General features: G+C 37.8%; 47 protein-coding genes and 1 tRNA gene. 35 read left to right on the top strand and 13 right to left on the bottom strand.

Annotated elements, in window-relative coordinates; all coding sequences use genetic code 11:
* The first annotated feature begins 91 nt into the window (after positions 1 to 91).
* On the top strand, positions 92 to 1,363 hold the full coding sequence (locus Q7J67_02030) for an ISNCY family transposase (GenBank protein MDO9464065.1): 1,272 nt from the start codon (positions 92 to 94) through the stop codon (positions 1,361 to 1,363).
* Between the two features lie 143 nt (positions 1,364 to 1,506).
* Here Q7J67_02030 and Q7J67_02025 read toward each other — a convergent pair whose 3' ends face one another.
* The 8 genes from Q7J67_02025 to Q7J67_01990 all read right to left on the bottom strand — a co-directional run bounded on the left by Q7J67_02025 (position 1,507) and on the right by Q7J67_01990 (position 9,673).
* Positions 1,507 to 2,829 (bottom strand): DegT/DnrJ/EryC1/StrS family aminotransferase, encoded by a 1,323-nt coding sequence (locus Q7J67_02025; protein MDO9464064.1) that lies wholly within the window; start codon positions 2,827 to 2,829, stop codon positions 1,507 to 1,509.
* An 11-nt stretch (positions 2,830 to 2,840) separates the two neighbouring features.
* A complete protein-coding gene (locus Q7J67_02020) occupies positions 2,841 to 4,058 on the bottom strand; it encodes a DegT/DnrJ/EryC1/StrS family aminotransferase (GenBank protein MDO9464063.1) in 1,218 nt (405 codons plus the stop codon).
* Between the two features lies 1 nt (position 4,059).
* Positions 4,060 to 4,953 (bottom strand): amidohydrolase family protein, encoded by an 894-nt coding sequence (locus Q7J67_02015; protein ID MDO9464062.1) that lies wholly within the window; start codon positions 4,951 to 4,953, stop codon positions 4,060 to 4,062.
* A 76-nt stretch (positions 4,954 to 5,029) separates the two neighbouring features.
* Entirely contained in the window at positions 5,030 to 5,947 is a 918-nt protein-coding gene (locus Q7J67_02010; GenBank protein MDO9464061.1) for an AraC family transcriptional regulator, read from the bottom strand.
* Between the two features lie 42 nt (positions 5,948 to 5,989).
* Positions 5,990 to 7,507 (bottom strand): hypothetical protein, encoded by a 1,518-nt coding sequence (locus tag Q7J67_02005; GenBank protein MDO9464060.1) that lies wholly within the window; start codon positions 7,505 to 7,507, stop codon positions 5,990 to 5,992.
* Positions 7,491 to 8,735 (bottom strand): serine hydroxymethyltransferase, encoded by a 1,245-nt coding sequence (gene glyA / locus Q7J67_02000; protein ID MDO9464059.1) that lies wholly within the window; start codon positions 8,733 to 8,735, stop codon positions 7,491 to 7,493. Before glyA ends, Q7J67_02005 begins: the two co-directional genes overlap by 17 nt.
* A 1-nt stretch (position 8,736) precedes the next feature.
* Positions 8,737 to 9,213: a ribose 5-phosphate isomerase B gene (gene rpiB, locus Q7J67_01995; GenBank protein MDO9464058.1), complete on the bottom strand. Its 477-nt coding sequence runs from the start codon at positions 9,211 to 9,213 to the stop codon at positions 8,737 to 8,739.
* A complete protein-coding gene (locus tag Q7J67_01990) occupies positions 9,206 to 9,673 on the bottom strand; it encodes a low molecular weight protein arginine phosphatase (protein MDO9464057.1) in 468 nt (155 codons plus the stop codon). Before Q7J67_01990 ends, rpiB begins: the two co-directional genes overlap by 8 nt.
* Positions 9,674 to 9,805: 132 nt before the next feature.
* Between Q7J67_01990 and Q7J67_01985 the strand changes: the two genes are divergently transcribed.
* The 3 genes from Q7J67_01985 to Q7J67_01975 all read left to right on the top strand — a co-directional run bounded on the left by Q7J67_01985 (position 9,806) and on the right by Q7J67_01975 (position 12,382).
* Positions 9,806 to 9,896 (top strand) — tRNA-Ser (locus tag Q7J67_01985).
* A gap of 104 nt (positions 9,897 to 10,000) precedes the next feature.
* On the top strand, positions 10,001 to 11,914 hold the full coding sequence (locus Q7J67_01980) for a protein kinase (protein ID MDO9464056.1): 1,914 nt from the start codon (positions 10,001 to 10,003) through the stop codon (positions 11,912 to 11,914).
* Between the two features lie 84 nt (positions 11,915 to 11,998).
* Positions 11,999 to 12,382: a response regulator gene (locus tag Q7J67_01975; protein ID MDO9464055.1), complete on the top strand. Its 384-nt coding sequence runs from the start codon at positions 11,999 to 12,001 to the stop codon at positions 12,380 to 12,382.
* 16 nt (positions 12,383 to 12,398) lie between these two features.
* On the opposite strand, the gene Q7J67_01970 is transcribed toward Q7J67_01975, so the two are convergent.
* A complete protein-coding gene (locus Q7J67_01970; protein ID MDO9464054.1) occupies positions 12,399 to 13,976 on the bottom strand; it encodes an ATP-binding protein in 1,578 nt (525 codons plus the stop codon).
* A 327-nt stretch (positions 13,977 to 14,303) separates the two neighbouring features.
* Between Q7J67_01970 and Q7J67_01965 the strand changes: the two genes are divergently transcribed.
* From Q7J67_01965 to Q7J67_01875, 19 genes are all read left to right on the top strand, one after another.
* Positions 14,304 to 14,747: a prepilin-type N-terminal cleavage/methylation domain-containing protein gene (locus Q7J67_01965; GenBank protein MDO9464053.1), complete on the top strand. Its 444-nt coding sequence runs from the start codon at positions 14,304 to 14,306 to the stop codon at positions 14,745 to 14,747.
* An 85-nt stretch (positions 14,748 to 14,832) separates the two neighbouring features.
* Positions 14,833 to 15,282: a prepilin-type N-terminal cleavage/methylation domain-containing protein gene (locus Q7J67_01960; protein ID MDO9464052.1), complete on the top strand. Its 450-nt coding sequence runs from the start codon at positions 14,833 to 14,835 to the stop codon at positions 15,280 to 15,282.
* 24 nt (positions 15,283 to 15,306) lie between these two features.
* Positions 15,307 to 15,747 (top strand): prepilin-type N-terminal cleavage/methylation domain-containing protein, encoded by a 441-nt coding sequence (locus Q7J67_01955; protein ID MDO9464051.1) that lies wholly within the window; start codon positions 15,307 to 15,309, stop codon positions 15,745 to 15,747.
* Between the two features lies 1 nt (position 15,748).
* Positions 15,749 to 16,303 carry a hypothetical protein gene (locus Q7J67_01950; protein MDO9464050.1) on the top strand — a complete coding sequence of 185 codons (555 nt, stop codon included), beginning with the start codon at positions 15,749 to 15,751 and terminating at the stop codon, positions 16,301 to 16,303.
* Between the two features lie 15 nt (positions 16,304 to 16,318).
* The gene (locus Q7J67_01945; GenBank protein MDO9464049.1) at positions 16,319 to 17,479 is read left to right on the top strand and encodes a hypothetical protein; all 1,161 of its coding nucleotides are present in this window, start codon (positions 16,319 to 16,321) and stop codon (positions 17,477 to 17,479) included.
* Positions 17,479 to 18,486 (top strand): hypothetical protein, encoded by a 1,008-nt coding sequence (locus Q7J67_01940; GenBank protein ID MDO9464048.1) that lies wholly within the window; start codon positions 17,479 to 17,481, stop codon positions 18,484 to 18,486. The genes Q7J67_01945 and Q7J67_01940 overlap by 1 nt, the downstream gene beginning before the upstream one ends.
* A 2-nt stretch (positions 18,487 to 18,488) precedes the next feature.
* The gene (gene pilM, locus Q7J67_01935) at positions 18,489 to 19,580 is read left to right on the top strand and encodes a type IV pilus assembly protein PilM (GenBank protein MDO9464047.1); all 1,092 of its coding nucleotides are present in this window, start codon (positions 18,489 to 18,491) and stop codon (positions 19,578 to 19,580) included.
* Complete coding sequence (locus Q7J67_01930) at positions 19,580 to 20,251, top strand: hypothetical protein (protein ID MDO9464046.1); 672 nt, start codon at positions 19,580 to 19,582, stop codon at positions 20,249 to 20,251. The genes pilM and Q7J67_01930 overlap by 1 nt, the downstream gene beginning before the upstream one ends.
* On the top strand, positions 20,248 to 20,796 hold the full coding sequence (gene pilO / locus Q7J67_01925) for a type 4a pilus biogenesis protein PilO (GenBank protein ID MDO9464045.1): 549 nt from the start codon (positions 20,248 to 20,250) through the stop codon (positions 20,794 to 20,796). Before Q7J67_01930 ends, pilO begins: the two co-directional genes overlap by 4 nt.
* Positions 20,793 to 21,248 (top strand): hypothetical protein, encoded by a 456-nt coding sequence (locus Q7J67_01920; GenBank protein ID MDO9464044.1) that lies wholly within the window; start codon positions 20,793 to 20,795, stop codon positions 21,246 to 21,248. Before pilO ends, Q7J67_01920 begins: the two co-directional genes overlap by 4 nt.
* Positions 21,245 to 22,660 (top strand): type IV pilus secretin PilQ, encoded by a 1,416-nt coding sequence (pilQ, locus tag Q7J67_01915; protein MDO9464043.1) that lies wholly within the window; start codon positions 21,245 to 21,247, stop codon positions 22,658 to 22,660. Before Q7J67_01920 ends, pilQ begins: the two co-directional genes overlap by 4 nt.
* Positions 22,661 to 22,675: 15 nt before the next feature.
* Entirely contained in the window at positions 22,676 to 23,611 is a 936-nt protein-coding gene (locus Q7J67_01910; GenBank protein ID MDO9464042.1) for a diguanylate cyclase, read from the top strand.
* Between the two features lie 4 nt (positions 23,612 to 23,615).
* Positions 23,616 to 24,149, top strand: coding sequence for a hypothetical protein (locus tag Q7J67_01905; protein MDO9464041.1), 534 nt, complete (start codon positions 23,616 to 23,618; stop codon positions 24,147 to 24,149).
* Positions 24,146 to 25,852, top strand: coding sequence for a type IV-A pilus assembly ATPase PilB (gene pilB / locus Q7J67_01900; GenBank protein ID MDO9464040.1), 1,707 nt, complete (start codon positions 24,146 to 24,148; stop codon positions 25,850 to 25,852). The genes Q7J67_01905 and pilB overlap by 4 nt, the downstream gene beginning before the upstream one ends.
* 159 nt (positions 25,853 to 26,011) lie before the next feature.
* On the top strand, positions 26,012 to 27,223 hold the full coding sequence (locus Q7J67_01895; GenBank protein MDO9464039.1) for a type II secretion system F family protein: 1,212 nt from the start codon (positions 26,012 to 26,014) through the stop codon (positions 27,221 to 27,223).
* Positions 27,224 to 27,227: 4 nt separating this feature from the next.
* Positions 27,228 to 28,826 carry an ATP-binding protein gene (locus Q7J67_01890; GenBank protein ID MDO9464038.1) on the top strand — a complete coding sequence of 533 codons (1,599 nt, stop codon included), beginning with the start codon at positions 27,228 to 27,230 and terminating at the stop codon, positions 28,824 to 28,826.
* Complete coding sequence (locus tag Q7J67_01885; protein MDO9464037.1) at positions 28,819 to 30,183, top strand: sigma-54 dependent transcriptional regulator; 1,365 nt, start codon at positions 28,819 to 28,821, stop codon at positions 30,181 to 30,183. Before Q7J67_01890 ends, Q7J67_01885 begins: the two co-directional genes overlap by 8 nt.
* Positions 30,184 to 30,192: 9 nt before the next feature.
* Complete coding sequence (locus Q7J67_01880; GenBank protein ID MDO9464036.1) at positions 30,193 to 31,284, top strand: PilT/PilU family type 4a pilus ATPase; 1,092 nt, start codon at positions 30,193 to 30,195, stop codon at positions 31,282 to 31,284.
* Between the two features lie 19 nt (positions 31,285 to 31,303).
* On the top strand, positions 31,304 to 32,350 hold the full coding sequence (locus Q7J67_01875; protein MDO9464035.1) for a type IV pilus twitching motility protein PilT: 1,047 nt from the start codon (positions 31,304 to 31,306) through the stop codon (positions 32,348 to 32,350).
* Here the strand turns inward: Q7J67_01875 and rsmD are convergent.
* From rsmD to Q7J67_01855, 4 genes are all read right to left on the bottom strand, one after another.
* On the bottom strand, positions 32,345 to 32,902 hold the full coding sequence (gene rsmD / locus Q7J67_01870) for a 16S rRNA (guanine(966)-N(2))-methyltransferase RsmD (protein MDO9464034.1): 558 nt from the start codon (positions 32,900 to 32,902) through the stop codon (positions 32,345 to 32,347). The genes Q7J67_01875 and rsmD overlap by 6 nt on opposite strands.
* 147 nt (positions 32,903 to 33,049) lie before the next feature.
* Positions 33,050 to 35,137 (bottom strand): ATP-dependent DNA helicase RecG, encoded by a 2,088-nt coding sequence (gene recG, locus Q7J67_01865; protein MDO9464033.1) that lies wholly within the window; start codon positions 35,135 to 35,137, stop codon positions 33,050 to 33,052.
* Positions 35,138 to 35,147: 10 nt separating this feature from the next.
* A complete protein-coding gene (locus tag Q7J67_01860) occupies positions 35,148 to 35,519 on the bottom strand; it encodes a DUF1844 domain-containing protein (protein MDO9464032.1) in 372 nt (123 codons plus the stop codon).
* A gap of 17 nt (positions 35,520 to 35,536) precedes the next feature.
* A complete protein-coding gene (locus tag Q7J67_01855; protein ID MDO9464031.1) occupies positions 35,537 to 36,829 on the bottom strand; it encodes a sulfatase in 1,293 nt (430 codons plus the stop codon).
* Between the two features lie 172 nt (positions 36,830 to 37,001).
* Between Q7J67_01855 and gyrA the strand changes: the two genes are divergently transcribed.
* From gyrA to Q7J67_01795, 12 genes are all read left to right on the top strand, one after another.
* The gene (gene gyrA, locus Q7J67_01850; GenBank protein MDO9464030.1) at positions 37,002 to 39,515 is read left to right on the top strand and encodes a DNA gyrase subunit A; all 2,514 of its coding nucleotides are present in this window, start codon (positions 37,002 to 37,004) and stop codon (positions 39,513 to 39,515) included.
* Positions 39,516 to 39,693: 178 nt separating this feature from the next.
* Positions 39,694 to 41,985: a site-specific DNA-methyltransferase gene (locus Q7J67_01845; protein MDO9464029.1), complete on the top strand. Its 2,292-nt coding sequence runs from the start codon at positions 39,694 to 39,696 to the stop codon at positions 41,983 to 41,985.
* A complete protein-coding gene (locus tag Q7J67_01840; protein ID MDO9464028.1) occupies positions 41,982 to 44,594 on the top strand; it encodes a DEAD/DEAH box helicase family protein in 2,613 nt (870 codons plus the stop codon). Before Q7J67_01845 ends, Q7J67_01840 begins: the two co-directional genes overlap by 4 nt.
* A 289-nt stretch (positions 44,595 to 44,883) precedes the next feature.
* Positions 44,884 to 45,507, top strand: a complete 624-nt coding sequence (locus Q7J67_01835) for a nucleotidyltransferase domain-containing protein (protein ID MDO9464027.1) — start codon at positions 44,884 to 44,886, stop codon at positions 45,505 to 45,507.
* The gene (locus Q7J67_01830) at positions 45,508 to 45,915 is read left to right on the top strand and encodes a HEPN domain-containing protein (GenBank protein MDO9464026.1); all 408 of its coding nucleotides are present in this window, start codon (positions 45,508 to 45,510) and stop codon (positions 45,913 to 45,915) included.
* 125 nt (positions 45,916 to 46,040) lie between these two features.
* Positions 46,041 to 46,670 carry a phosphatidylserine decarboxylase family protein gene (locus tag Q7J67_01825; GenBank protein ID MDO9464025.1) on the top strand — a complete coding sequence of 210 codons (630 nt, stop codon included), beginning with the start codon at positions 46,041 to 46,043 and terminating at the stop codon, positions 46,668 to 46,670.
* Positions 46,667 to 47,389, top strand: a complete 723-nt coding sequence (gene pssA / locus Q7J67_01820; GenBank protein ID MDO9464024.1) for a CDP-diacylglycerol--serine O-phosphatidyltransferase — start codon at positions 46,667 to 46,669, stop codon at positions 47,387 to 47,389. The genes Q7J67_01825 and pssA overlap by 4 nt, the downstream gene beginning before the upstream one ends.
* 20 nt (positions 47,390 to 47,409) lie before the next feature.
* The gene (gene trpE, locus Q7J67_01815) at positions 47,410 to 48,891 is read left to right on the top strand and encodes an anthranilate synthase component I (protein MDO9464023.1); all 1,482 of its coding nucleotides are present in this window, start codon (positions 47,410 to 47,412) and stop codon (positions 48,889 to 48,891) included.
* Positions 48,888 to 49,457 (top strand): aminodeoxychorismate/anthranilate synthase component II, encoded by a 570-nt coding sequence (locus tag Q7J67_01810; protein MDO9464022.1) that lies wholly within the window; start codon positions 48,888 to 48,890, stop codon positions 49,455 to 49,457. Before trpE ends, Q7J67_01810 begins: the two co-directional genes overlap by 4 nt.
* Positions 49,458 to 49,466: 9 nt before the next feature.
* Positions 49,467 to 50,480 (top strand): anthranilate phosphoribosyltransferase, encoded by a 1,014-nt coding sequence (trpD, locus tag Q7J67_01805; protein ID MDO9464021.1) that lies wholly within the window; start codon positions 49,467 to 49,469, stop codon positions 50,478 to 50,480.
* An 80-nt stretch (positions 50,481 to 50,560) separates the two neighbouring features.
* Positions 50,561 to 51,967 carry an MATE family efflux transporter gene (locus Q7J67_01800; GenBank protein ID MDO9464020.1) on the top strand — a complete coding sequence of 469 codons (1,407 nt, stop codon included), beginning with the start codon at positions 50,561 to 50,563 and terminating at the stop codon, positions 51,965 to 51,967.
* A gap of 94 nt (positions 51,968 to 52,061) precedes the next feature.
* On the top strand, positions 52,062 to 53,333 hold the full coding sequence (locus Q7J67_01795) for an ISNCY family transposase (GenBank protein ID MDO9464019.1): 1,272 nt from the start codon (positions 52,062 to 52,064) through the stop codon (positions 53,331 to 53,333).
* Positions 53,334 to 53,454: the final 121 nt, after the last annotated feature.

The raw sequence follows: 53,454 nt of genomic DNA, 5'->3' as shown, positions 1-53,454 counted from the left end.
TGTAATACACAAATGATAATGTCCTATTTGGCACATTTAGAAATGTCCTAATTTAAAGAGGCTATAATACCCGATTTAATAGGAGGGTATTATGGCAGAAAGGGATATTATCATGGCAAGTCAAAGAGAGCTAAAGCGGTTACATGTAATTCGCAAGGTACTGGATAAAGAATTAAAACAGGTTGAAGCAAAGGATGTTTTAAATTTGAGCGAGAGGCAGATAAGGAGAATAGTAAAAACAGTTCGTAGAGAAGGAGATAAAGGGATAGTTCATAAATCACGAGGGAAGCCATCAAACGCAGCAATATCCAAGAAGATAAAGTCCATGGTCATAGGTCTGTACAAAGAGAAATACAAGGGATTTGGGCCACTACTTGCTAATGAAAAACTTTTGGAAATAGATAAGATAGAGATAGGCACTCAGACTTTGCGTAACTGGCTCATAGTAGAAGGAGAATGGAAAGTAAGCCGCGGTAACAAAGAGCATTGTCAATGGCGGGAAAGAAAGCAATGCTTTGGAGAAATGGTACAGATGGATGGATCGCATCATGATTGGCTGGAAGGGAGAGGTCCTAAGCTGGTTTTAATGGGATACATAGACGATGCAACAAGCAAGACATTTGGAAAGTTTTATGATCATGAAGGAACAATGCCTGCGATGGATAGTTTCAAGAAGTATATAGAAAAAAACGGTATTCCAAACAGCATATATTTGGACAAGCATACAACATACAAATCTAACGGGAAACCGACAAAAGAAGATGAATTAAATAATAGAAAGCCGTTAAGTCAATTTGAGAGAGCGTGTGAGGAGCTAGGAGTAGATGTAATACATGCGGACTCTCCGCAGGCAAAAGGAAGGATAGAAAGACTTTTTAAGACGTTTCAGGATAGACTAATAAAGGAAATGAGACTTAAGGAAGTTAAGACAAAAGAAGACGGCAACAAGTTTCTGGAGGAATATTTACCAATCTATGACGAGAGGTTCAGTGTTGAGCCGGCAAAGAAAACAGATTTACATAGAACAGTCCCTGAAGGTACAAATCTGGATGATATTCTCTGCCGGAAGACAAAGAGGGTATTAAAAAATGATTTTACAATAAGCCATGATAATAAGCTTTATCAGGTAGAGAATCTGATAAGAGCAAAGAAAGTTTTAGTCTGCGAGCATATAGATGAGAGAATATCAATACAATACAAAGGGGAAACTTTAAACCACAGAGAAATAACAAAGAGACCAAAGAAGGCTAATGATGGGAAAAACCCATATGAATTTAAAATAAGAAAAGTCTACATACCGCCAAAAGACCATCCATGGAGAAAATACAAGACAAGGAGTTATCCACAATATGCACATAATTAACAAAAAGAAAAAGTTTGATCAAAAAGAAAAATTTACTACTACTAATCTTAACAAAATAGGACATTTCTAAATGTTTTAAAAGCGGACATTTCTAAATGTGGTTGACAGTAAGCAACTCAGCTGATATTGAGGGCTTATACTGCCTACTGTCTTGCAGTTAAACCGAATCCTCCAGCATCCTCTTCTTTTGTATCTCCAGGCAGGAGTTCCCTGTAATTTTCAACCACTTTCTTAATTGCATTTGCATGTTCCTCTATTATGTTGGGTCTGTAGTGCTTGAACCATGGAATACCAAAAGTATATTTATGTATATTTTCGGAAACCGGCAGACTGCCAACAGGTTGTCTTACATCTATATCCTCTGGGGAATTTGCGATGCGTGTAGGCTTTCCCTGATTATATACATCAATGTCATTAAAGACAGGATGTAAGTGTAATGGTTTATTGCCTCCAGGGCTGCATCTACCCCCTTCAGCCTTTATCGCTTCACAGAATCGTTTAATTGAGAGTCCTCCAAGTTCTTCAGGCCGATATAATCCTCTGGCTGCATACCAGCCGCCCATTGTAGTTCCTGAATCCTTTTCAGGACGGCGGACCTTAATACCTGGTGCTCCTTCTAAAAGATCAGCAAAATAATTCATTGCTTTATCTATTTCTTTCATCTGCTTTGGATAATTCTTAATCTGTACAAGTCCCACAACTGAACTAAGTTGATGCATTCTGTATTTGTAACCGCCCCAAGGAAGGCCTGTCAATGGCTTAAGATCTTCTAATTGCACCTCATTATGGCGCGCATAATGACCAAAAAGAAGCGCGCGTTCATGAACTCTCTGGTCGTTTGTAAGCATAATGCCTGCCTCGCCTGTTGCAAAAGATTTGCCGCTCATTAATGAAAAAGCTGAAACATCTCCAAATGTTCCCGTAAGCTTTCCCCTGTACAATGCCCCATGTGCATGAGAAACGTCCTCAATGACCTTGATGTTATGTTTGCGAGCAATCTCCATTATAGGATACATATCAGCAGGCATACCTGCGTAATGAACCACTACAATAGCTTTTGTTCGTTCAGTGATTCTGTGTTCAATATCATTTGGATCAATATTTAATGTGTCTTTATCAATGTCGCAAAATACAACAGTACCACCAAGAGAGTATACAGGCAGAGCTGATGCCCAATAGGTTATGCTCGGGCAGATTATTTCATCCCCATGTCCTATGCCTAAACCAAACATTGCACCATGCAAAGCCCCTGTTCCTGTGGAATGACCAAGTGCATATTTCATGCCATGCCATTTTGCATATTCTCTCTCAAATTCTTTGGTAACATCATTATGAGACATCTTACCTTCCCTGAGTACTTTCAAAACCCCGTCTTCCATCTCTTTGGTAATAATTGGCCAATTGAACATATCCTCTGGGTCGGCTTTAACTGCTTTTGGTCCGCCTAAAAGCGCTAGCTTTTCCATATTGCGTTTTCCTATTTTTTATAAGCTTGTTCTACTTTTTTAAGCGCATTAACTATATCGTCTATTTCTTTTTTACCATAATTTTCATTCAATGAGATATTGAAATGACTATCTGTTGCAGATATTGCATTAGGACATTGAAAATCTTTATTATATTCCTGTCTGCAAAATTCCCATGGACCAGTATTTTCCCACCATGGAGATTCTGATGGGATATGACGGTAAGAGGGAGTCACAGAAATTCCCTCTGTCTTTAGAGCCTCAACAAAACTCATTTTATCAACTTTAAGCATGTCTGTTTTAACATGTATGCGCATAAACCAGTATACCGACTCTGTTTCAGGCACCTGCCATCCCATAGATACAATCTCTGATTCCTTATTGAGTCTTTCTTTTATAGCTTCAGCAACTTTTCTACGTCTGGATATTATGGAGTTTAACTTTTTAATTTGTGTTACGCCAATAGCAGCTGAAAGCTCATTAAGATTAAGATTTAATCCTGCTGCAACATTACCTTTAGCATCAGGCAAATTAAAAGGTTTGCCTCTGTCAGCAAATCGCTTAGCATTCCAGAAAAGCTCTTCATTTTTACTATAGACAACTCCACCCTGTCCTCCTGTTGCATGAAGTTTGCCAAACATAGTTGAAAACGCTGCAATATCGCCAATTGTACCAACAAGTTTTCCTTTATATTTTGCTCCATGTGCCTGAGCGCAATCCTCTATGACTAAAATATTTTTTGAACGTGCAATCTCCATAATAGGATCCATATCAACAGCATCTCCGGCAATATGCGCAACAATAATGGCTTTTGTATTCTCTGTTATGACAGCGGAAATTTGTTCTGGTCCTACATTATATGAGCGATGGTCTGAATCTGCAATAACAGGAATACAGTTTAACATAACAACAGGCATTACTCCGCCCGGGTCTGTAATTGGGGGAACAATTACCTCGCTTCCCCGATCAAGCTGTAATGCTCCAAGTGCGACGAAAACAGCTGATGTACCTGAGTTAACACCGTCTGCAAATCCACCACCCATATAATCGCAAAAGGATTTTTCATATTCCTTCTCATGGGGTCCATTGTAACCAAATGCTTCTCCTGAGGCAATCGCTTCATCAAACACCGCCGTAGCAGCTTTTTTTTCTTCTTCGCCAAAGAGCCGACGTTTTGGCATGGGATCTGTACGAACTGGTTTGCCGCCATCAATTGCTAATTTAGCCATCTTATTCTCCAATGATTTTTTGAGCGTTTTTATGGGTTATATTATCATAAGCTCCTTTAGAAATTTTATTTTCTTCAAAGGCATTTTTGATAAAGGGTATGATATCGGGTATTGGTTCGTCAGCGGATGTGAATCTATCTGTTCCAAAAAGAAGTTTGTTATTAAATTCCTCAAGAAATTTGTATCCAAAATCAGGATCTCTCGAAATAGCATTATATCCGCTTCCGGCAGAAAGGTCGCCGTAAAGATTAGGATATTTTTTTAAGAGCTCCTGCAATCTCCCTGGTTTTTTTATTTTACCTTTTGGATAGTGTCCACGAGTCTCAATATCTACATTTCCATCTATCTCTGCCCAGAATGCCGGTGCATGACCTATAAAAATAGTTTTTGGAAATTCCTTGAGTACCTTCTCTAATCTTGGTATGTAAATATCGTCCACCAATCCATAAACACCGCCTATTCTATCTGCCATATGAAAAATAATAGGCATTTTGCATTCTCCACAATGATAAAAGAGATTCATGGCTCTCTTATCATCAAAATAAATATTAGAACAGACTTCTCCCACCCCTTTACATCCCATTTCCTTATAAACCGTTAGAACCTTTGACAAATCAGCTTCAGGAGAATTCATCATTGCTCTGGGATCAACATTACAAAAAGCGATTAATCTGTCAGGATATTTTCTTGCAGCTTCAAGCGCTTCAAAGATATTGCTTACGCCAAATTGGTCAGCATTTTCTGGATTACTTAATGGAAGGATAACAGACTTGTCGATCCTCTCCATATCCATTCTTTTAAGTAGAATTTCAGCAGTGAATTCTTTCCTGTTAAGTTTCTGAACGAACTCAGGAAACCTGTGGTAGGTTATGTGTGCATGTACATCAATTATCATTTCGACACCTTTCAGTTATAAACTTGTTATAGATTTGTTTTTTATTCAGTCTACGCAAAAAAAAAATCTTTTCTACTCATTTTTTGCGGAAATGTGTGCAAAACTTGCGGTATTCTGATGGATTGATTCCTGTAAGGCGTTTGAAATCCCTGTTAAAGGTGCTGAGATTAGAGAATCCAACATCCTCAGCTACAGATATTACTTTTATATCTGATTCTGACTCAAGAAGATTCTTGGCTTTCATAATGCGTTTATTTATTAGATATTCTTTAAAATTAAATCCTGTAACATCCTTAAAAATATGGCTAAGATGGTATGAAGAACGGAAGACATGCCTGCTCAGAGTTGCCAGATGCAAAGGGTTTCGATAATTTTTATCTATGTAAGAAATCACTTTGCTTATAAGCTTGTCTTGTACAGTTGATTCAATTTTTTTATGTGTGCTGGTTCCAGAAGCACTAAAAGAAAAGGATCTATGTATAATTATAAAAAGCTCCAGAAGCAGGTTTACTATTGCTTCTCTGTAATGCAGTTTTTTGTTTTCCCATTCAGAGGTTATATTGGAAATAATCAAATCTGCTCTTTGACTTTCCTCAGGAGGGAATGATACTTGATGAGAGAAGTTTTTTTTGCATTCAGTAATATGGGAGATTAGTTTTTTATATGTGTATTGTGTATTTCTAAATATAGATGGATTAAAAGCAAGATATACCCTGTCCATAGGAGCTAACGAGTCTCCTTTAATATAGTTATGAACTTCTCCTTTATGAATTATTAAAATAGAATCCTCTTTAAGCGGGTATTTTCTGTCTTTTACAAAATAGGCTCCGCTTCCGTATCTTACATATTGTAATTCTATTTCAAAAATATGATAATGCGACTCTCCTGACCTGTTAGATGATTTACCTCTGGTTATCGATGTTGTAAAAGAGAATTCTTTATCTACAAAATCCATTACTTGTTTTTTGGTAGTATTAGATTTTGATTTTTTCATGATGCCCACAATATACACATATTGAGTAGAAGAAACAAATATTTAGCTAATTACCCCGTATACATTTACAAATAACTTAAAAATTATTGTTTGAAGGATCTGCAGGGAAAGTAGTATTAAGAAGGCAGAACTAGTTTTTATCTTTATTTGTGCGATTTGCGAGGCAGCTATTAATACAGGAAAGGGCATGAGAAACATCCATAATCTTGCCACCTCAGAGCGATTTATTCCAGAGAATAGAAGTAAAAATAGTATGATAAAAAAAGACACAGAGAAGACATTGGCTGGGCTTATTTTTCTTGACCTTATAATGTTATAAATACTTCTGAAAGAAAGCATTGAAATTGGGATACCAATAAACAGGGAAAAATCTACAGGATTATATAATAGCCATTTCCAGTATGTTCGGCGTGCGACCTCACTGCCAACGATGTCTAATCGCGCATTTTCTGAAAACACATTAATACTCACGAAAAATTTTATAATATTAAAGTCATATAAAAGATAAAACAACAAAGGGAGAGCTGTCAAAGCTACAAACAATACTGAAAAACTCTTTAATATGTAATTTAAATGTGTTTTATTTATCCAAAGCCATATTAGCCCATAACAAATTATCAAACCCAAGATAACCAGAAAACAGAAACTCAGCATAATGCCTATTGATAAAACCAGTCCAGAAAGAATAGCAAACCAAATATTGTTTTTTTTAATAGAGAAACAAAATAAATAAAAAGACAAGACAGAAACCAGAGTATATGTCTGGTCCATTCCAGGTGTAAATAAATTAAGTGCAGGAATAGCTGCGTAAAAACATACTGCAATTAAAGATGTTTTTTTATCATATATAAGTTTCCCTAAATAATATATAGGAATAATCACAACACACTTAAGAAATGGCAAAAATAACGACAGAAATACTGATGCGGCTTTTTCAGCATTGTTGAAGGAATGACGGAAAGTATTCCCAATAATTGAAAACACAGGTAATGGATCTAGAGTGGTGCTCTTTACCATACTTAGAAAAGAATCTGTTAGGATGGATAAATTATTAAATATGTGAATTATCCACCAGAAAAACAATATATTTCCTGGAGGATGTACTCTGGCATGTAAGGGAGCATATTCAATAAAAGTATGAAAATTGCTTAACCAATAACTAATATCTCTAATCCCAACAGCAACATTGAAATAGCTGGTTGCCCATGGACTTATAATAGTCAAAATTAGATTATAGAAGCCTGCTGGGCTTAAGTAACAAATGGCAATGTTAAAAAGGTAGCTGAAAAGACATATAAGGACTATAGAGAGAAATTCTATTGGGGGTTTGGAACCTGCTAATTTTTTATAACCGATCGACTTATAAGACAGCAGAAGAAAAACAGAGGAAATAAGCACTGAAAACCAGAGCCCATCAAAATTCTCTGGATGTGAATATTTCCAAGCCCATTCGTGCTTAATACCCAATGGAAGAATATTTAAAATTACAAGAACCATGAATATGATACTAATTGCTGAGGTAAGTGTCAGGAATTTTAACTTTTTAGAGTTTGTTGGCATACAAAGGGAATTGATTGCAGAGACTGGTCACTATTGATAAGGTCTGTTTAAGATTATCTATATCATTAATATTCGTAAGCACCTTTGTTATCATTTCTGCAATGAACTTCATTTCGGGCTCTTTCATACCTCTTGTAGTTACAGCAGGAGTTCCTATTCTTATTCCACTCGTAATAAATGGGCTTTGCTTATCAAATGGAATAGCATTTTTATTTACTGTTATTCCGGCAACATCTAATGCCTTCTCTGCGTCCTTGCCTGAGATACATTTATTAGTTAAATCCAGTAGTATAAGATGAGTATCTGTTCCACCGGAAACAAGCCGAAAGTCTCTTTTATTCAGTTCTGAGGCAAGTGCCTTGGCATTTCTTACGATCTGTTTCTGATAGTCATTAAATCCTTCTGCCATGGCTTCCTTGAATGCAACAGCTTTAGCAGCTATGACATGCATCAGGGGGCCCCCCTGAATACCAGGAAAAATCATTTTGTCTATTTGCTTTGCATATTTTCCCTTGCATAAAATCATACCTCCGCGTGGACCTCTTAATGTTTTATGTGTAGTGGTGGTAACAAAATCAGCGTATGGAATAGGGCTTGGATAAATTTTTGCTGCAACAAGTCCTGCAAAATGAGCCATATCCACCATAAGATACGCATTTACTTTATCTGCAATCTTTCTGAATGCTGCGAAATCTATTATGCGAGGATAAGCACTAGCGCCTGCAATTATCAATTTAGGTTTCTCTTCAAGTGCCAATTTTTCTACATATTCATAGTCTATTGTTTCTGTTTTCTTACTCACTCCGTAAGAGATAATATTAAAATATTTTCCTGAAAAGTTTACCGGACTACCGTGTGTTAAATGTCCACCATGGCTTAAGTCCATACCTAGAATTGTATCTCCCATATCCAACATGGAAAAATAAACCGCCATATTTGCCTGTGAACCGGAATGCGGCTGCACGTTTGCATGGTCAGCTCCAAAAATCTCTTTTGCTCTTTTTATAGCCAAATTCTCAACAACATCAACAAATTCGCATCCGCCATAGTATCTTTTATGAGGATAGCCTTCTGCGTATTTATTGGTCATTATTGAGCCCTGAGCCTCAAGCACAGCATCGCTCACGAAATTCTCTGATGCAATAAGCTCAAGGTTTGAAGATTCTCTTTTTGTTTCATCATAGATTGCTTTTGCTACTTCTGGATCAGTTGTTTTTAAATTACTCATATTACTTTTTTGAAATCCTCATGTATTTGCTTTCAATTTCTTTGATTTTTTTTATTCTTTGCTTATGACGAGGAGCATTACTGAATTTTGTCTGGAGCCATACTTTAACTATTTCTTTTGCTAAATTTTCTTTAACCACTCGTCCCCCAATTGTTAAAATATTTGCGTCATTATGCTCCCTGCTCATCCTTGCAGTAAATGTATCATTACATAGAGCTGCCCTGATTCCCGGAATCTTATTAGCTGACATAGACATGCCCAAACCAGTTCCACATATCAATATACCCTTTTTATATTTACCTGCTCTCACCGCTTCAGCCAGCACTAATGCAAAATCCGGATAGTCAACGGCTTTTTCAGACGATGTGCCAAAATCAGCATACTTATAACCCAAACCTTCCAAAAAGGGCTTGAGTATTTCTTTTAAGTGCCATCCACCGTGATCAGCAGCTATTGCGACCTTATCCTTGTTATTCAATCTTTTTTATAACCTTTATTAAACATTTCTCTATTTCTTCCATACAGTATTTATATGCATCGTAGGATAATCCGATAGGATCTGCTATATCTGGATTCTTATCCTCTATTTCTGCAAATTCTTTTAGTAGAAATATCTTCCCTGTCTTTTCTGAATAGGTATGAAATACCTCGTCTTTATGTTTCTGAGTCATTACCAGAACAAGGTCAGCTTTATTTACTGTTTCCTCAGTTAGTCTATTTGACCTGTATGAAGATACATCTATGTCTCGCTCAGTCATAATCTTCTGTGTCAGGTGAACTGGAGGGAATCCTTCAACTGTATGAGTTCCAGCAGAGATAATTTTATACTTACTGTATTCTTCAACTCCTTTTTCAGAAAGCATCTTTTTAAGTAGTCCCTCAGCCATAATACTACGGCAGCTGTTCCCTGTACAAACGAAAAGAATAGTCTTTTGCATACGTTAAATCTTAGCATGAGATAGTGAGTTAAGTCAAGAAATCACAAATTAGATTTTTTTTGATGGCTATTTTTAATAAAGTTGTGTTAAATAGCTAATAGCTGACAGTTACAAGCTATCAGTATTTATCCTGGAGAGGTGGCTGAGTCCGGTTGAAAGCGGCAGACTCGAAATCTGTTGTCCTGATTTTTCGGGACCGGGGGTTCGAATCCCTCCCTCTCCGCCTTACTTGATTTTTAGTGAGAGACAATCTATCATATTCTAGGAATTGAAATGTAAGACAGCTTGAAAAAGTAAAGAATTCTTTTTGACGGAGGGACTGGGAGTATGATCGGGCAAAAAATCGGACAATACAAGATAATCAGAGAATTAGGAAGCGGAGGGATGGGCACTGTCTATGAAGCCTATCAAGAGTCTCTCAACAGGCATGTAGCTATAAAAATTCTTCCATTTCATTTGTCTAAAGACAAAGACCTTGTGGAGAGGTTCCAGCGCGAGGCTAAAGCAGTAGCAAAATTAAATCATGCCCGGATTGTTCAAATCTACGACATTGGTGAGCACAAGGGAATGTATTACTTTGCCATGGAACTTATCAAGGGACAGACTTTGACCGAGATTATAAAACAACGGGGAGCGCTTTCCTGTGAGGATGCTTTAAGCATCACTTTTCAGGTTGCTGAGGCTTTGGAATGTGCTCACAAAGAGAGGGTAATTCATCGCGATATAAAATCGGGAAATATAATGATAGATAACAATGGTCATGTGAAAGTAACTGATTTTGGCATAGCTAAAGCTGTGGAATCTGAGAGCATCACACTTACAGGAACCATTATGGGTACGCCGGAGTATATGTCTCCGGAGCAGGCTAAAGGAGAGAAAATAGATTCCCGCTCCGACATTTACTCTCTTGGTATAGTTCTTTATGAGATGTTGACAGGAGAGGTTCCTTTCAAGGCGGAGACCCCGTACGGAGTTATGCATCAGCATATAAATGTAGAGGCTAAGCCTGTACCGGAGGTAAATCCTGACCTCCCATGGGAAGTAGAATTTATTGTTAGAAAATGCTTGATAAAGGATCTAAACTACAGATATCAAACAGCCACTGAAATACTTGAAGATATAAACAAATATCGAGTGGGTGCTTTTCATCCCAGTCCTATTAGTACTTCCTCTGAAGTGTCGACTCAGAAAAAAGGAAGACGTAAATTACTTATCATTGTATTTTCGGTGATAATAATTGCCATAGTTGGTGTTATCTTAGGCAAAAGGTTTTCAAGGCAGACATTGAAACCTTCCATTTCTCCTTCTTCTGCCTTAAGCTATCAGGCCAAAGAACAGGATGAAATTGAACAGCTCTTCTCCAAAGGGGATAGATTAGCCAAGGAGAAACAATACAGCCAGTCCATGATGTATTATCAGAAGATTATCGATAACTATCCTGTAACTCTTGCCGCAGATAATGCCAGGACAAAGATTACATATGTTAAAAAGAAAATCGATGAAGAGAAAATAGAAACCTTATTTAACTGCGCGCAGGACATGGAGAACAAGGGTGAAATAATAAAAGCCATATCAGGCTATCAGGAGATTGTGATTAAGTATCCTGATACTAAATGTGCAAAACTGGCTAAGGAGGCCATCAAGAGGATTGAAGAGTTTGAGAAGACAGGGAAAGGGGTAAGGGGAATAAGCGAGGAACCTCTTACCGGTCCGGAGAAGAAGATTGTGATGGAACTGGAGAAATTGATGGAGAAGGATATGAAGTTAATGGGTCTGACTATGAAGGGTGATCCCCTGCTTTTAGAAAACTATCTTCGGCAAAATCATTATGAAGAGATGAAGAGAATCAGCAAAATCGTAGGTTTAGAAGCAATGGAGTTTACTGGTATATGCGCTAGAATAATGATGGATGAGTTTGGACCTCCTCCAAGTAGAGACGGAAGACGTCCTGATGTAATTGAAGAAGGGCCAATGTTTAAAGCCGGAAGAAAAATTAAAGGAGAAATAGAGAAATTAATGGAAGCGGATATGAGGCTAATGGGGTTAGCTATGAAAGGCGATCGCAAACTATTAGAGAATTATCTTCTGAAAAATCATTATAACGATATGAAAAGAATTGGCAAAATGATGGGTTTAGGAGCACAGGAATTTGCCGCCCATCTGGCCAAAGAGATGTGTATGGGGCCTTCTGACAGACGTGACCAGCCCCGGCCCAGAGAGGACTATCGCAGAAGACCTTAGGACACGAATTTGACAGCACGCAAGATAATGTAGTAGAATTTTATTAAGAGAAAGAGATAGAAGAGCGATAGGAGGGACGAGACGATGGACAAGAAAACTATTTTGATAGTAGAGGACGATAATGAGCTTAGGGAGGCATTAAAGGCAATACTGGAAGCTGGCTGTGGTTATGAGGTGTTTGATGCTTCTAATGGTAAAAATGCCATAGCATTGCTTAGCACCAAGAAGCCACATATTGATGCTGCCATACTGGATATGGTTATGGTAGGGCATGGTGGCACTGTAAGAGACTATCTTAAGGAAAATCCTCAATATGAACAAATACCAATAATTTTTCATACTGGTCTTACAAAGGAACAGTTTGATAATAAAGTTCTTGAAGGCGCACATTATGTTCACAAAGAGTTTGGCAAGCAAACTGGAAGTATTGCAAAAATTGTAGAGCTTCTAAAAGAATTCTTAGATTAAAGCTATTCTGTAAAAATTATTCTTTTCTTGCAGGTAAAAATATATTGAAGGTAGTCCCTTTACCGACCTCAGAATTCACATCTATTCTTCCGCCATGTTCTTTAATTATCTTATGTGTCACTGCTAATCCGAGACCTGTTCCCTTCAATCCCTTGCTTGAATAAAAAGGTGTAAAAAGAGTTGTTAATACATCTTCAGGTATTCCAGATCCTGTATCAGACACAGACAATTTAAGCTGATCCCCCTCAACTATATACTCTGTAGCAATTGTAATTTTCCCATCCTTCTCCATCGCATCAAAAGCATTATTTATCAAGTTAAGCAGGGAACGATGGATGACTTGAGGATCTAATAAGAACTGTCCAATGTTTTTGTCAAGATGAGCATGCAGTTTAATACCCACATCTTCAGCCTTTTTACTCATTAGCTCTATAATTTCATCTACGACATCATTCAGATTACATGGCTGCAGCTGTGGTTTTCTTTCCTTAGAATAGGTAAGCATATCCATAACCACATCCCTTACTTTATTTATAGAGGCCTTAACTAACTTCCATCCTTTATTCATCAATATACTGTTTTTTTGTTTTATTCCCATATCTACTAAGATGCCACCACCATCCATCCCCACAAGAATATTCTTGACGTAGTGTGCCATGCCGGTTATGGCCTGTCCTATACCAGCTAATCGTTCTGCCTCAAGATTTTTTTCGTATAAACGCACATTATCTATAGCCAGCGCAGCTTCGTTGCCTAATGCAGTAAGCAAGTTTAAATCTTCGGTGTTAAAAGCCCCTTTAATCATGAGTGTATCAGCATAAATTACGCCCAAGGCTCTGTCTTTTGTTTTTAGGGGGACACACATTGCTGAATGAATTTGATGCTGGATAATACTCATTTGTTCTTTAAACCTTTTGTCTTCTAAAGCATCCGAACAGATTACCGATTTACCTTCATCTAAAACCTTACTCATAATACTGTGGCTTACGGTTAATTCTGCCCTATCTTTTTCGTCTCTTTTTTTCACTGCTTTAGGAACAAGTTTACCCGTTAATTCATCCTTGAGTATAATAAGAACCCGGTCAGCACTAATGTGTTGAAAAATCAAATCCAGAATTTTATTCAGGACGTCTTCTAATTTAAGCGCAGAACTAAGAAGTTCGCTAGCTTTATAAAGGGTAGCTAATATTTTATGAGTTCTCTTTAACTCCTCGTTACTTGCAGTTTCATAAGAGGTGGGAATAACAGCACTGGGCATTACAGCCTTTATAATAGTAAAAGAGCTCTCTTTTGGATGCGGGAAAGAAGATTTTTCTCCGAAGAGAATTCTTGTTTTGCCTATAACTATCTCGTCGCCGTCGTCCAACTTCTTTTCTTCAACGAAATTCCCATTTACAGAGGTGCCGTTTGTAGAATGCAGATCTTCCAATGTCCAGTCATTATGCAAAAAAGTTAGTTTAAGATGTTTCCCTGATATGCTCTTGTCCGAAATTATAATATCATTACCTTTCAGCCTTCCAATAGTAATAAGCTTTTTCTCCAAAGGAAATTCCCGAGCTCCACATTCTTCATCAAAAATTGTCAAAATGATCATTTTGGTTTCCTTTTGATTCTCCATCATGAATGATGTTAGAACTTTTTTGGGGAATTTGCAAGAAGCTTATGCCTCTATATTCCTTACTTCCCTCTATTCTCAAGGGAGGGGTAGGGTGAGTTTTTATTCTTATATGCGCAAATTTTTTTGCTTATTTTTCAAATATGTCAAAATATTTTGCTTAATAATCAGATTCAGTCCCGAAGAATTTTGGGACAAAAACCGTGGTCTATCGTCTATGGTCTGTGGTCAAATAGCATTCTTGGCATGAAAAATGCTTGTTATATAAAGCGAAAGAAAAATTCTAATTGGGAGGAGGTGAAAGAAATGATTAAATTACTGAAAAGTAAAAGAGGTTTCACGCTTGTTGAAATTATGATTGTTGTAGCGATTATTGGGCTTTTAGCAGCCATAGCTATTCCTAACTTCATCAAGTCCAGAAGCAGATCTAGAGACGCTGTATGTGTAAATGGCATGAAACAGATTGCATCAGCCCTTGAGCAGGTGTGCATGGAAGAAAATCTCGATGCTACGAATGGTGGCGCTGGATTTGCAGCTGGAGCAATTGTATGGGACGCACTTCCTGTGACAGGAGCATGGGGAATAGTAGGTAGTACGGCGTACCTAAAGACAGCTCCTGCATGTCCTATAGCAGCTGGTGCTTATACAGCAGGCTCATCAACAGTTGGGGTATTTCAGATTACTTGTCCAAGTCTGACAAGCCATGGACCAAATTTTCAGGCTACTAATAATCCATATACACTGCAATAAAGCTACTTGCTGGAAGGCTTGAAAAGATGTATAATAGCGGCGGGAGTTTTCTCCCGCCGCTGTTGTATTTAGAAAGGGGTATTGGATGGTAGTTATTCGGAGAAGGGGCAGAGGTTTTACGCTTGTTGAGATTATGATTGTTGTTGCGATCATAGCGCTTTTATTGACTATAGCCGTACCTAATTTTCTGAAGAATAGAACGATATCCAGAGATGTTGTATGTACAAACAACATGAAACAGATTGCATCCGGGCTTGAACAGGTGTGTATAGAGGAAAATCTTGATGCGACTAATGGCGGCGCTGGATTTGCAGCTGGGGCAATTTTGTGGAACGCAGCTCCTGCAACAGGAACATGGGGACTAGTGGCTGCCACAGGATACCTAAAGACCATCCCCACCTGTCCCATAGGAGCCGGTGCTGGATATATGGCAGGTTCAACTCCCGTTGGAAAAATCCAGATTACGTGTCCGAACGGAGCAGCTGGCAGAGGACATGGAGCAGCTTTTGTTGCAGCACAGTCATTCTCACTATGATAGGACTAGTTTTGGAGATGACAAATGAAAAAGCGCAAAGACATACGGATAGTTAAATTAAATCGTGGGTTTACGTTAATAGAAACCATGATAGCCATTTTGATTCTGAGTGTTGGTTTAATTGGGCTTTTTACTGCGTTTTCCAATGGACCTGCAACGATTAGAAGAACAGCTGAAATCTCTACTGCTACAAAGATAGCGCAGGACGCAATGGAAATAATACGCGACAGTTCATTTGCAACAATAACTGGTTGGGGAACATTCAGCAATCAGGATTTTACTGCTATCACAGGAAATGCTACACAGGGACTTGCAAATCTTAATAGCGGAGTGGTATTGCTTTCAATTTCTGATTTTATTGATAGTAATATAAAACAGGTCAGTATAACAGTTCAGTGGGCAGGGGCGCAGGGACAAACATTCAGTAGAAGCATTACTACGCTTGTGACTAATGGAGGCATCTAGAATGAAAAAGAAGCGGCTTTCAGGCGGGTTTACGATCATGGAAGTTATTGTTGCTGCTTCAATCGGAATAGTGATATTGAGTGCTGTTTTATTTCTATTTATAAGAGGCAATCAAATGTTTGTTTTTGACTCTCGTTATCTTGATACACAAAAAAATGCGAGATTAGTTCTGGACAATATAAGTCAGGATACAAGGCGTGCAGGAGATGTAGTGAGTATTGCAATAGGAAGTGTGCCTGCAAGTACGCTCCAGCAGTTGGTCCTGGAGGTCTCTTCAATCGATGCCAGTGGAAATCCCATAACCGGATCTAATGATTATTTTAGGTACGCATTAAATGGCACTAACTTAGAGAAAACAACCTGGGCAGCAGTTGGAAGCACAAGAACCTCAGGAACCAAGAATATAAGTTCAAATATATCTAACCTGGCATTTGGCTATCTTCCAACTCTTGCTGGCGCTACTCGCATAACAATATCAATTACAAGCACAGCAACTGTTATGAATAAAACACATACAAAAACTTTAAATACGTCTGTAAAATTAAGGAATAAATAATGGAGGTGATGTTATTTGAAACTGAACAGAAAAGGTAGCATTCTGGTACTAACTGCTTTGGTTTCTACATCCTTATTTGTCATAGCGGGTACCTATCTCTCGAGAATTGTTTTTGAGAATAGAATGACAAATAGGTCATATCGGCATACAGCTGCGGTCAATCTTGCAGAAGCAGGCATAGAAAGAGCAATTTATGAATATGCATATGGCGATATTACCACCTGGGCAGTTGATGCAAACGGAGATCCTGCTCAAACCATTACTCTATCAGACGCAGGCGGCAGAACAGTAGGAAGTGTTACGGTTACAGTTACCAACTCAGCTACAGGTACTCCCACAGTTACAGCTACAGGAACAGCTCCCAATGTAACTGACATAAACAGGTTTTCCAAGTTAATAAATGCTAATCTTCAGGTAAGTGGTTCACCATTTACACAAGGAATATTTGGAGATCAAGGCGTGACTCTTTCAGGTAACGGTGCGACTGATAGCTATAACTCTGACAATGGAACATATGCCAGTCAGTCACCCGGTAGCAACGGTTCTGTGGGCACTAATGCAACATCATCCGGAGCCGTCTCTTTAAGTGGAAATGCTATAGTTAATGGAAATGCTCAGATTGGTCCTGGTGGGGACGTAAGCACTGCAATAAACGCTTCTGGAAACGCTGTATTGAATGGGCAAAAAACAGCTGCATCCACTCTGTTTCCAATGCCGTCAGTCACTGTCCCAGCTGGTGTAAGTAGTAGTGGTGGTTTATCAATATCAGGAAATAATACCCAGACCCTTACATCCGGAACATATTGGTTTACATCAATACAGATTACAGGAAATGCAACATTAGTAATTAGCGGCGAGGTTACTATTTACGTTTCGGGAACTTGTCATGTAACTGGTAATGGTATCTCAAATCCTGGCACCCCATCTGATTGTCTGCTTTATGGAACAGATACCTGCACAAGTGTGAAATTTACGGGTAATGGGGATTTTGCAGGAGCGATATACGCCCCGGAAGCTGAGTTGAAGGTCACAGGTAATGGAGACCTCTTCGGCGCATTTGTAGGGGATACAGTAAAAATCTCAGGAAATGGTAACATTCATTATGATGAAGCCCTGGCGAATGTAAATCCTGGCGGCTTTCCAGGAACTGTTACGGTTACTCAATGGTATGATTGATGTATAGAAACAGACGCGGAAGCGTATTGGTTATTTCAGCTATAGTAATGCTTATTGTTGCCATTATAGCAGGAGCATATCTTTCCACGGTCGTTTTCCAAAAAAAGCTTACAATCAGGTCCTATCGTCTATCTGCAGCAAGGAATCTTGCAGAATCAGGGATTCAAGCAGCATTATGGGAGTTGGGATTTGGCCAGGGTTCATGGGTTGGCTGGGACACTTCAGGAGCAGTTTACACAAAGACTGTTCTCTCTTTTCAGACTCAAGGCGGAAAGGTTATAGGCGATTATATAATAAGCGTATCAAACTTAACATCAGCAAGTGCAACTATCACAGCAACCGGATATGCTCCGAACATGACAAATATAGACAAGGTAGAAAGGACAGTGAAAGTTGATGCAGAACGAATGGGAAATCCGGGAGTTGTTAATTCTGCGCTTCAGGCAGGAGGTAATGTTCTAGTTAGTGGAAACGGACTGATAGACGGAGATACCAGTACGGGCGTAACAATTCCGGCGGGTTTTACAGCCACTACAGCTGGCTCTGGGGAAATAACAGGCAGTCCGCCGGTAAGTAATGCTGCTTTTCCATCAATTGAAGATATATTTGGCCTGACGAAAGAAGAAATGGAAGGCATATCAACAAGAAACTATACTGACCCTCCGAATAATTCAGACGTGGATGGAATTACCTGGGTTAAATTTCAGGATAATTCATCGTTTAAGGTTACAACGACAGGATGGTATGGAAGCGGAATCCTTATAGTAGACGGTGATCTTGATGTAGCAGGCGGCACATTTGACGGTATAATGTATGTATTTGGCAATCTGACAATAAGTGGAAATCCCGAGATTTCCGGATCAGTCCTTGTGCAGACTCAAGCTGATACATCTGCAACAATATCTACGGGAAGGCCATTAGTGGTCTATAATTCCGTCAATGTAGCAAATGCTTTTGCCAACAACCTGCCGTGGCGTATAGTAAGCGGTTCCTGGCAGGAGTATTAAATTTGACAGCAACATCTCATAATAGTAGAATCAGGCTTATGATACCTAAATCAATTACAAAACTTTTCAGCACAAAACCTAAATCTAGAACCAGTTTAGGATTAGATATAGGAAGCAGCGCTGTCAAGATTGTCGAGCTTACTGTAAATGGAGATACCTTATGCTTGAGTAAAGTTGGTGTAGCTGAAATAATTGGAGATAATAAGGACAGTGTAGTTACTGCTATTAAGAAGGCTTTCGCAGAAGCGCATATCGCAACCACTAGGGTTAGTATAGGAGTGTCGGGACAATCGGTAATTGTAAGATATATTCGTGTTCCAAAGATGTCAGAAGAAGACTTAAGCGCTTCTTTGAAGTATGAAGCTGCAAAACACATTCCTTTTGATATGAATGAAGTGGAATTTGACTTTCAAGTTTTGGATAACGTAGCAAGCGAGACAAACATGATAGAAGTAATGCTTGTCGCTGTTAAGAAAGACTTAATCAATCAACGATTGGAGCTGTTAAAAGCCTGTGATCTGGAGCCGGTTATTATTGATGTTGATTCTTTTGCCACTATAAATGCCTTTGAACATGCGCTCAGCCCTGTCTTTAAGAAAAAGGATAATGTAATTTCGCTTATAAATATTGGCGCTCAGATGACGAATATAAGCATACTTGATAATGGCACTTCAAGGCTCACAAGGGATGTAAATATTGCGGGCGCGGATTATAGCAGGGCTATTAGTGAGGACCTAGGTATTGATATTAAAAAAGCTGAAGAGACAAAAAAGGCAAAAAGCAGATCCAAGGAAGTAACAGAAACGATAAAACATATTACGAGTAATCTCGTTAATGAGATACACATGTCGTTTGATTACTATGAAAGCCAAGTTCCTGATAAGAATATCGCAGATATATACTTAAGCGGAGGCAGTTCACAGATTTCCATAATAGGCGATATCATGCATGAAAAAATTGGAGTAGAAACGCACATTTGGAATACAACCAATAACCTGAAAATATCAGACGAAATCAGTGCAGAGAGAATAAAAAGACTTTATCCATTTCTAACAGTTGCTGTTGGGCTTGCTCTGAGGAGTCTAAATAAATAATGATTACGATAAACCTGCTCCCCACTGGGTTAAGAAAAGCTAGAAGAGGTTTGAAACTACCCGGGATGGAAATCTTCATAACAGGGGGCATTATACTGGTTGTTGTAATGGTTATTATTTATCTTATCAGTTTTTCCAGCGCGAAGTTCATGGGATGGACGCATAACAAACTGGTCGCTGAATATTCTAAATTAGAACCAATAATGCGTGAGGCGGAAAAGTTGGAAGGCGCAAAAAAATCTATTGATAAAAAAATTGCTCTTCTTGGAGGACTTATTCATTCCCGAATTATATGGGCAAAGAGATTAAACCAGTTAGGCGATATACTGCCTACTCAAACGTGGCTCACAAAGATGGCTGTTGAAAAAAGAACTGAAATGGTTTCTGTAACACCTGATGGTCATGGAAAGGCAGGTATCTCAACGAAAGCGAGCCCTGACGCAGGTAAAAAGGTTAAGAAGAGCTACAATGTCTTTATTCTGGAGGGCATGGCTCTGTCAAGAGAAAACGAAGATATGACAAGACGCATTGGAGACTTAATTAAAAAAGTCAGGGAGGATAGTATTTTTTTAAGCGACTTCTCCAGTGTCAGCCTTGTATCTACCTGTCGGGTTAGTGTAGCAGATGTAGATATTATGTCATTTAAAATAGGATGTAGATTTAAGCAATGAAAAAGAATGAACGAATTATCTTATTTGTTATTGTAGCTTTGGGAATTCTTATAGGTTATTATTATTTATTAACACCCCAGATTGCACGGATTTCTCTCTTGAGAAAAAACATAACACAGAAAAAAGCTGAAATACAAAAAGCAAAGATTATGGTTTCTAAAAAACCTCAATTAGAACGTGAATTTCAGACAGTGCAAAAACTAATAAAAGAATACCAGAAACGCATGCCTGGAGAGGATAAAATTCCTGACTTTCTATCCTCGCTGACAGATATTGCTAATGAATATAAAGTTAAATTAATGTCTATTGATCCAGGCAAGTTAAAGACATCAGGTAAAGCCAGTATATATACTGAATACCCGATGGCGCTCGGTATTAAAGGTGGCTATCACCAAATAGCCAGATTCGTGAACAAACTGGAAAATCTGGAAAGGTTCGTTAAGATAAATCATATAAGTATTATCTCAGATAAAAAGGATGAGTTAAAACATACTGCGGATATTTATCTGAGTATATTCATTTTTCAGGAGACAAAATCTAAATGACCAAAACAATGTTTCGGATTTTTCTTTGTTTTGCCACTTTGTGCCTTCTCTTGTCTTCCGGCTGTTCAAAGCCTGCGCAGGATAATGTGAGTTTATCAAGACAAAAGAAGGTTAATATTTCAACGAAAAAAATCTCAGAACCTAAGAATAGAGAACCTGTTTTTGTGTATAACACTCATGGAAGAAGAGACCCATTTATCCCTCTTATATCAGAGAATAAGACCGTTATGGCCCCGACTGGCTGGAGTTTTATAAGTTCAAAATTGCCCGAGATGAAAATAGAAGGAGTTCTATTTGATAATACCAAACCTCTTGCCATTATAAACGATAAGATTGTTGCGGCAGGAGATAATATCAGCAACTGCAAAATTGTATCAATAACCAGAGAAGAAATAGTGATCAGATATATGAATAAGGAATATAGTGTAAAAATGAGTGGAGATAAATTATGAGGAAATTACATGTTTTTTTAGTACTTGCAATGTGTGTTGGTCTGGTTTTTAGTTCTGTCTCATATGCGGGTAATCAGCTAGAAGGCGAAAAGATCACATTAGACCTTAAAGACGCTGATATACGCAATGTTATAAGAATGCTTTCCCATAAGGGTAATGTCAATATAGTTGCAGGAGAAGAGGTGAAAGGAACAATTTCGCTTCTTTTGCAAAATGTAGGTTGGGAACAAGCGTTACAGACAATTCTTGATGTCAGCGGGTATGCTTACGAGCGAAAAGGAAATTTGATAAAGGTTATGACTGCAGAGAAGATGAAAAAAATAAAAGGGGAACAGCTTGCCATTAAGGAAACTACAAAGGCAGAGGCAGAGTTGGTAACAAGAATTTTCTCTCTAAATTTTGCAGATGTTGAAAAGCTCCAGAAATCAGTTACAAAAATGCTCTCATCAAGAGGAAAAATTGAGAGCGATTCGCGCACGAATACTTTGATAGTTACTGATATTCAGGAGAATATTGACCAAATAGCAGAAATTGCGCAAAGATTGGATATTAGAACTCCTCAAGTTCTTATTGAGGCAGCTATTATAGATGTAAAAATAACGGGACAGACCAAGTACGGTATTGACTGGGATTTAGAAAAAGTTACTGGAGGAACAAACATAAAGATGGGAACAGCAAAGACTGAGGGCTGGTTCTCTCAGGGTCTAACTACAACTACAGGAGGTCTCCAGCATGCCATTACCAACTATAATATTGGTCAGTGGAATATCGGAGCAACTCTTCAATGGTTAAGATATAACGCAGATGTGAAAATACTTGCCCGACCCAGGCTCTTAGTTCTTGATAATCAGGAAGCGAATATAGAAATAACAGAGAGTATTCCATATACAAAAATTACAACTAATGCCGATGGAACACAGACGTCAACAACTGACTTTAAAGAGGTGGGAACATATCTTACTGTAAAGCCTCACATAACAAATGACGGGTTTGTCTCCATGCTTGTTAAGCCAAAACATAGTTTTTCAGTAGGTGAATATAGTTCTGAACCCATAATAGACTCTCGCTCGTTAGAAACGAGCCTGTTGACCAAGGACGGCCGTATGGTTATAGTTGGCGGGCTCAGGCGAAATTATAACACGATTACTGTGTATAAGGTGCCAATACTCGGAGATATTCCATTACTTGGTTATCTTTTTAAGAAGAATACGACTGAGAAAACAAGGATGGAATTAATTATTCTTATCACTCCTACCATTGTAACAGAGGAGACTGAGTTGACTGAAGACGAAAAAGCAAGTGTTCAGAAAATGGATGAAACATGGGAGAAAACAAATCCTGATAAAAAACTACCGACAAAAATATGGAGAGGGACTGATATAAATCTAAATATTGATAAAATATCAAGATAATAAGGAGCTATCACTATGAAGAGAAGCGAAGATATGTCGATAACGAAGGCACATGCCCGTCGTAATATTTTTATAAACATTGCTCTTGTAATTATTATGCTGATATTGATAGGAGCATTTGTTTTTTTAGGCACATACGCATTATCCTGGGATCAGGTTGTGCTTTATGTCAGCATAGCTATTCTGCTTGGTGTTATAGCGTTCTTAATGTTTCTGATTAAAAAAATTAATACAAATATAGTGAAGATGATGGCAAAAGCTAAAATAGCAGATGACCCAGCAGATGACCCGGAATTAAAAGAAGTGGGAATAGACGAATTAAGTGTCTCATTGGATAAAATTACAAAAAAGCTTAGGGGGGATATGTCTGATCTTTATCAAACTGAGGCAAAAATAAGCGGTCTCAGCTATGAAATCAATAGATTGCTTGAAAAAACCAATTCCTTAACCATTACAGACAAATTAACGGGCTTATACAACTTGAAATATTACGAAGAATATTTGAACGAAGAGTTAAAACGGGCGGCTATGTATGAGCGTCCATGTTCTATAATTGGGTTTGATGTTGACAATCTGGATGTATATTTGAAAAAGCTTGGTGGAAATATTAAGAATAAGATTCTAAAGAAGATTGCAGGTATCCTGAGAGAGAATGCAAGAGATATTGACAAGGTAGCTCGTTACAAGGATACCATATTCTGCATTATTCTCCCTGAGATCAATAAAAAGGAAGCTTATGCTCTTGCTGAAAAAGTAAGAAAAGCGGTTGCCAATGAATCTATCCCAGATGCAGAAAGCATAATAAAAGATACAAAGATTACCGTAAGCGCAGGTATAGTTGCCAACCCCATTGATGGCGACGTTGCAGAAGAATTAAATAATAAATTATATCGCGCAATGGAGCAGGCTAAGAAAGGAAAAGGGAACAAAGTGATTATGTTTCCAGGATAATATTATGTCAAGAACCATTAGAAAACGACTCGGAAAGATACTTATAGAGAGGGATGTTATTACGGAACGACAACTGGATGAAGCATTGAAAATTCAGGAGCTAAAGGGTGGTTTTCTGGGTCAGATTTTAGTCAGTCTGGGATCTGCGACTGAGGAACAGGTGGTTAACGCCCTTACTTCTCAGTTTGGATTCCCATATCTTCCTTTGAAAAACTATGAGATTGATCAGGATATACTCAAGTTAATTCCGGAATCAATCATAAGGCATTATCACCTAATTCCTATAGATAAAATGGATAATATCATAGTATTAGCCATGGCTGACCCGCTAAACGATGCTGCAATTGAGGATGTAAAGATTGCCACTAACTCCAATGTGAGAATCTTTGTCAGTGGAGGAGAGGATATTGAAGATATTATTACTCGTTATTTTGGCCCGGGGAAGCGTAAAAAAATTACCAGAACAACAGAAGAATATATGACAGATGTTGACTTTAAGCAGTTGGTAAGAGAGAAGGGAAATAAAGAAAAATTATGATTATGTCTTTAAAGGACAACCTATCAAGAATTCTACTTGATGGAGGAATAATTACAGAGGAACAGTTAAAAGAGGCACTCCATGATCAGAGGGAAAAAGGCGGCAGTTTAAGCCGGATTATTTATAAAAAAGGCTTTGCTGATGAGAAGACCCTTATGGCGTGCTTAAGCGAACAATTAAATATCCCTCCGATAAATCTTTCAAAATTTAAAATTTCAAAAGAGGTTATAGAAACAATACCGAAGACAATTGCCAAAAAGTATTCCATTGTTCCAATCTCTAAGATAGGAAAAACCCTTACGATTGCCATGCTGGATCCTCTTAATGTGTTTGCTATAGACGATTTAAAAAGCACTACTGGATACGAGATAGATCCTGTAATAGCCACAGAAAAGGATATTCTCAATGCTATTGACCAGTATTATGAAGTATCTTTTGATATGAAAGAGATTTTAAGGGACATTGATATTAAGGAACCTGCTGAGAAAAGGGAAGAACTAGATTTAGAAAAACTCTTAAGGGAAACTGAGGAAGCTCCAGTTGTAAAAATGGTTAATTTTATTCTCGCTCAAGCAATTAAGGAGAAAGCAAGCGATATTCATATTGAACCGGAGGATAAGGCATTGCGCATCCGCTATCGTATTGACGGTGTTCTTTACGAGAGGTTGTCTCCACCTAAAAAACTTCAGGCTGCACTAATCTCCAGAATAAAGATTATGTCCAATCTGGATATAGCAGAACGAAGGCTTCCGCAGGATGGCCGTATGAGGATTGTATTAAATAATAAGGAAATAGACTTTCGCGTATCAATTCTACCAATAATTTTTGGGGAAAAGGTGGTATTGCGTATTCTGGATAAGAGTAGTTTAACACTGAATCTGGAGAAATTAGGATTTGGAGAAAAAGAGCTGGAAATATTTACAGAATCTATTTCCAGACCACATGGAATGATCCTTCTAACTGGACCAACAGGTAGTGGTAAAACCACAACGCTTTATTCTGCGTTAAGCAAAATAAATACACCAACTAAGAATATTATTACAGTTGAGGATCCTGTAGAATATCAACTAAAGGGAATCAATCAGGTGCAAGCTCACTCAGATATAGGTCTGACATTTGCCGGCGGCTTACGATCTATATTAAGGCAGGATCCTGATATTATAATGGTTGGAGAGATAAGGGATTTTGAAACTGCTGATATTGCGATAAAATCCGCTCTGACAGGTCATTTGGTCTTCAGCACGTTACACACAAATGATGCTCCCGGAGCAATTACAAGGTTGATAGATATGGGGATTGAGCCGTTTCTTCTCTCATCTTCTGTAATAATGGTTGCTGCGCAGAGACTCATGCGAAAAATATGCGAAAACTGCAAAGAAAAAATTGATCTGCAGGAAAAGGCAAAAGAGAATTTTGCCCATATTCTGCAACAGCCAATTTCCAAAATATCAGATTTAACAATATATAAAGGAAAGGGCTGCGAGCTTTGTAATGACACTGGATACAAAGGCAGAGTTGCTGTTGTTGAAATACTAAAGATAGATGATGAGATCAAGCAACTAATTATGAACAAGGCCACTTCAGGTGAGATTAAGGAAGCTGCTGTAAAAGGCGGAATGATAACATTGCAGGAAAGCGGTATAGATCTAATCAAAAAGGGCACGACTACCATAGAAGAAGTTTTGCGCGTAACAGCGGAATAGAAAAGACTAAATTCGAAGCACGAAACACTAAATACGAAACAATATCAAATGACCAAAATACAAATGTTCAAAACAATGTTTAGGATTTTGAAAATTAGAGTTTTAGATTTGTTTCGGATTTCGATATTCGGATTTCGGATTTTATTAAAGAGGTAAGTCATGCCGACATATAAGTATATTGCGATTGATAAAGATGGAAAGAGAATAGAGGCTCTTCATTCTGCTGAAAGCGAAAAAAATCTCGTTAGCACTCTCAGAGCTAACCAATTAACAATAGTCTCTATAACTGAACAAAAAAAAAGAGCATTTATATTTAAGAAGAGTACTAAAATAAAGTCCAATGATTTAATTCTCTTTAGCAGACAGTTGGCTACAATGGTTAATGCGGGATTGCCTCTGGTTCAGGGGCTGGATACACTTGCTGACCAAATGGAAAATCCTTCTTTAAAAACACTTGTTAGAAAACTGGAAAATGATGTGGAGGGGGGAGAAAGCTTTTCTCAGGCTCTCTTAAAACACCAAAAAGTGTTCTCGGAATTTTATGTAAGCATGGTAAGGGCAGGGGAAGAAAGTGGTACATTGGATGAAATCCTTAACCGTCTTGCAACATATCTTGAGAACTCCGCCAAACTTGCCAGAAAGGTAAAATCTGCCATGGTGTATCCAGCAGTGGTTACTGGTATGTCTATTCTTATAGTTATGGTTTTAATATTGAAAGTAGTTCCAACGTTTAAAAATATTTTTGATGCTTTTGGCGGAACTCTTCCTCTTCCGACAAGAGTACTTATAGGAACGAGCGAGATTCTCAAAGATTATTTTCTGATTGTAGCAGGAATCTTAGCTGTTGCTTTCTTCTTATTACGTAAATATGTGCAGACTGAAAAAGGAAGACTTCAGTTTGACGGATTGAAACTTCGTATAATTATTTTCGGCGCTCTCATGAAGAAGGTAGCTCTGGCAAAGTTTGCAAGAACACTGTGTACACTGATAAAGAGCAGTGTTCCTATTCTTAAGGCGCTTGAAATAGTTGGAGCTACTTCAGGGAATAAGGTGTTAGAGAAAACTCTTAGCAGTGTTGGAATAGGTGTTAAAGAGGGGAAAAGCATTGCAGAGCCGCTTAGTAAAAGTAAATTTTTCCCAGCAATGGTTGTCAGGATGATATCGGTTGGTGAAGCAACAGGCGCTCTGGAAGATATGTTGACAAAGATCGCTGATTTTTACGAATCCGAAGTTGATGCTGCAGTAGACGGATTAACCTCTGTGATAGAACCTGTTTTAATCTGTTTTTTGGGTATAATAATAGGTGGTATTGTTATTGCCATGTTCCTGCCAATACTCAAGATGAGTACTCTGGTAACAGAGGGTTTCTAAAAAGATGCAACTCTCTGAATCCATCCAGGAAAAAGTCTCCCGACTTAAAGCATTAATGATCGCAAGACTTCTCATAGTAACAGCTATGCTTGGTATAGGAACTTTTGTGTTTCGGGCAGAGAATATCCCCTTTTACTGGTTAATATCTGTAATGTTTCTTTTGACCATAGCATACAGCATTCTTTTAATAAAAAGGACGTACTTAGATACCTTAATACGTGTTCAAATTATTGCAGATGTGATATGGATTGGTATATTGGTCTATTACTCCGGCGGAATAGACAGTATCTTTACATTTTTATATGTTATTTCTATAATTGCAGGCAGTCTGTTACTCCCTCTTGGAGAGGGATTAGTGTTAACTTCGTTTGCAGTAATAACTTATTTTGCAATTATCATTCTGCAGTATAATCCTGATTTTTTACCTAAGAGCGTGGTTATATACATTACCTGTTTTCGGGCAATAATATTTTACCTCGTATCAATATTAAGCGGAACACTGGCAAAAACCCTTAAGCACAGGACCAAACAACTGAGAGAATTACAGAATTTCACAGATAACATATTGCAAAACATGGCTAGCGGGCTCATAACTGTTGACTCCAACGGAATGATATCATATTTTAACCAGGCTGCCTCAGACATCCTCGGATATCAAAGAGAAGAAGCTGTGGGAACTGCATGGAAAGCGCTGTTTCCTGATAGCAGGATTAAGATGGAGAATTACGTCAATAAGAATTTTGATTTAGAAGGACGCTCTTCTTTGCAATTTGAATCTAATATTCGAAGAAAAAATGGCGATCTGCTGTTAATCGGTTTCAATATTTCGCCGTTAAAAACTAATGATGGAGAGTTTGAAGGGATAATATTTATTTTTAGAGATTTAAGCGTGATCAAAGAACTAGAACGCAAATTAAGCCAGAATGACAGATTAGTCCTTATGGGAAAGATGTCAGCAAAAATAGCGCACGAAGTCAGGAATCCTCTCGCTTCCTTGAGAGGTTCTGCTGAGATGCTGAAGGAAGATGATAAAATTAGTCATAGCAGCAGAAAGTTACTGGAACTAATTATCCGTGAATCTGATAAGATCAATGAAAGAGTTACAGGCTTTCTTAATCTGTCAAAACCAGCAAAACCCAGGTTAAAAAGATGCAACATACATGCAATAATTAAAAATGTTTTGGTTTTACTAAGAAGTCGGGGTGATGTTAATCCTGAAATCAATATAGAATATAATGTAAATAGCAATAAGCTATTTTCTCTTGTAGATGCAGAACAAATAGAACAGATGTTTTTGAATCTATGTCTTAATGCACTCCAGGCAATGCCTGAAGGTGGAACTCTCGCAATAGAGGCAGATACGAGAGATGAAATGATAGAGGTTAGATTTACTGATACTGGAAAAGGATTGTCTGCTGATGAGAAGAAAAGTCTTTTTGACCCATTTTCAACAACAAGTGAGAAGGGGACAGGTCTGGGGTTAAGTATTGTCAGGGAAATAATAGATGCTCATAACGGACAAATAGAGGTTATTAGTAAAAAAGGGAAAGGTAGTAGTTTTATAGTTAAACTTCCTGTAGCTGAGAAAAACGACAATGCCTAAGAATAAAATACTTGTAATTGACGATGAGAAGAGCATGCTTGAGTTTCTTTCAATAATGCTTACAAAAGACGGTTTTAGTGTTGCTAGTTCAGACAGGGGGAAAGAAGGCATAAATATGTTTAAAAATACTCATTTTGACCTTGTGATCGTTGATATAAAAATGCCGGAAATTAGTGGTATAGATGTATTGAAATCTATAAGAAGTTATGACACTAGCGCTGTTGTTCTGATGATTACTGCGTATGCTTCAGTGGATACAGCGATTGAAGCGATGAAACTAGGCGCTTTTGATTATATTGCAAAGCCATTTAAGATAGAAAGGATCAGGGTTGTTATTAGAAAAGCTCTTCAGCAAAGGGAATTGCTTGATGAAAACATAAATCTAAAAAAACAGTTAAAGTCTGAGTATGATTTTAAAAATATAATAGGCAACAGCCTTCCTATTAGAGATGTTTTTGATAAGGTGAGAAAAATCTCGCACACAGACGCAACAGTTCTTCTCTATGGAGAAACTGGTGCTGGGAAAGAGCTTTTTGCCAGGGCAATACATTATAACAGTCCTAGAAAAAGCAACCCTTTTATATCAATTGATTGCGGAGCATTGACTGAAACATTACTTGAGTCTGAACTCTTCGGGCATGTAAAGGGTGCATTTACAGGAGCGATAGAACATAAAAAGGGATTATTTGAAGCAGCAGATGGAGGAACAATTTTTCTTGATGAAGTTGGAGTGGCTTCTCCTCAGATACAGACTAAGCTTCTGAGGGTTTTGCAGGAACACGAAATAAAGCGGGTTGGAGGAAACAAAAGTATTAAAGTGGATGTAAGGGTAATAGCTGCTACTAATACAGATTTAGAACAACAGATAAAGGACGGCAAATTTAGAGAAGACTTGTTTTACAGACTGAGTGTTATTCCAATAGTGCTACCTCCGCTGCGGGAAAGAAGAGACGATATTCCTTTGCTAGTAAGCCACTTCTTAAAAAAATATACCCGGAAAGCTGGCAGTAAAAGCAAAAAGATATTACCAGAAGTTGTGCAGATCTTAATGAAATATAACTGGCCTGGAAACATAAGAGAACTGGAAAATGTAATAGAAAGAGCTGTTATTCTCGAAGAGGGAGATACAATTTCTATAGAAAGTCTTCCTGATAAACTGCGAGAGCAGGAAATAGAAATAGACGAAGATCGTCTTATTGCAGAAGGATTAAAAAACACTGTTGAACAAACAGAAAGAAATATAATACTTAAAGCGTTCAAAGAATGTGCAGGAAATCAGTATCAAACAGCGAAAAAGCTGAAAGTCTCCAGACAAAACCTGCAATATAAGTTGAAAAAATATAGAATAATTGAGTAGAATCAAGCTATGGATATTAACAAGTTTCTTAAGATTATGGTGAATAAGAAAGCTTCTGACCTTTATTTTAAGGTGGGGAATGTTCCATATATAAGAGTTAATGGAGAACTTCAGCCTGTTGGAAAGGAGTCTATTTCGTCTAAAGATATGGATAAAGCTGCCAATATCATTCTTGCAAGTCAAAAAAGGGCAGGCATTGCTGAGAAGGATGAGATAGATACGAGTTATACTGTGCCTGAATTAGGAAGATTTAGAGTTAATATCTTCACTCAGAGAGGATATACTGGTATCGTGATTCGTTCATTAAAGACAGAGATTCTGGGTTTTAAGGAGCTAAATTTACCTGTTGACATCATGCAAAAACTATCAATGGAAAAACGTGGGTTGATCCTTGTTACAGGTAATGCCGGTAGCGGGAAATCAACCACACTTGCAGCAATGATTGAGTATATGAGTGCTAATAGAAGAGCCCATATTATAACAATTGAAGATCCCATAGAGTTTATTCATGAGGATAATAAGAGCATAATTGAACAACGCGAAGTAGGCATTGATACAAAAGGGTTTAAAAGCGCCTTGAGATATGTTGTCAGGCAGAGTCCTGATGTCATATTAGTAGGTGAGATAAGAGATACTGAAACTATGGAAACTGCAATAATGGCTGCTGAGACAGGACATCTTGTTTTAAGCACACTTCATACTATTGACACAATTCAGACAGTGGAAAGGATTATAAATTTCTTTCCTCCACACCAGCACAGCCAGATTAGAATGCAGCTTTCATTTATACTTAAAGGAGTTATATCTATGCGGCTTTTGCCATTAGTTTCTGGAGAGGGAAGAATACCAGCTTTGGAAATAATGCTTGCAAGTCCTACTATCAGAAAACTCATACTGGAAGGGCAAACAGGAAAAATCTATGACACAATAAAAAACAGTAAGGATTTTGGTATGCAGACATTTAATCAGTGTGTTGAAAAGTTTTATAAGGATAGGTTAGTATCATATGAAGATGCGCTTTCTGCATCAGATAGTCAGTCAGAATTCAGATTAAGGACAAAAGGCATATTCTCTACCAGTAGAACGCTTAAAGATGTCTAAAAACAAAAAGGAGATTACTATGGATATTCAAGATTTATTGAAATTGACAATGGAAAAAGGAGCATCGGATTTACACATAACAGAAGGCGCTCCTCCTATCTTGCGTACAGACGGCAAACTTGTTTCTACGGACTACAGTCCTTTAAGCGGGGATGACACTAAGAACATGATATATAACATACTAACAGATGAGCAGAAGGTTGAATTTGAGGAAAACTGGGAACTTGATTTTTCTTTTGCCATACCTGCCTTAGGTCGTTTCAGGGTAAATGTTCATCTTGAAAAAGGGAATGTTGAAGCAGCCTTTAGAAGTATATCATTAAATATTAGAACACTCAAAGACCTTGAGATGCCTTCTGTTGTTACAGAGCTTTCACGCAAACCAAACGGGCTGGTTTTGATTACTGGGCCAACTGGCGTTGGAAAAACCACAACGCTTGCTGCAATGATTGATTTGATAAATAGCGAGAGAGCTTCTTTGATTATTACAGTGGAGGATCCTATTGAGTATATTCATAACCATAAAAAAAGCATAATAAAACAACGCGAAGTACATTCTGACACCAAGTCTTTTGCAAATGCATTAAGGCACGTTTTGCGCCAGGATCCGGATATAATATGTGTAGGTGAGATGCGTGATTTAGAAACTATATCTACAGCTCTAACAGCCGCAGAGACAGGTCATTTGGTTTTAACAACCTTGCATACGCCGGATGTTGAGCAAACAGTGGATAGAATTATAGATGTTTTTCCCCCTCACCAGCAGCAACAGGTCAGAATCCAGCTTGCAGGAAGTATTCAAGGAATAGTTTCTCAGCAGCTTTTTCCCAGGACAGATAGAACCGGAAGAATAGTCGCAACAGAAATTCTTGTTGCAACTCCTGCTGTGAGAAATGTAATAAGAGAACAAAAGACAGAACAGATTTCTACAATACTTCAAACTGGCGGCAAATTCGGTATGCATACCATGGATAAATCCATTAAGGAATTGTATGAGCGAGGTGCTATTTCTTACGAATCAGCTATTGCAAAAGTCAAGAATCAGTCCGAATTCAAAAAACTATGAATGGAATTCGTAAATAGCCAAAACTGTATCCCCATATCTTTTTGATTTAACATGGCATAATTCTTTAATGTTCGGGCAAGGCGGTGTGTTTCTTTTGGAATGTTCAATAACTAAGACAGCTCCGCTATTCAGTATATCTTTAAGATGCGGATTGTTCATAATCTTCTCAAGCTCTTCTGTGTCATACGGAGGATCCATTAAAACAATGTCAAATTTTTTATTTTGATTGGCAAGAAAGTTTATAGTTTTGCATGCATCTCTCACATATGCAGAACCTTTGATGTCCAACCCAAACTTATTCAAATTTTTACGGATAACGCGTACACATTCTGGATTGTTATCTATAAACACAACGTTCTTTGCTCCTCTGCTGAGCGCCTCTATTCCAAGACTGCCTGAGCCAGCAAAAAGATCAAGTACTTCTGCATCAATAATCTGATCCCCCAGCATACTAAACAACGCTTCTCTAACTCTGCCTAACGTAGGACGTGTTTTTCTGTTAGGTATTGTTTCTAATATGAGCCCCCTGTTATTTCCTGCAATTATACGCATCTTTTTCTAAATCCGAAATCCGAATATCGAAATCCTAAACAAATCCAAAATCCTAATTTTCAAAATTCTAAACATTGTTTTGATCATTTGTATTTTGGTCATTTGATATTGTTTCGTATTTAGTGCTTCGTGCTTCGAATTTAACCATTATCCTACTTTTGCCAGATCAATCCTGTGTTTGAAGCTCTGCAGAAAATTTCTCTTAATAAGATAATTCTCTTTGGCTGAGAGTTCAGGATCAGACTTAATTATATTTACTGCCTCTTCTCTTGCAATCTCCATTATATCTAGATCTAAAATTATATTGCCGATTTTTAATTCAGGCAGACCATGTTGTTTTGTTCCAAAGAATTCTCCAGGACCTCTAAGTTCCAAATCCTCCTGCGCAATCCTAAAACCATCCTGTGTTTGCGTCATAACTGTCAAGCGCTTCTGCGCTTCAGGAGTTCTTGGCATACCATGCAATATACAATATGATTGGTCTTTGCCCCTGCCAATTCTGCCCCTAAGCTGATGAAGCTGTGACAGGCCAAATCGCTCAGCATTCTCTATCAACATTATAGTAGCATTAGGAATATCTATACCAACTTCAATAACCGTTGTAGACACCAGTATATTAATCTTGTTTTCGCGAAACTCCTGCATTACCTTTTCTTTATCTTCGCTTTTCATTTGCCCATGCAAAAGTCCTATTCTTAGATTCAAAAATACTTTCTTCTTAAAATGTTCAAAGAGTTGAGTAGCCGCAACAGCCTCTATTATATGCGACTCCTCGATTAGTGGAGAGACAACATATGCCTGCCGCCCTCTTTTTATCTCTTCCTCAATAAACTCATGCACTCCCTGGAGCTGTGACTTTGATACCCAATATGTTGATACAGTGCCTCTCCCAGGAGGAAGTTCCCTGATCGTAGAAATATCCAAATCTCCATATACAGTAAGTGCAAGAGTTCTGGGTATAGGTGTAGCAGTCATCACCAGAACATCAGGATTAAGCCCCTTCTTTCTTAACATGTTACGTTGCAGCACGCCAAAACGATGTTGTTCATCAATTACTACAAGTCCAAGCCTTTTGAATTCAATGTTCTCTTGAACCAATGTATGTGTTCCAATAATAATATCAGTAATTCCATTGCGTATATTTTCTGTAATCTCCGTACGTGATTTCTGAGTGGTGCTGCCAATCAGTAAATCAATTTTTATACCGATTGGAGCCAACGCCTCTGCCATATAAATGTAATGTTGTTCTGCCAGTATTTCTGTCGGCACCATTATGGCTCCCTGATAACCATTTTCAATACTAATCAGCAAAGCAGCAATTGCAACAATAGTTTTTCCTGATCCAACTTCGCCCTGGATTAGTCTGTTCATTTGTTTTTCAGATGTCATATCCCGATTTATTTCATCTATAACTCTATGCTGCGCATCAGTCAGCTTGAACGGCAAGGTCTTGAGAAATTGCTCCAGCAGTCTTCCTTTATTTTGATGTTTTATACCAAGCTGAGGTTCTGAAATGGAGGCCCTTTTTAAAAGAATTCCTAATTGCAACAACAGAAATTCATCAAAAACAATTCTTCTGTAAGCCAAGTCCTTATCCCTCCACGTCTTGGGGAAGTGGATGTTTAAAAGAGCGCACCTAGTATCTATCAGCTTGTGCCTTGCTTTAACGTCCTGCGGAAGCATGCCATTTATCTGATCCAGGCAGTTATCCAGAGCATTTTTAATCATTCTTCTTATTCTGCGCTGGGATATGTTTTGGGTCAGCGGATAAAAAGGGACAATTCTTCCTGTATGAATTAGTTCTTCTGTTTCGTTCTCTTTGTCTTCGGAACGTAAAATTTCATAAGACTGGCTGGATATTTGTAACTCTCTGCCGTATATCTGAACCTTACCGCTTACAACAACCTTTGTGCCGATCTTAAACTGTTCTTCTAAAAACGGCTGATTAAACCATACAGCATATATTATGCCTGTGCCGTCATCAATGGCCACCTTGAGTATGCTTAGATTTTTCTTTAATTTCTGTACTCCGCTTGTCAGAACTTTCCCCATAACTGTGTGTTGCGCCCCAATACCGAGCTTTGAAATAGGAGAAAAATTACGCCTATCTTCATATCTCCGAGGGATATAATAAAGAAGGTCTTTGACTGTTTGGATACCAAGACGTTCAAAAAGCGCAACTCTTTTCGGACCAACGCCTTTCATATATTGGATAGAAGTATCCAGTTTAAGCATTAGGATACAATCATGTTTTGACAGGTTCTTTACTTGTCTCTATGTACTTCATTCGCAAGTCGTATAGAATATTGTCTATTAATCTGGATTCCTCACTGGTAAGATTGCCTTTTGTCTTTTCTTGGATCATTGTTATAGTATCTATTGTGTACTTAGAGACGCCTAAATTCTTTTCTTCTTTCTTTGTAATGGGATTTGGATAGAGCCCCAGACTCATCATTGCCTGCATGCTGAGACTGGTTATAAACATCATAAAATTTACCTCTAATGGAGGCATCTTAAATTCTTCTTTCTTTTTATCCTCTACTACCTTTTCCTTCCAATCTTTATCTTCCTTTTTGATATTGAATTTTATATCTTTCTTTTTCTTTTCTTTGCCCATAGCATCCTCCAATTATATTATTTATTTAAAAGAAACGATGGCTTGTCCATCAGGTTATGCAGTTTTTTCTTAAACTGGTCTGTTGTATCTTTTGCTTCGCTGACCAGGTTATGCTTTTCGCCAGGATCATCCTTCAAATTATACAATTCATAGCTGCATTTATCTTTATTATTGGGATCTCTATTATATATAAACTTCCACTCAGGCGTTCTTATAGCATATACTTTTCTTTCATCACTTTTCAGAATCTGCCAGCCGCATGGCCGTGTTTCCAGATATGCCTCTTCCTTAAAGTCCACATGTTCCCCTTTTATAAAAGGCATAAGTGAATGTCCTTCTGTCTCTTTGGGCATCTCAAATCCCATAATATCAAACAGTGTAGGCATGACATCAATCAAGGAAACCTGTGTTTCAACTACCTTCCCTTTTGGAAGTGCTTTGGGATATCTTATTATTAGAGGAACTCTTACAACTTCCTCATGCAAAGTGCCAGCAAGCGAGCACGATGCATGTCCTACAGAGCCTCTCTCACCTATTTCTTCTCCATGATCCGAGGTTATAACAACTATTGTATCATCCAGAAGATTCAAATCCTCCAGTTTCTTCACATAACCCTCTATTTCCTCATCCTGAGATCTTATTTCCCCATCATATAAAGCTATAATAGCAGGTATATCCTCTTCTGAGAGAGTCAACACCCCTGCACTCCTCCCATGAGTTGCCTTGTCCTTTCCTGAAACTGATTGTTCCCGTTCATGCCTGCTTAAAAGGCCAGGTTTATGTATAATCATTGTTGACTTGACAACTTTAAGTTTTTGTTTTGTGGATTCACTTATCTGGTAATCACTCGGCATAAACATGGTATCGTAAGGTATCTTTGGATTGTATGGAAGATGAGTCTGATAAGGAACATACCACAGAAAAAACTTCTTGTTTTTATGCTCTTCAATAGCTTTATTCAGGTCTTTTATTTCCTTATCGTATCCGAGTCTTCCATAGAACCATGCGTCGTATCCAGCTATTTTATATCCTTTTTCTCCAAGAATATTAAAAGGCGTCTTCCACGGTTTCCACAGCTCTCTCCATCTCTCCCAGGTTGGTGGTCCATCAAGCCCATGAGTAAAAGGAGTCAATCCTGTAAGAATAGAAGCTATACCAGGTAGAGTATGAGAGGAAGTGCTTATTGTGTTTTTGAAAAGCACTCCTTCGCTGGCCAGCTTGTCAAGAAAAGGACTTGTTTCCTTCGGATAGCCATAACAATGCAAATTATCAGCCTTCAAAGCGTCGGGTATTATCATTAATACATTCATCTTTCGTCCTATGATTTAACTATGTACATGCAAAAGAATTTAATTTTACCGTATAAATTATTATACTTTTCTTTAGTCTTGTCAAGTTCCACTTTGGCAAAAAAAATTATTTGGAGTAAGGCGACTAAACATGTTATACTCCGAGTCTGAATATTGAACTAGAGGAGAAGCAATGGATACAACAGAAGGGAAGATAGACTTAGTACATATAGAAGATGAAATGCAAAGGTCTTATATAGACTACGCTATGAGTGTCATTATCGGACGCGCTTTACCTGATATCAGGGATGGACTAAAACCTGTTCATAGAAGAATTCTATACGCAATGCATGATCTGGGTATTTCAAGTAATAAATCCTATAAAAAGTCTGCCAGAATTGTTGGTGAAGTTCTAGGAAAATACCATCCGCACGGTGATACAGCTGTGTATGACACAATAACCAGAATGGTGCAGGTTTTCTCATCCAGAGAACCATTAATAGATGGACAGGGTAATTTCGGCTCCATAGATGGTGATTCAGCGGCTGCTATGAGATATACAGAAGTAAGAATGTCCCGAATAAGCGAGGAGCTTCTTACGGATATTGAAAAAGAAACGGTGGATTTTGTGCCGAATTTCGATGAATCCCTTCAGGAACCTGTAGTACTTCCTGCTAATGTGCCAAATTTGCTGGTAAATGGCTCACAAGGCATTGCTGTTGGTATGGCCACAGATATTCCTCCACATAACCTTGGAGAGATTATAGATGGGGTTGTAAACGTAATTGATAATCCAGACGTCACAATTGATGAACTTATGCTTATCATTAAAGGTCCTGATTTTCCAACAGGTGCCACTATATATGGAAGGAAAGCTATTAGAGATGCCTATCATACAGGAAGAGGACTAATTCAGGTTCGGGCAAAAGTAGAAATTGAGAATATAAAAGGAACTGATAGGGAACAAATAGTCATAACAGAAATTCCATATCAGGTGAATAAAGCAAATCTAATTACAACAATAGCGAATCTTGTGAGAGATCATAAGATAGAAGGAATATCCGACCTGAGAGATGAATCCGATAAAGATGGACTAAGGGTTGTTGTTGAATTAAAGAAGGGAGAAATTGCGCAGATAATAATTAATCAGCTTTATAAACATACTCAGATGCAGACCACATATGGTGCTATACTTCTTGCTATAGATGAAAACAGGCCCAGGATTTTTAATCTACGGGAGATGTTAGATAAGTTTCTTCAGCATAGACAGGAAGTTGTGCGCAGAAGAACGCAATTTGATTTAAAAAAAGCAAAAGCTAAGGCACATATTCTGGAGGGATTAAAGGTTGCGATTGAACATCTTGATAAGGTTATAAAAATAATAAAATCCTCCAAAGATGCAGATTCCGCGCGTGAGAGCTTAATGCAAGAGTTCAAGCTTTCTGACCTGCAGGTACGAGCTATACTTGATATGCGTCTGCAGCGATTAACAGGATTGGAAAGAGACAAGATCCATCAGGAGTATCTGGATACAATAAAGTTAATAAATCAACTTGAAGAGATTCTGGCAAGTGATAAGAAAATTATGGATATAATCAAAAAGGAAATGCTTGAAATTAAGGGAAAGTACGCAAATCCGAGGAGAACCCGGATTGTTGAACAAACAACAGAACTGGGTATGGAAGACTTGATAGCAGAAGAAGACATGGTTATAACAATAAGCCACGCTGGATATATAAAAAGGCTGCCTTTAACAACATACAGAAGACAGCATAGAGGCGGCAGGGGTATTATGGGAGCAGGAACAAAGGAGGAGGATTTTATAGAATATGTATTTGTAGCATCCACGCATGACTATATACTTTTCTTTACAGACAGAGGACAAATTCACTGGGTAAAGGTTTATCAAATACCGCAGGCAGGCAGGCTCTCAAGAGGTAAGGCTATTGTTAATCTTTTGCGTATTGCTCCTGATGAGAAAGTTACAGCTTTTATCAGAGTTAGAGAGTTTGATGATAAACATAATTTGATAATGGCAACAGAGAGGGGTATTACGAAGAAAACTAATCTCATTGCTTATAGCCATCCAAGAGCAGGTGGAATAAAGGGCATAAGGCTGGACAAAGGAGATAGGTTAATTTCAGTAAGTCTCACTGACGGAGAAAAGGATGTTCTCTTAGCAACAAGAGATGGTAAAGCAATTAGATTCATGGAAAAAGCAATAAGAACTGTTGGAAGGGTCTCAAGAGGTGTTCGGGGCATAAGATTGAAGAAAGGAGATATTATTATTGGAATGGAAGTTGTTGAGGATGAGTCAACAGTTGTTGTTGTTACAGCTAATGGATATGGGAAACGCACGCGCTTCTCAGAGTACAGGTCCCAGGGACGCGGGGGTATCGGAGTTATTAGTATTCAGACTGATTCAAGAAATGGACTGGTTGAAGGATTAAGAACAGTTGCAGATGCTGATGAATTGATAGTTATTACAGCTAAAGGTGTAATAATACGCCAGCCTGTTAGGGAAATAAGGGTTATCAAGCGCAATACAAAAGGCACTAAGCTGATCCGTCTTGACAAAGGAGACCGTGTAGTAAGTATTGCAAAGGTTGCTGTTGAGGAAGAGGAAAACGAAGAAAAAGAAGTGAAGAACAAAAAGGTATCAAAAAAACCTAAAACGGGTAAAGGCGCCAAGAAGAAAAAGAAATAAAACATATCCCTTCCAATCTAATAAATATTATAATTAGTGCAATTGATAGAACTGAAATAAGAACGCAAAACGAAATCACATCTATTCCTCCATTTTTTGCCTATTTTTTATTGAGATTTTAGGCAATTTGAGCTATTGTAATATAAATGGCATTCAGACGACGGATAAAGGACTGAACGTGAAACTGACTGAACAGGAAAAGAAGAAAATAATTGAACTGATTGAAGCGGGGAAGACTCTGCCGGCAGTTTATAGGCCCAGACTGTTTGATAAGGATGATTCTGAGTTTATTGAGGCGACTAAGGATTACAGGCTTGTCTATAAAGGGAAGGCAAGGAAAGAGAATATTATCGCCCAAACGCCTGCCGCGCCTTTTCAGAAAATAAGGTCTTTTAATACCAGTAACTCTTTTGAGGATGACTGGCAGAATATGTTGATTTTCGGCGATAATCTGCTGGTGCTGAAAACCCTGTATGAAGACCAGCAGGGACCGAATTTTTATAAGACAAAGAATAAAATCAAACTCATCTATATTGACCCACCTTTTGCCACAAAACAGGATTTCATGAAAGACCGCGAAAAAGCGTACCGGGATAAAATCATCGGCGCGCAGTTTATTGAGTTTTTACGGAAACGACTGATCCTGATGCGCGAAATTCTTGCGGATGACGGCTCCATCTATGTCCACCTTGACTGGAAAAAAGGCCATTATATCAAAGCAATTATGGATGAGGTGTTCGGAGAACATAATTTCATGAATGAGGTTATTTGGCATTATAAAGGAAATTCAAAACCAGTAAAATGTTTCCCAAAAAAACATGATAATATACTTTTATATTCAAAAACTGAAAGTCCTATTATTTATCCAGGAAAAATAACAGAAGAATTTTCTCAATTAACGTTAAAGAGATATAATCATATAGAGGTACTGAAAGATGGCACTATAAAGCGGTATAAAATTAGTGCACTTAGAGATGGGAAACAGGAAAAAATTTATATGGCAGAGGGAAAATATGCAGATACAGTATGGAATATCCCAGTTCCAAGATCGAATTTAGAAAACTCAATTGAATATCCAACCAAAAAGCCGGAAAACCTTCTTGAACGAATAGTCAAAGCCTCCTCCAACCCAAACGACATTATCCTTGACGCTTTTGCGGGTTCGGGCACAACGCTCGCCGTGGCAGAAAAACTTGGCCGCCGCTGGATCGGGATGGATTGCGGCAAATTAGCTGTTTATACCATCCAGAAACGAATGCTTAATCTGACGACTAAAATCGGGTCAATAAAAAAAGACGAAAGAAAAGATTACGAGCGGGTAGCTGATTTTGATGAGCACTTGAAAAACAATTCAAAGGGCTTGTTTTTTATCTATGAAAAGGCGCGTAAAGGTGGCATTGTGATTACCGACTCTTTTCTGAAAAATCTTGCCGAATTTATTTCCGATAATCTGTCAGACAATAAAAAAGAGGAGTTTTCCATTGTCTGTCCGGAAGACAAATTACAGCTTTACAAAATAAAACCGATTAAAGTGGAAAACAGCAAGGCGGGCGAAAAAATTATTGACGTCGGCAAGGTGCGTTTTCTTATTTCTTTTATTCAGCCAAAGGAAAAAACCGAAAAGGAAAAATCGCTCAAGGCAAAGGAGTTTACTCTTTATAACGCTGGAATTTACGACAATAAGAAAATACTTGATTTGCCGTGGGACAGGTACAAGCCCTTTGTTATGCAGTTGTTCGGGGTGCGCGCCGAGTCTCACAAAATTCACGGTTTTGAAGCGGACGGGTATATTGGTGTGCATCCAGCTTTTATCTGGGATTATCCCAATCAGAAAAATCTTGTTCTTGATCAGGGATATGTCAAGACCCTGCACAATGTTCTGGGCGGCAGAGCTGGCAGTAAATTCTATGTTGTTGCGCCGATAACCGGCATGGCGTTTATGGAAGATGAAATTGTAATTAGCAAAACAACATACGTTTTTCTAAAAGTTCCGCTTTCAGTCTTAAAGGCTCTGATTGAAAAAGGAGAGCCGGGAAGCATAAAACAGCCTGTCAGCGAAGCGGACGTCAATGAAGTGATTGACGCTGTCGGGTTTGATTTTATTTCACAGCCGCAAGTTAAAGTCGCCTGTAAACGCAGAAATCCGAAAGACAGCAATCTGTTCAATGCAGGGAAGAAGGATTTTTCCATAGAAATATTAGAATTCAAGTCAAATACGCTTGTTTACGATCCTGAAGATTTTGAAAATTTTGAAACTTTTTCTATGGCGCTTATTGACACGGATTACAATAATGATTTTTTCAATCTTGATAAAGTTTTCTGGGCAAATGATGTTCTGAATGAGGAAAAAACGAAAGCAGTTATCAGGATACAGGAAGATGATTTTGCCGGGAAAAAGATGATGGCAATATTCATTGATAAATACGGCAATGAGCTGAAAGTCGTTAAAACGAAAAAGGATTTCAAATGAGCATAGAGTATAAAAACAGCGATTTCGTTTTAAGGCTTGATGATTCCTCTGAAAAGACCCTGTCAATAGTCAATAAATATGACGCTTTTCTTGATGCCTTGACAACAGCCGAGTTCAGTCATGTGCGGGAAGCAATAAAAAAAGCAATTGCTTTTTTTATTACAGACAAATATGCCGATACCGAGCAGGCGGCAATTTATACGTTTAATCACAGCGAAAAGCTCAAGAAAAAATATAAAGGCTTAAATGAGTTTCTTGGGCATATACGGATAAAAGACAAAAAATCTTTCAGCATTGATCTTGCCACAGGAACAGGCAAAAGCTGGGTTATATATGGCGTTGCACAGATAATGATGTCAGAAGGCTATGTGGATAAGGTACTGGTTCTCTGTCCGTCCCTGACAATTGAAGGGGAACTGAAAAAGAAATTCGAGCGATTTAGCGGGGATGCTGTTTTAACAAAAATACTAGAAGAACTAGGCGCAGCATATCCGGCGCCGGCCATTAAAAGTGCGAATGTTCCTATTCTGAATGGCGATATCTGCGTGGAAAACATACATGCCGCCTATCAAAGAACAGGTTCATCAATAGAAGACAGCTTCAAAGGCAAGTGGCAGCGCGTTCTTGTGATAAGCGATGAGGCGCATCATATTTACAGCCAGGCTGACGCGGACGTGAAAAAATGGTTCGGATTTCTCACAGATAAAGAATATGGGTTTCAGTATCTGCTCGGGTTATCAGGCACTCCGTATATCGGTGATGAATATTTTTATGATGTTATATACAGGTACAGCATTAAACAAGCAATGGAAGACGGCATAATAAAAAAAATAGACTATAAAGTTGAGGAAGAATCCACAAAAGACAAAGGGTTTGACGAAACATACCAGAACCATCTTGAGAATCAGAATAAATATGCGGGTAAACTGAAACCGATAACAATTATTATAACAGACAGAATTGTTACCTGTATTCAGGTCTGGGATAATCTTGTCAGATATATTTCAGAAAAAGAATCAATTTCTTACGAACAGGCGGCAAAAAAGGCAATCTGGGTAACATCCGGCATCCCCTCTGCAAAAAAAGAAAGGACGGTTATTGAGTCCATATTAGAACAGCCTGAAAAAACAAGAAAAGATAATCTTTCGCTTCTAAAAACTGTTGATGACCCGGAAAATCCGGCTGAGTGGATTGTTTCGGTGAGTATGCTTACGGAAGGGTGGGATGTAAAAAACGTATTTCAAATTGTTCCGCATGAGCAAAAGGCATTTAATTCAAAACTTCTTATAGCGCAGGTGCTTGGACGCGGACTTCGCATCCCGTACGGGTTGAAGGATCCGATCTTTGTAAAGATTAATAACCATGAAAAATGGACACCAAACATTATTAACCTCTATAACGAAGTATTGGAAATTGAGAATAGAATTTCATGGGGATATGATGAAAACAAATCCGAATTTGCATTTCCATTATACAATTTAGAATATTCCTCTGTTCAGGATACTATAGAAAGCAAAGAAAAACCCGCCGAAGAACCGAAAGAGGTGAATTTTTCTCCTCAAAGCAAAAAGCATGAAGAAACGAGTTTGTATTCCGAAACGGGCTCTTTCCGTTTTACTGTGGAGCCAAAAGATGTTGTCCCTATAGAACAAGCGGCAAGAGAAATAAAACTTTTTCTTAAGGATAAGGATATTTCCATATCAAAAAGATGGTCTATTGAAAAAATAAAGGACTTCATTGTCAAAAATCTGAAAAAAGATGGTTATGACACTACATTCTTAAGCAATGAGAATTTATCAAAAGCCAAGCAGTCATTCGGTCCAATGCTGAGGGAACTTGGCAAAAAAACGCCAAGAATGAAAATGAAGCCGGATAATGTTTGTCTCAAGAAAATAAGTGAAATGACGCCACAGTTTTTCAGTGAGAGTTCATTAAAGAGCAACGGTTATCTGTTTTATGGTAAAAATTCGCCTGATTCTCTGCCTAAAGAGCAGCAAGCTATGCTGTATGAATTTATCAAAGACAAAAATAATTATTCCGAAGTAAAGGAAAAGGTCGAAAAATACGGAGGTAGTGAAAGCGAAATCAGGTTTCTTAAAAATAATTTGATTGAGATAGAAAAAGACAAATTCAAAACCCCCTTAAATCTATTTTATGTTTCGTATGAACCTGAACGCAAATTTACACGCTCCGTCTTTAATAACATTGACCTGTTTGATTCGGTTATCAAATCACCAGATAAGGGTTTATACTGGTTTCCATATTCCTACAAGCCTGATGGAAAAGCCAGTACACACGTCAAACGTGAAAATTTCAATCCAGACTTTTTTCTTAAAATGCAATCAAAGAACGAGATACTCGTTGTTGAAATGAAAGCAGATGGAGACACAAATCAGAAAAACAGAGCCAAACACAGAGACGGAAGAGAACATTTTAAGGTTTTAAATGAAAAATTAGTAGAAAATCAAATTGAATGGAAATATTATTTTTACTTTTTGTCACCTGAAGATATTACAGAATTCTTCCAAGCTATTAAAGATGAACGATATAAGGACTGGAAATCAACTTTAATGCAAAAAATAAATAACCCCACTGTTCAATTAAGTTAAACGGGGTCAAATCTTCAACCATCCGGATTCCCAGATCAATTCAAAGAATGGCAAACGGGCAGCTGCAAGAGCTGCCCCTACAATAACCGCCAGCTAAAACAGGCGGTTGCGACGGAGAGGACAATCAAAAAGCAAGATTGCTTCACTTTGTTCGCAACGACAGAAGGGTATTTCCACTGGTTGTGGAGGGATTTCTAGTTTTAATTCTTGACATCAGCCTACATAATATATTATGTTTAGATTTGTAAACATGTGTTTATATTGAAAAACATAGAAGAGAAATAAGTTTATGAGAGTGCACAACCCATTAGATAAGATTTTAAATAATGAGATAAAGGTTAAGATCTTGCGTTTTCTCTGCAAGACAGAGGCGGAGTGGAGTGGACGGCAGATTGCTCAAGAAATAAAAGTAAGTCCTGCAGCCTGTCATAAATCTCTTCGGGAGCTAAATAATGAAAGAGTGCTTTTGCTAAGAAGTATAGGGAAGAGTTATCTATACAGTTTAAATGAAAAAATTTTTATTATTTCAGACTTACTTAAACCTTTATATGAAAAAGAAAGCAAAATTCCTGAGGAGATATATGAATCTATAGTAAAAAATATCTCCTCTCTTGTAATAAAGGACATAGTTTCTATAGCCGTTTTTGGCAGTGTAAAGAGAAAAAAAGAGCGACCTACCAGTGACATAGATCTTTTAATAGTGGTAAAGAATCCAGAAAACAAAAAAGAGGTTGAAAAAGACTTTGAAAAGGTAAATGAGAAGGTTATGAACAAATTTGGCAACACGGTCTCTGCCTACCTACAGACTGTTGAAGAATTTAAGTCAAAATATAAAAAGAAAGTTTCTTTGATAAAGAATATATTAAAGTCTCATAATTTACTCTTTGGCAGATCATTAGAGGAATTATTGTAAATGTCAGCCAAGAAGATAAACACAAAAGGAATACAAAGAAGCGAATATAAAACCTATCTTAAAAAGGCCAGTGAATTCTATGACACAATGCTTCAGTCTGAAAAGAGAGGAATGGCAAACGCAGTTGGTTTAAATGCTGTGCATTGCGCAATATCCTCTGCTGATGCAATGCTTGTGTTTTATGCAGGCATTCGCTCAATGAGTGCTGACCATCGTTCAGTAATTGATTTATTATCCAATTCTGTGAACCTGCCGGAAGTTAAATCTAAATGTGAGACTTTAAGAAAGATTTTAGCTAAAAAGAATATAATTGAATACGAAAATAGAGATTTTACCAAGAAAGAAGCTCTGGAAATATTAAAACTTACAGAGAGATTTTATACTTGGGTTGTCTCAAGATTAAAATAGCTCTTTTCAGGAGTAAATGTGGCTATCTATTCTCATTCACGGCTGAGCGCATTTGAAAATGTCATTTACAAGTAAATTAGTTTTAACTATACTAACTTAAATGACAAAAAGAAACGTATTGGAAAATGAAATTTAAAATAGCAAAAGATGGTTTGCCAATAATAGGTTTTTTTGTATTACTTACAATCCTCAGCGCTTTTCTGCATATATACGTCAGTGTTATTTTTCTCATCTTACTTAGTTTTTGTGTTTTTTTCTTTAGAGATCCTGAAAGAGAGATTACAAAAGGAGAAAATATAGTCCTTGCGCCAGCTGATGGCAAAGTAGTGGCGATCGAACAGATTCAGGACAGCAAAATATCCGATGAACCAGTTAATAGAATCTCTATCTTTCTCTCGATTTTTGACGTGCATATCAATCGCGCGCCAGTTGATGGAGAGATAGTGTATCTTAAATATTCAAGAGGAAGGTTCCTTGACGCTAGAAATCCAAAGGCATCAGAAGTAAATGAGAATAATTTTATGGTGCTTTCGCATAAAGGGAATAAGATTGCCTTAAGGCAAATAGCAGGGAAAATTGCGCGTCGCGTTGTATGTAAATGCAAAAAAGGTGATAAAATAAAAATTGGTGAATGCATAGGAATGATAAAATTTGGTTCAAGAACAGATCTGTTTCTTCCTGTGAACGTAAAGATAAACGCAAAAATTGGCGATATAGTTAAGGCGGGAATAACTATTATGGGGAAAATTATATGAGAAAAATTCAGTTACTGCCAAATCTTCTAACAACCGCCAATCTAGTGTGCGGATTTTTGTCAATAATTTTTTCCATACAAGAAAATTTTATTATCGCAGGATGGTTAATTATTGTTGCCATTATATTTGACGCGCTTGATGGCGAGGTTTCGCGTCTAACAAAAACAAGCAGCACGTTCGGATTGCAATATGACTCCCTTGCTGATCTCATATCTTTTGCTGTTGCTCCGGCAGTGCTTGTGTATAAATCTTTTCATGGAATTCCTACGCGTCTAGCGTTATCCCTTATTACATTGTACGTAGTTTGTGGGGCATTGAGACTAGCCAGATTTAATGTTCAAATAGTAAAAACAAAGGATAAATTTTTTGTAGGACTTCCTATTCCTGCTGCTGCTGCAATAATCACAACCTCTACAGTAGCCTTTCATGACTACATTATTCAATTCCCTGTACTCAGATTCTTTCCAATATTCATGGTTGTTATTGCATACCTGATGGTAAGCAAAGTTAGATATCCCAGTCTAAAGGAAATTGAGAGAAAAAGACCATTTCACTATCTGGTTGCTATACTCTTAATTCTTGCTTTAATAGTTGTGCGTTCGGATTTTTTTATGTTTGCAATAACATTTGCTTACGTACTTTCAGGACTTACAAGAATGATCAAGCCTTTAAGAAAATTATTCGTACTCAAAGACCAAGCTGGGAGAACATCCCCCTGATTTCGCCTGCGGCAAAACTTATGTATCATCCAACAAAAAAAGAGTTTATTAAAAAAACAAAACGCGGGAATCTCATTCCTGTTTACAAAGAGATCATAGCTGATACACAAACTCCTGTATCAGCATATAAACAAGTTGCGCATGGAGATAAATTTTCATTTATTCTTGAAAGTGTTGAAAGAGGAGAACAATTTGGCAGATATTCATTTATTGGCACCGATCCCGAAACAGTCTTTCAATTCAAAAATAATAAGGGAAGCCTACTGACTAAGCATAAAGAAAAACAAGTTTCTCTTTCAGGCGGCCCATTACCATTTCTCAGGCACATGATGGATAAATACCGATTTGTAACCGATGATTCCCTCCCTCCATTTTGCGGCGGAGCAGTGGGGTATTTTAGCTATGATGTTATTAAATTCATAGAGAAACTACCAATGCATACAGCCGATGATCTCAATCTTCCGGATTGTGTGCTAATGTTCACGGACACTATAATAATTTTCGATCATCTTCTGCATAAGATGAAGATAGTCTCAAATGTACACTTAAATGATAAGCTTGATCCGGCTAAGGCATACGATCAAGCTATACGAAAGATTGATAAGCTAATAGATAAATTAAATACACCTATGCAGAAATACAGAAATAAAAAACAAAAGATAAAATATAAGCTAAAGTCTAATCTTACAAAGAATCAATTCACAAAAATTGTAAAGAAAGCCAAGGAATATATTAAAGCAGGCGATATCATTCAGACCGTGCTTTCACAACGGCTGGAAACTAGAATAAATGTGGACTCATTTGATATATATCGAGCTCTTCGACTAATAAATCCGTCTCCATACATGTATTATCTAAAGCTTGACAGTTTTGAAATAGCAGGATCATCTCCTGAGACTTTGGTTAAGGTAGAAAATAAAACTGTAAAAGAACGTCCAATAGCTGGTACAAGACCCAGAGGGAAAACAGAGATTGAAGATAATGAACTTGTAAAGGAATTGCTATCTGATCCAAAAGAACTCGCAGAGCACATAATGCTTGTTGACCTTTCACGAAACGATATTGGCCGCGTTTGCAAATACGGCACAGTCAAAGTTGGAGAACTGATGAGTATAGAAAAGTACTCTCATGTCATGCATATAGTCTCAGATGTTCAAGGGAAAATTAAACCTGATTTAGACAGCATAGATGTTCTCAAGGCTTGCTTCCCTGCAGGGACAGTCTCCGGCGCTCCAAAGATAAGAGCTATGGAACTTATTGAGGAGCTTGAGCCTACCAGACGTGGTCCTTATGCAGGAGCAGTTGGGTATTTGAGTTTTTCAGGAAATCTAGACACATGCATAACAATAAGAACAGCAATTATTAAAAACAATACAGCTTATCTTCAGGCTGGAGCAGGTATTGTTGCAGATTCAGTACCAGAGAAAGAATATAATGAAACATTAAATAAGGCGAAAGTGCTTATAAAAGCAATAAAGCTTGCTGAGGAGGGTTTAATTTGATTCTTATAATAGATAATTACGACTCCTTTACGTTTAATCTAGTTCAGTATTTCGGCGAGCTTGGTGCTGAAATGGAGATTTACAGAAATGACAAAATAACATTAGATCAAATAAAGAACAAAAAAAACCTGAAAAAAATCGTCATCTCTCCAGGTCCATGCACACCAAAAGAAGCAGGCATTTCTAAAGATGTTATAAAATCATTTTACGAGAAAATTCCAATACTCGGTGTATGTTTGGGGCACCAGTGCATTGGGGAAGTCTTTGAAGCGAAAATAGTCAGAGCTAAAAGACTTATGCATGGAAAAACTTCTATGATTTATCATGACAGCAACACAATATTTAAAGGCATCAATAATCCATTTGAAGCTACGCGATATCACTCTCTTGAAGTAGAGAGAAAATCTCTGCCTGAGTGTTTCACAATTTCAGCATGGACTGAGCAGAATGAAATAATGGGAATCAGGCACAATAAATACCCGATTGAAGGTGTCCAATTCCATCCGGAATCAATCCTCACTAAAGAAGGTAAAAAAATACTTGAAAACTTTTTAAAGCTGAAATAGGAGACTATTGTGATTAAAGAAATAATTCAAAAGATTGTAGAGGGTGGGAATCTTACAGAAGACGAAGCGCGAGGAACGATGGAAGAAATTATGGACGGTAAAGCGACTGCTTCTCAAATCGCGTCTTTTATAACAGCCCTCAGAATAAAAGGTGAGACTGTGGATGAAATTACTGGCTGCGCAAAGGTGATGAGAGAGAAGGCGGAAAGAATTCATATCAAACATGAGTTAGATGTAGTTGATACATGCGGCACAGGTGGAGACAAGGCTGACACATTTAATGTTTCTACAGCAACAGCAATCGTAGCTTCAGGAGGCGGAGTTGTTGTTGCAAAACACGGCAACAGATCTGTATCCAGTAAATGCGGAAGTGCGGATGTAATGAAAGAGTTGGGAATAAACATAGATATTCATCCAAAAAAGGTTGAGGAATGTATCAATAGAATAGGCATCGGATTCTTGTTTGCACCACTCTTTCATAAAGCTATGAAATATGCAATTGGTCCCAGAAGAGAAATAGGCATAAGAACAATTTTCAATATTCTGGGTCCGCTCACTAATCCGGCTAATGCTACATCTCAGATTTTGGGAGTATATGATCCGAATTTAACAGATAAATTAGCAAATGTTCTTAAGAATATGGGGTCAAAAAGAGCTTTTGTTGCATATGGAGAAGGCGGTTTTGACGAGATAAGCATTACAGGAAAAACAAGAATCAGCGAGCTTAAAAATGGAGAGATAAAAACATATTTTGTAGAACCTCGCGATTTTGGTCTATCCACTGGGAAAAAAGAAGATATTAAAGGCGGCGATGCAGCTGAAAACGCAAAAATCATTATAAAAATACTAAAGGGTGAAAAAGGGGCAAGGAGAGATATCGTTGTTCTGAATTCTGCTCATATCTTTGTAGCAACAGGAAAAGCTAAAGATATAAGAGAAGGCATAACATTAGCTGAAAACTCTATAGACTCAGGAGCGGCACTCAATAAACTTAATGCCTTAAGAGAAGAGACAAATAAGTAGAAACACTCTCCAGTATTGCTTCGATGCACTGGAGATGATCGGTTCAACATACGACTTACATCTCTAGTTTTTCATGGCTAATGTCTTGCAAAATATATAAGACTAATATGGGAAAAGTGGCTGAAAGAAGAAGAAAAATTATAGAAAAGAACAATTTAACCGAAGGTAGTATTTCTAAGAGTATTTGGAACTTAGCTGTTCCTATTATGATTAGTGTGGTATTGCAGAATGCGTTTAATATTGTGGACATGATTTTTGTTGGCAGATTAGGTCCAGAAGCTATCGCTGCAGTAGCTATGGGAGGAATCTTCTTTGGAATAATTATGATTGCTTTAATAGGTATCTCTATTGGGACAACGGCTATGGTAGCCAGAGCCATTGGGGCAAAGGATATTAAAGAGGCAGAAGATGTTGCTGTTCAATCACTTTTTATGGGTATTATCGGTTCTATTGTTTTTGGTATTTCCGGCTATTTTCTGGCGAAACCTATGCTTATCTTGTTTGGCGCAAGCGGAGAGGTGATTTCTTTAGGGGAATCTTATATCAAGATATTGTCTCTTGGTTCAATCACTATGTTTCTTTTATTTTTGATTAGCGCTATCTTTCGTGGAGCAGGGGATGCCTTTTTGCCTATGAAATTTTTGTTGCTTTCTACAGGATTGAATATTATTTTAGATCCATTATTAATATTTGGAATGTTTGGGTTTCCTGCTTTGGGAGTTAAAGGTTCTGCTCTGGCCACTGTTACAGCCAGAGCAGCAGGTATGATATGGGGACTATGGGCAATTTTTAATGGACACTCTATTATCCATTTAAAAATAAGGGAATCAAAATTGAGACTATCCACTATGCTTCAGATGATTCGTACAGGTATTTTCGCTGCCTTGCAGATGGCTGCAAGAAACATATCAGGTTTAATCTTAATGCGCATTGTAGCTGTATTCGGCACTTTTGCTGTAGCTGCTTATGGTATTGGGATGAGAGTATTGATGTTGGTAATGATGCCTGGCTTTGCATTTGCTCAATGCGCTACAACATTGGTTGGGCAGAATTTAGGAGCAGACAGACCAAAAAGGGCTGAAAGAAGCGCATGGTTGTCAACAGGATTTTTTGGAATTATAGCTATAATATTCACAATAATATTTACTATATTTGCTAAGGAAATAATTGCTATTTTTAATACCCATCCCGAAGTTATTAGAATAGGTGCCTTATATTTACGCTTTTTATCTTTTGCATTTATCTTTATGGCATCCTCTATAGTTCTTGGGAGAGCATTTATGGGTGCAGGTGATACTTTATCGCCGCTTATAATTACAGGTATTTCCCTTTTTGGATTCCAGATACCACTGGCATTTTTATTATCAAAAAATTTAAATATGAATACCAATGGCATATGGCTGGCAATTGCTATCTCAAATGTGGTTCAAGGAGTAGTGATGGCTGGATGGTTTAAAAAAGGTGCGTGGAAGAGCATAAAAAAATAGCTGTAATACCAAAATGATAAGTCCCTTTCTAGCAAATTAAAAATGTCCCCTTTGAGGGGTTACAATGTTCTCCAGAAGGAAGGAGGAGGACATTATGGAGAGAAAGGGCGTTATCACAATGACTGCGAAGGAATTAAGAAGAGTAAGCGTAATAAATAGAGCTATAGAGAAAGTGATGACTCAGAAGGAGACTGCTAGGTTGATAGGTTTATCCTATAGGCAAACAAAAAGGATTGTAGCAAGAGTTAGGCAAGAAGGAGACACAGGGATTATACACAAGTCAAGAGGCAAGCCAGGTCACAGAAGAATTGATGATGAGATGAGAGCTAAAGTGCTGGGGCTCTACGACAAAAAGTACTGGGATTTTGGACCAAGCTTTGCCAGTGAGAAACTTCACGAACTTGATGATATTACTGTGAACCACGAGACACTGAGGTTATGGCTCATAGCTGATAGAAAACGGGAATGGCAGCGTAAAGCGAGGGCACACCGCCAATGGCGGGAGCGAAGGGAGTGTTTTGGGGAGATGGTGCAGATGGATGGATCGCATCACGATTGGCTAGAAGGAAGAGGGCCTAAGCTAGTTTTGATGGGATACATAGACGATGCAACGAATGATGTATCAGCTGGATTTTATGATTATGAAGGGACAATGCCGGCGATGGATAGTTTCAAGAAGTATATAAATAAAAATGGCATTCCAAACAGCATATATTTAGACAAGCACACAACATATAAATCCAACGGGAAACCAACAATAGAAGAGGAGTTAAACAATAGAAAGCCGCTGAGTCAATTTGAGAGAGCATGTGAGGAGTTAGGAGTAGATGTAATACATGCAGATTCTCCGCAGGCAAAAGGAAGAATAGAGAGACTTTTTAAGACATTTCAGGATAGACTAATAAAGGAAATGAGACTTAGGGGAATTAAGACAAAAGAAGAAGCCAACAAGTTTCTGGATGAATATTTGCCTATCTATAATAAGAGGTTTGGATTTCAGCCGGCAAAGAAAGCAGATATGCACAGAGCAGTTCCTGAAAGCGCAAATTTGGATGATATTCTCTGCAGGAAGACTGTTAGAGTGTTAAGAAAAGATTTCACAGTAAGCCATGATAAGAAGCTTTATCAGGTAGAGAATCGGATAAGAGCAAAGAAAGTTGTAGTCTGCGAGCGTACAGATGGGAGAATATCAATAACATACAAAGGGGAAGCTTTAAACTACAGAGAAATAACAAGCAGACCAAAGAGAGCTAATGATGAGGAGAAACCGTATGAATTCAAATTGAGAAAAGTCTACATCCCGCCGAAGGATCATCCATGGAGAAAATACAAGACAAGGAGTTATCCACATTATGCACATAATTAACAAAAAGAAAAAGCTTGACCAAAAAGAAAAATTTACTACTACTAATTTAATATATCAAAAAAAACAAAAAGGGACATTTTGATTTTGTTAAAAAGGGGACATTTTTAATTTGTCTTGACAA

Source organism: bacterium (assembly GCA_030652805.1).
Taxonomy (GTDB): domain Bacteria; phylum JAHJDO01; class JAHJDO01; order JAHJDO01; family JAHJDO01; genus JAHJDO01.
This window is presented reverse-complemented; position numbering and strand designations above follow the sequence as displayed.

Bases quoted from the DNA above. Each gene is read 5' to 3' on its own strand.
- trpE (MDO9464023.1), top strand. From the start codon at position 47,410: ATGTATCATCCAACAAAAAAAGAGTTTATTAAAAAAACAAAACGCGGG.
- Q7J67_01930 (MDO9464046.1), top strand. From the start codon at position 19,580: ATGATTACGATAAACCTGCTCCCCACTGGGTTAAGAAAAGCTAGAAGA.
- recG (MDO9464033.1), bottom strand. From the start codon at position 35,137: ATGCTTAAACTGGATACTTCTATCCAATATATGAAAGGCGTTGGTCCG.
- pssA (MDO9464024.1), top strand. From the start codon at position 46,667: ATGAGAAAAATTCAGTTACTGCCAAATCTTCTAACAACCGCCAATCTA.
- Q7J67_01875 (MDO9464035.1), top strand. From the start codon at position 31,304: ATGGATATTCAAGATTTATTGAAATTGACAATGGAAAAAGGAGCATCG.
- Q7J67_01970 (MDO9464054.1), bottom strand. From the start codon at position 13,976: ATGATCATTTTGACAATTTTTGATGAAGAATGTGGAGCTCGGGAATTT.
- Q7J67_01800 (MDO9464020.1), top strand. From the start codon at position 50,561: ATGTCTTGCAAAATATATAAGACTAATATGGGAAAAGTGGCTGAAAGA.
- Q7J67_02015 (MDO9464062.1), bottom strand. From the start codon at position 4,953: ATGATAATTGATGTACATGCACACATAACCTACCACAGGTTTCCTGAG.
- Q7J67_02010 (MDO9464061.1), bottom strand. From the start codon at position 5,947: ATGAAAAAATCAAAATCTAATACTACCAAAAAACAAGTAATGGATTTT.
- Q7J67_01950 (MDO9464050.1), top strand. From the start codon at position 15,749: ATGAAAAAGAAGCGGCTTTCAGGCGGGTTTACGATCATGGAAGTTATT.
- glyA (MDO9464059.1), bottom strand. From the start codon at position 8,735: ATGAGTAATTTAAAAACAACTGATCCAGAAGTAGCAAAAGCAATCTAT.
- Q7J67_01980 (MDO9464056.1), top strand. From the start codon at position 10,001: ATGATCGGGCAAAAAATCGGACAATACAAGATAATCAGAGAATTAGGA.
- Q7J67_02030 (MDO9464065.1), top strand. From the start codon at position 92: ATGGCAGAAAGGGATATTATCATGGCAAGTCAAAGAGAGCTAAAGCGG.
- Q7J67_01940 (MDO9464048.1), top strand. From the start codon at position 17,479: ATGTATAGAAACAGACGCGGAAGCGTATTGGTTATTTCAGCTATAGTA.
- Q7J67_01920 (MDO9464044.1), top strand. From the start codon at position 20,793: ATGACCAAAACAATGTTTCGGATTTTTCTTTGTTTTGCCACTTTGTGC.
- Q7J67_01910 (MDO9464042.1), top strand. From the start codon at position 22,676: ATGAAGAGAAGCGAAGATATGTCGATAACGAAGGCACATGCCCGTCGT.
- Q7J67_02020 (MDO9464063.1), bottom strand. From the start codon at position 4,058: ATGGCTAAATTAGCAATTGATGGCGGCAAACCAGTTCGTACAGATCCC.
- pilO (MDO9464045.1), top strand. From the start codon at position 20,248: ATGAAAAAGAATGAACGAATTATCTTATTTGTTATTGTAGCTTTGGGA.
- pilQ (MDO9464043.1), top strand. From the start codon at position 21,245: ATGAGGAAATTACATGTTTTTTTAGTACTTGCAATGTGTGTTGGTCTG.
- Q7J67_01830 (MDO9464026.1), top strand. From the start codon at position 45,508: ATGTCAGCCAAGAAGATAAACACAAAAGGAATACAAAGAAGCGAATAT.
- Q7J67_01880 (MDO9464036.1), top strand. From the start codon at position 30,193: ATGGATATTAACAAGTTTCTTAAGATTATGGTGAATAAGAAAGCTTCT.
- Q7J67_01955 (MDO9464051.1), top strand. From the start codon at position 15,307: ATGAAAAAGCGCAAAGACATACGGATAGTTAAATTAAATCGTGGGTTT.
- Q7J67_02005 (MDO9464060.1), bottom strand. From the start codon at position 7,507: ATGCCAACAAACTCTAAAAAGTTAAAATTCCTGACACTTACCTCAGCA.
- pilB (MDO9464040.1), top strand. From the start codon at position 24,146: ATGATTATGTCTTTAAAGGACAACCTATCAAGAATTCTACTTGATGGA.
- Q7J67_01895 (MDO9464039.1), top strand. From the start codon at position 26,012: ATGCCGACATATAAGTATATTGCGATTGATAAAGATGGAAAGAGAATA.
- Q7J67_01855 (MDO9464031.1), bottom strand. From the start codon at position 36,829: ATGAATGTATTAATGATAATACCCGACGCTTTGAAGGCTGATAATTTG.
- Q7J67_01860 (MDO9464032.1), bottom strand. From the start codon at position 35,519: ATGGGCAAAGAAAAGAAAAAGAAAGATATAAAATTCAATATCAAAAAG.
- Q7J67_01795 (MDO9464019.1), top strand. From the start codon at position 52,062: ATGGAGAGAAAGGGCGTTATCACAATGACTGCGAAGGAATTAAGAAGA.
- Q7J67_01975 (MDO9464055.1), top strand. From the start codon at position 11,999: ATGGACAAGAAAACTATTTTGATAGTAGAGGACGATAATGAGCTTAGG.
- Q7J67_01890 (MDO9464038.1), top strand. From the start codon at position 27,228: ATGCAACTCTCTGAATCCATCCAGGAAAAAGTCTCCCGACTTAAAGCA.
- Q7J67_01835 (MDO9464027.1), top strand. From the start codon at position 44,884: ATGAGAGTGCACAACCCATTAGATAAGATTTTAAATAATGAGATAAAG.
- Q7J67_01885 (MDO9464037.1), top strand. From the start codon at position 28,819: ATGCCTAAGAATAAAATACTTGTAATTGACGATGAGAAGAGCATGCTT.
- Q7J67_01990 (MDO9464057.1), bottom strand. From the start codon at position 9,673: ATGCAAAAGACTATTCTTTTCGTTTGTACAGGGAACAGCTGCCGTAGT.
- Q7J67_01825 (MDO9464025.1), top strand. From the start codon at position 46,041: ATGAAATTTAAAATAGCAAAAGATGGTTTGCCAATAATAGGTTTTTTT.
- Q7J67_01960 (MDO9464052.1), top strand. From the start codon at position 14,833: ATGGTAGTTATTCGGAGAAGGGGCAGAGGTTTTACGCTTGTTGAGATT.
- Q7J67_02025 (MDO9464064.1), bottom strand. From the start codon at position 2,829: ATGGAAAAGCTAGCGCTTTTAGGCGGACCAAAAGCAGTTAAAGCCGAC.
- gyrA (MDO9464030.1), top strand. From the start codon at position 37,002: ATGGATACAACAGAAGGGAAGATAGACTTAGTACATATAGAAGATGAA.
- rsmD (MDO9464034.1), bottom strand. From the start codon at position 32,902: ATGCGTATAATTGCAGGAAATAACAGGGGGCTCATATTAGAAACAATA.
- Q7J67_01840 (MDO9464028.1), top strand. From the start codon at position 41,982: ATGAGCATAGAGTATAAAAACAGCGATTTCGTTTTAAGGCTTGATGAT.
- Q7J67_01965 (MDO9464053.1), top strand. From the start codon at position 14,304: ATGATTAAATTACTGAAAAGTAAAAGAGGTTTCACGCTTGTTGAAATT.
- Q7J67_01905 (MDO9464041.1), top strand. From the start codon at position 23,616: ATGTCAAGAACCATTAGAAAACGACTCGGAAAGATACTTATAGAGAGG.